This window comes from Paenibacillus darwinianus, assembly GCF_000598065.1.
Taxonomy (GTDB): Bacteria; Bacillota; Bacilli; order Paenibacillales; family Paenibacillaceae; genus Paenibacillus_I; species Paenibacillus_I darwinianus.
On record NZ_KK082115.1, the window covers coordinates 44774 to 102444 of the forward strand.

At 55.2% G+C, this 57671-nt stretch carries 52 protein-coding genes (1 of these 52 cut by a window edge); 49 read left to right on the forward strand and 3 right to left on the reverse strand.

The genetic code is table 11. The features are described from left to right. From BG52_RS00205 to BG52_RS00240, 8 genes are all read left to right on the forward strand, one after another. Positions 1-1057, forward strand: a 1057-nt coding sequence (locus BG52_RS00205; protein WP_144340686.1) for a substrate-binding domain-containing protein, incomplete at its 5' end; no start/stop codon positions are given. A gap of 134 nt (positions 1058-1191) precedes the next feature. Beyond that, positions 1192-2358 carry a levoglucosan dehydrogenase gene (locus BG52_RS00210; protein WP_036586033.1) on the forward strand — a complete coding sequence of 389 codons (1167 nt, stop codon included), beginning with the start codon at positions 1192-1194 and terminating at the stop codon, positions 2356-2358. Between the two features lie 70 nt (positions 2359-2428). Next, a complete protein-coding gene (locus BG52_RS00215; RefSeq protein WP_036586031.1) occupies positions 2429-3922 on the forward strand; it encodes a sugar ABC transporter ATP-binding protein in 1494 nt (497 codons plus the stop codon). Continuing rightward, positions 3903-4889 carry an ABC transporter permease gene (locus BG52_RS00220; RefSeq protein ID WP_051587593.1) on the forward strand — a complete coding sequence of 329 codons (987 nt, stop codon included), beginning with the start codon at positions 3903-3905 and terminating at the stop codon, positions 4887-4889. The genes BG52_RS00215 and BG52_RS00220 overlap by 20 nt, the downstream gene beginning before the upstream one ends. Positions 4890-4909: 20 nt before the next feature. Beyond that, the gene (locus BG52_RS00225) at positions 4910-6082 is read left to right on the forward strand and encodes a Gfo/Idh/MocA family protein (RefSeq protein ID WP_051602265.1); all 1173 of its coding nucleotides are present in this window, start codon (positions 4910-4912) and stop codon (positions 6080-6082) included. Positions 6083-6097: 15 nt separating this feature from the next. Then, entirely contained in the window at positions 6098-6403 is a 306-nt protein-coding gene (locus BG52_RS00230; protein ID WP_036586029.1) for a hypothetical protein, read from the forward strand. A 65-nt stretch (positions 6404-6468) separates the two neighbouring features. Next, positions 6469-7674 carry an ROK family transcriptional regulator gene (locus tag BG52_RS00235; protein ID WP_223298878.1) on the forward strand — a complete coding sequence of 402 codons (1206 nt, stop codon included), beginning with the start codon at positions 6469-6471 and terminating at the stop codon, positions 7672-7674. Positions 7675-7897: 223 nt separating this feature from the next. Next, the gene (locus BG52_RS00240; protein WP_036586027.1) at positions 7898-9238 is read left to right on the forward strand and encodes an MATE family efflux transporter; all 1341 of its coding nucleotides are present in this window, start codon (positions 7898-7900) and stop codon (positions 9236-9238) included. Between the two features lie 450 nt (positions 9239-9688). Here BG52_RS00240 and BG52_RS00245 read toward each other — a convergent pair whose 3' ends face one another. After that, positions 9689-11125, reverse strand: coding sequence for a SpoVR family protein (locus BG52_RS00245; RefSeq protein WP_036586099.1), 1437 nt, complete (start codon positions 11123-11125; stop codon positions 9689-9691). Positions 11126-11358: 233 nt separating this feature from the next. Here BG52_RS00245 and hflK point away from each other — a divergent pair, with 233 nt between their 5' ends. The 9 genes from hflK (at position 11359) to BG52_RS16665 (ending at position 19804) form a co-directional block, all read left to right on the forward strand. After that, positions 11359-12396, forward strand: a complete 1038-nt coding sequence (hflK, locus tag BG52_RS00250) for an FtsH protease activity modulator HflK (RefSeq protein WP_051587696.1) — start codon at positions 11359-11361, stop codon at positions 12394-12396. Further along, positions 12393-13262 (forward strand): protease modulator HflC, encoded by an 870-nt coding sequence (gene hflC / locus BG52_RS00255; RefSeq protein ID WP_036586025.1) that lies wholly within the window; start codon positions 12393-12395, stop codon positions 13260-13262. The genes hflK and hflC overlap by 4 nt, the downstream gene beginning before the upstream one ends. Positions 13263-13575: 313 nt before the next feature. Beyond that, complete coding sequence (locus BG52_RS00260) at positions 13576-14799, forward strand: MFS transporter (RefSeq protein ID WP_051587697.1); 1224 nt, start codon at positions 13576-13578, stop codon at positions 14797-14799. A 160-nt stretch (positions 14800-14959) separates the two neighbouring features. Beyond that, positions 14960-17947 (forward strand): formate dehydrogenase subunit alpha, encoded by a 2988-nt coding sequence (gene fdhF, locus BG52_RS00265; RefSeq protein WP_036666523.1) that lies wholly within the window; start codon positions 14960-14962, stop codon positions 17945-17947. Then, complete coding sequence (locus BG52_RS00270; protein WP_036666526.1) at positions 17922-18428, forward strand: helical membrane plugin domain-containing protein; 507 nt, start codon at positions 17922-17924, stop codon at positions 18426-18428. The genes fdhF and BG52_RS00270 overlap by 26 nt, the downstream gene beginning before the upstream one ends. Positions 18429-18442: 14 nt before the next feature. Continuing rightward, the gene (locus tag BG52_RS00275; RefSeq protein ID WP_036586019.1) at positions 18443-18703 is read left to right on the forward strand and encodes a heavy-metal-associated domain-containing protein; all 261 of its coding nucleotides are present in this window, start codon (positions 18443-18445) and stop codon (positions 18701-18703) included. A 16-nt stretch (positions 18704-18719) separates the two neighbouring features. Continuing rightward, positions 18720-18878: a hypothetical protein gene (locus tag BG52_RS15770; RefSeq protein ID WP_190287422.1), complete on the forward strand. Its 159-nt coding sequence runs from the start codon at positions 18720-18722 to the stop codon at positions 18876-18878. A gap of 564 nt (positions 18879-19442) precedes the next feature. Continuing rightward, positions 19443-19655 (forward strand): Sir2 family NAD-dependent protein deacetylase, encoded by a 213-nt coding sequence (locus tag BG52_RS16660; protein ID WP_051587699.1) that lies wholly within the window; start codon positions 19443-19445, stop codon positions 19653-19655. Beyond that, positions 19652-19804: a hypothetical protein gene (locus BG52_RS16665; RefSeq protein WP_317628068.1), complete on the forward strand. Its 153-nt coding sequence runs from the start codon at positions 19652-19654 to the stop codon at positions 19802-19804. Before BG52_RS16660 ends, BG52_RS16665 begins: the two co-directional genes overlap by 4 nt. A gap of 57 nt (positions 19805-19861) precedes the next feature. Here BG52_RS16665 and BG52_RS00290 read toward each other — a convergent pair whose 3' ends face one another. Further along, complete coding sequence (locus BG52_RS00290) at positions 19862-20743, reverse strand: DMT family transporter (RefSeq protein ID WP_036586015.1); 882 nt, start codon at positions 20741-20743, stop codon at positions 19862-19864. An 814-nt stretch (positions 20744-21557) separates the two neighbouring features. Between BG52_RS00290 and BG52_RS00295 the strand changes: the two genes are divergently transcribed. From BG52_RS00295 to BG52_RS00340, 10 genes are all read left to right on the forward strand, one after another. After that, positions 21558-22520: a 1-phosphofructokinase family hexose kinase gene (locus tag BG52_RS00295; protein WP_036586013.1), complete on the forward strand. Its 963-nt coding sequence runs from the start codon at positions 21558-21560 to the stop codon at positions 22518-22520. Between the two features lie 286 nt (positions 22521-22806). Beyond that, positions 22807-23763 carry a sugar kinase gene (locus BG52_RS00300; protein ID WP_036666533.1) on the forward strand — a complete coding sequence of 319 codons (957 nt, stop codon included), beginning with the start codon at positions 22807-22809 and terminating at the stop codon, positions 23761-23763. Between the two features lie 3 nt (positions 23764-23766). After that, positions 23767-24621 carry a class II fructose-bisphosphate aldolase gene (locus tag BG52_RS00305; protein WP_036585562.1) on the forward strand — a complete coding sequence of 285 codons (855 nt, stop codon included), beginning with the start codon at positions 23767-23769 and terminating at the stop codon, positions 24619-24621. A gap of 34 nt (positions 24622-24655) precedes the next feature. Continuing rightward, a complete protein-coding gene (gene xylB / locus BG52_RS00310) occupies positions 24656-26152 on the forward strand; it encodes a xylulokinase (RefSeq protein WP_036585565.1) in 1497 nt (498 codons plus the stop codon). A gap of 5 nt (positions 26153-26157) precedes the next feature. After that, the gene (locus BG52_RS00315; RefSeq protein WP_036585761.1) at positions 26158-27201 is read left to right on the forward strand and encodes a galactitol-1-phosphate 5-dehydrogenase; all 1044 of its coding nucleotides are present in this window, start codon (positions 26158-26160) and stop codon (positions 27199-27201) included. A 105-nt stretch (positions 27202-27306) separates the two neighbouring features. Beyond that, entirely contained in the window at positions 27307-28095 is a 789-nt protein-coding gene (locus BG52_RS00320; protein ID WP_190287423.1) for a DeoR/GlpR family DNA-binding transcription regulator, read from the forward strand. 267 nt (positions 28096-28362) lie between these two features. Continuing rightward, positions 28363-29799 carry an ABC transporter substrate-binding protein gene (locus BG52_RS00325; protein WP_223298879.1) on the forward strand — a complete coding sequence of 479 codons (1437 nt, stop codon included), beginning with the start codon at positions 28363-28365 and terminating at the stop codon, positions 29797-29799. A gap of 63 nt (positions 29800-29862) precedes the next feature. Further along, complete coding sequence (locus BG52_RS00330) at positions 29863-30798, forward strand: carbohydrate ABC transporter permease (protein WP_144340683.1); 936 nt, start codon at positions 29863-29865, stop codon at positions 30796-30798. Further along, on the forward strand, positions 30795-31610 hold the full coding sequence (locus BG52_RS00335) for a carbohydrate ABC transporter permease (RefSeq protein WP_036585569.1): 816 nt from the start codon (positions 30795-30797) through the stop codon (positions 31608-31610). The genes BG52_RS00330 and BG52_RS00335 overlap by 4 nt, the downstream gene beginning before the upstream one ends. A 30-nt stretch (positions 31611-31640) precedes the next feature. Next, positions 31641-32663, forward strand: a complete 1023-nt coding sequence (locus BG52_RS00340; protein ID WP_036585571.1) for a zinc-dependent alcohol dehydrogenase family protein — start codon at positions 31641-31643, stop codon at positions 32661-32663. Between the two features lie 116 nt (positions 32664-32779). Here the strand turns inward: BG52_RS00340 and BG52_RS00345 are convergent, their stop codons facing one another. Further along, a complete protein-coding gene (locus BG52_RS00345) occupies positions 32780-34015 on the reverse strand; it encodes an ABC transporter substrate-binding protein (protein ID WP_190287424.1) in 1236 nt (411 codons plus the stop codon). 254 nt (positions 34016-34269) lie between these two features. Between BG52_RS00345 and BG52_RS00350 the strand changes: the two genes are divergently transcribed. From BG52_RS00350 to BG52_RS00455, 22 genes are all read left to right on the forward strand, one after another. After that, on the forward strand, positions 34270-35811 hold the full coding sequence (locus tag BG52_RS00350) for a response regulator transcription factor (protein ID WP_036585573.1): 1542 nt from the start codon (positions 34270-34272) through the stop codon (positions 35809-35811). Between the two features lie 29 nt (positions 35812-35840). Beyond that, positions 35841-37583, forward strand: coding sequence for a sensor histidine kinase (locus BG52_RS14675; protein ID WP_051587701.1), 1743 nt, complete (start codon positions 35841-35843; stop codon positions 37581-37583). A gap of 144 nt (positions 37584-37727) precedes the next feature. Then, the gene (gene xylB, locus BG52_RS00360) at positions 37728-39227 is read left to right on the forward strand and encodes a xylulokinase (protein WP_036585576.1); all 1500 of its coding nucleotides are present in this window, start codon (positions 37728-37730) and stop codon (positions 39225-39227) included. A 62-nt stretch (positions 39228-39289) separates the two neighbouring features. After that, positions 39290-40360 (forward strand): NAD(P)-dependent alcohol dehydrogenase, encoded by a 1071-nt coding sequence (locus tag BG52_RS00365; protein ID WP_036585578.1) that lies wholly within the window; start codon positions 39290-39292, stop codon positions 40358-40360. A 247-nt stretch (positions 40361-40607) separates the two neighbouring features. Next, positions 40608-41645: a Leu/Phe/Val dehydrogenase gene (locus BG52_RS00370; RefSeq protein WP_036585581.1), complete on the forward strand. Its 1038-nt coding sequence runs from the start codon at positions 40608-40610 to the stop codon at positions 41643-41645. 165 nt (positions 41646-41810) lie between these two features. Beyond that, positions 41811-42629: a shikimate 5-dehydrogenase gene (locus BG52_RS00375; protein WP_036585583.1), complete on the forward strand. Its 819-nt coding sequence runs from the start codon at positions 41811-41813 to the stop codon at positions 42627-42629. Positions 42630-42656: 27 nt separating this feature from the next. After that, complete coding sequence (locus BG52_RS00380; protein WP_036585586.1) at positions 42657-42923, forward strand: hypothetical protein; 267 nt, start codon at positions 42657-42659, stop codon at positions 42921-42923. Between the two features lie 66 nt (positions 42924-42989). After that, on the forward strand, positions 42990-44462 hold the full coding sequence (locus tag BG52_RS00385) for a sensor histidine kinase (protein ID WP_036585589.1): 1473 nt from the start codon (positions 42990-42992) through the stop codon (positions 44460-44462). A 171-nt stretch (positions 44463-44633) separates the two neighbouring features. Next, complete coding sequence (locus tag BG52_RS00390) at positions 44634-45938, forward strand: ABC transporter substrate-binding protein (protein WP_036585591.1); 1305 nt, start codon at positions 44634-44636, stop codon at positions 45936-45938. 90 nt (positions 45939-46028) lie between these two features. After that, positions 46029-46955 carry a carbohydrate ABC transporter permease gene (locus BG52_RS00395; RefSeq protein ID WP_051587702.1) on the forward strand — a complete coding sequence of 309 codons (927 nt, stop codon included), beginning with the start codon at positions 46029-46031 and terminating at the stop codon, positions 46953-46955. A 17-nt stretch (positions 46956-46972) separates the two neighbouring features. After that, positions 46973-47803: a carbohydrate ABC transporter permease gene (locus tag BG52_RS00400; protein WP_036585593.1), complete on the forward strand. Its 831-nt coding sequence runs from the start codon at positions 46973-46975 to the stop codon at positions 47801-47803. Between the two features lie 30 nt (positions 47804-47833). Beyond that, positions 47834-49477, forward strand: a complete 1644-nt coding sequence (locus BG52_RS00405; RefSeq protein WP_144340684.1) for a response regulator transcription factor — start codon at positions 47834-47836, stop codon at positions 49475-49477. A gap of 115 nt (positions 49478-49592) precedes the next feature. After that, positions 49593-50366 (forward strand): Cof-type HAD-IIB family hydrolase, encoded by a 774-nt coding sequence (locus BG52_RS00410; protein ID WP_036585597.1) that lies wholly within the window; start codon positions 49593-49595, stop codon positions 50364-50366. A 146-nt stretch (positions 50367-50512) separates the two neighbouring features. Then, on the forward strand, positions 50513-50713 hold the full coding sequence (locus BG52_RS00415) for a hypothetical protein (RefSeq protein WP_036585600.1): 201 nt from the start codon (positions 50513-50515) through the stop codon (positions 50711-50713). A 20-nt stretch (positions 50714-50733) separates the two neighbouring features. Continuing rightward, a complete protein-coding gene (locus tag BG52_RS00420; RefSeq protein WP_036585773.1) occupies positions 50734-51282 on the forward strand; it encodes an ATPase in 549 nt (182 codons plus the stop codon). A gap of 151 nt (positions 51283-51433) precedes the next feature. Further along, the gene (locus BG52_RS00425) at positions 51434-52165 is read left to right on the forward strand and encodes a GntR family transcriptional regulator (protein ID WP_051587704.1); all 732 of its coding nucleotides are present in this window, start codon (positions 51434-51436) and stop codon (positions 52163-52165) included. 245 nt (positions 52166-52410) lie between these two features. Beyond that, positions 52411-53265, forward strand: a complete 855-nt coding sequence (locus BG52_RS00430) for a BtpA/SgcQ family protein (RefSeq protein WP_036585601.1) — start codon at positions 52411-52413, stop codon at positions 53263-53265. A 2-nt stretch (positions 53266-53267) separates the two neighbouring features. After that, positions 53268-54212, forward strand: a complete 945-nt coding sequence (rbsK, locus tag BG52_RS00435) for a ribokinase (RefSeq protein WP_036585604.1) — start codon at positions 53268-53270, stop codon at positions 54210-54212. Next, complete coding sequence (locus BG52_RS00440; protein WP_036585606.1) at positions 54209-55720, forward strand: sugar ABC transporter ATP-binding protein; 1512 nt, start codon at positions 54209-54211, stop codon at positions 55718-55720. Before rbsK ends, BG52_RS00440 begins: the two co-directional genes overlap by 4 nt. Beyond that, complete coding sequence (locus BG52_RS00445) at positions 55717-56679, forward strand: ABC transporter permease (RefSeq protein WP_036585607.1); 963 nt, start codon at positions 55717-55719, stop codon at positions 56677-56679. Before BG52_RS00440 ends, BG52_RS00445 begins: the two co-directional genes overlap by 4 nt. Next, positions 56676-57620 (forward strand): ABC transporter permease, encoded by a 945-nt coding sequence (locus tag BG52_RS00450; protein WP_036585609.1) that lies wholly within the window; start codon positions 56676-56678, stop codon positions 57618-57620. Before BG52_RS00445 ends, BG52_RS00450 begins: the two co-directional genes overlap by 4 nt. Positions 57621-57646: 26 nt before the next feature. Then, positions 57647-57671: the start of an autoinducer 2 ABC transporter substrate-binding protein gene (locus BG52_RS00455; RefSeq protein ID WP_036585612.1), read on the forward strand. The gene runs 1028 nt beyond the window's last position; only the first 25 of its 1053 coding nucleotides appear in the window; the start codon lies at positions 57647-57649; its stop codon lies beyond the right edge, outside the window.

Consider the following 57671-nt stretch of genomic DNA (forward strand, 5'->3'; position numbering starts at 1 on the left):
CGATGCCGGCGCTGCGGCGGACGGACCGATCACGATCAACCAGTCGCTGCCGGATAAAGAAATTCTGAGCAAAGGTCCGGACGGAGAAAGCGCCGTTTCCGCCAAAACGCTGAAGCTGACGCCAGAAGAGCTGGCCAAGATTAAGGAAGGCAACTACAAAGCCGCGATCTCCATGCACTACGCGGGCAATGACTGGTCAACCGCCCAGCTCAAAGGGCTGAAGGACACGTTTGCGAAAATGAACATCGAGGTCATCGCGACGACGGACGCGAACTTCAAATCCGAGACACAGGTATCCGACATCGAAACGATCCTGTCGCAGAAGCCGAATGTGATCGTCAGCATTCCGGTTGACCCGGTCTCGACTGCCGAGGCGTTCAGGAAAGCGGCTGCGCAAGGCGTGAAGCTGGTATTTATGGACAACAAGCCGAGCGGTCTTCAGGCAGGCCAGGATTATGTCAGCGTCGTATCCGCCGACAACTACGGCAACGGCGTGGAAGCGGCCAACATCATGGCGAAGGCGATCGGCGAAGAAGGCGAGATCGGGATGATTTTCCACGATGCGGATTTCTTCGTAACAAAGCAGCGCACGGATGCTTTTGAAAAGACGATCACGGAGAAGTATCCGAACATCAAGCTGGTGGAACGCGGCGGCATCACCGGCCCGAACGATGGCGAGAAGGTAGCTTCCGCGATGCTGACCAAAAATCCGAACCTGAAAGGCATCTTCGTCGTATGGGACGTTCCGGCGGAAGGCGCGCTGGCGGCAGCCCGCTCGGCCGGCCGCGACGACCTCGTCATCACGACGATCGACCTCGGCACCAACGTCGCGCTCGATATCGCATCCGGCGGCATGATCAAGGGCCTCGGCGCCCAGCTTCCTTACGACCAAGGGGTTGCCGAAGCGATTCTGGCGGGATACTCGCTGCTCGGCAAGGAAGCGCCTCCTTATGTAGCGGTTCCGGCTCTGGCGGTCACGAAGGACAATATTCTCGATGCATGGAAAACGGTGTACCAGGCCGATGCGCCGAAAACGATTCAAGACGCGGCGAAGTAATTTGACGCGCGGGGCGGCTTGCACAGGGCCCCTCGTCTAACAACCGAAGCTGCGGCCGGTGCTGAAGGTTCCGGCCGCAGCCCAAGGTTCAGGGCAGAAGAACTTCAACTCATATATAGAGGAGAGAAAATGGAATGCGTACATTAAAAGTGGCAATGATCGGCGGAGGGTTCATGGGGAAGGCTCACTCGCTTGCCTATGCGGGCATGCCGATGTTTTTCTGGCCGGCGCCGGCCATTCCGGTTCGTCAAACCGTGGTCGACATCAACGATGCGCTGGCCAAGGAAGCGGCGGACCGTTACGGCTTCGCCAACTACTCATCCGACTGGCGGCGGGTCATCGAGGATCCGGAAATCGACATCATCGATATCGTGACTCCGAACAACACGCACGCCGAAATCGCAATTGCCGCAGCGCAAGCGGGCAAGCATATCATCTCCGAGAAGCCGCTCGCGCGCACGACCGAGGAAGCAAAGCAGATGCTGGAGGCGGTCAACAAAGCGGGCGTCAAGCATATGGTCGCTTTTAACTACCGTCGGACGCCAGCCGTTACGCTGGCCAAGAAGTATATCGAAGAAGGCGCGATCGGCAACATTCTGAATTTCCGCGGCACCTATTTGCAGGATTGGTCGGCAGACCCGAATTCGCCGCTGTCGTGGCGTTTTCGCAAGGACATTGCGGGCTCGGGCACGCTCGGCGATATCGCGACGCATGTGATCGATTTTGCCCGCTATCTGGTCGGCGAGATTACCGAGGTTATGGGAACGTCGAACACCTGGATCAAAGAGCGTCCCGTGCAATCGGGCGGAGCCGACAAGCTTGGCGCCGTGAAGGCGGCCGGAGACGTGCAGAAGCAGACGGTTGACGTTGACGATGAAATCAGCACGCTGGTTCGTTTCGAGAACGGCGCGGTGGGCAGCATTGAAGCGACCCGCAACGCCTGGGGCCGAAACAACTTCCTGACGTTTGAAATACATGGCGACAAAGGCTCCTTATCCTTTAATTATGAGCGGCGCGATGAGCTGCAGGTCTGTTTCTCGAACGATCCGGACGACAGACGGGGCTTCCGCACGATCTATACCGGTCCCGCGCATCCAAACGGCGGCGCACTGTGGCCGATCCCGGCGCTTGGCATCGGCTACGGGGAGACGAAGATCATCGAAGCGCATGATTTCATCGCATCGATCGTGGACGACACGGAGGTGTCGCCGAACTTCTATGACGGTTACCGGATTTCTGTCATTTCCGACGCAATTCTGGAATCGGCCGCCAGCGGCAAATGGGTGAGAACCGGGGTGTAACCGGACGGAAATTAAAGCGGGGATCGGAGCGCCCGACGCTGCGATCCCATCTTGCAAAGGGGTACTTGCGATGGAAACGCCAATATTGGAAATGCGCGATATCTCCAAATCGTTCAACGGCATCAAGGTGCTCGACAACGTCGGCTTTGAGCTGCGGAAAGGAGAGGTGCACGCCTTGATGGGCGGCAACGGCGCAGGCAAATCGACCTTGATGAAAATTTTGACGGGCGTGTACAGCCTGGATTCCGGAAAGATTGTGATCGACGGCGCCGAAGCGCAGATCAGGGCGCCCAAGGACGCCGAAAAGCACGGCGTCTCGATGATTTTTCAGGAGTTCAGTCTCGTGCCCTCCTTGACCGTGGCGCAGAACATTTTTCTGGAAAGAGAACCGCGGACAAAGCTGGGCATGATCGACGACAAGGCATGCGTGCGCCGCACCCGGCAGCTGCTGGAGGAGCTGGACGTCGATATCAAGCCGGACGATCTGGTAGCGGATCTGGGCGTGGGCTACTGGCAAATGACCGAAATCGCCAAAGCGCTGTCGAAGGAAACGAAGCTGCTCATTATGGATGAACCTTCTTCATCGCTGACGAAAAGGGAGACCGAAATTTTATTCGATTTCATCGGCCGCCTGAAGCGGAAGGGGATTTCAATCATCTATATATCGCACCGGATGGAGGAAATTTTTCAGATTTGCGATCGGATCACGATTATGGGGGACGGCAAGCACATCGTCACCGCCGCTGTGAACGAGCTGGATATGGATAGCGTAATCCGGCATATCGCAGGCAAAAATCTGGACAAGTTCGAGTGGAAGGAACGGAACGGGATCGCCAAGGAGGACGTCATTCTTGAGGTCCGGGGACTCCAAACGAACAACCGGGTAAACGGCGTCGACTTCGAGCTGCACCAGGGCGAGATTCTCGGCATAGCGGGCTTGATGGGCAGCGGGCGGACCGAGACGATGCGGGCGCTGTTCGGCATCGATCCGATTATCGAAGGCGAGGTGCATATCAGGGGCCGGCAAGCGTCGATACGGTCGCCGCAGGACGCGATCGGTTATGGATTAGCGCTGGTGCCGGAGGACAGAAGGGTCCAGGGACTTGTGCTGGAGCATGAAGTGAGGGACAATATTCTGCTGCCTTCGATCTCCAAGGTGACGAGCGTGCTCGTCAACGATAAGAAAGGCGACCGGGTAGCCGAAGAATGGGTCGCGAAGCTGAACATCAAGACGGATTCGATCTATAAGGAATCCAGACTGCTGTCGGGCGGCAATCAGCAGAAAATCGTATTCGCCAAATGGCTGGCCAACAATCCGGACATCATCATGCTGGATGAGCCGACGATCGGAATCGATATTCGGGCGAAAACGGAAATCATCGAGATGGTCCGAAGCTTGGCCGACGAGGGTAAAAGCATCCTGCTCGTCTCCTCGGAGATGACCGAGCTTCTGGCAGTCAGCGACCGTATTCTCGTGTTTCACGACGGGAAAGCGGTTAAGCAATTCATGCGCAAGGACATTAGTTCGGAGGAGGAGCTGCAGCATGCTATCCAAGGCTTCTAGCGGAAACGGAGTGACCGGCGGAGCTTCCGCTGTCAGACCGTTTAATTGGAGACAATACATCGTTTACATCGCATTTGTCGGCGTGCTGATCTATTTCTCGGCCACGCTGAGCGACGACGGCTTTCTGTCGACAAACAATATGCTCAACATCATTCGCCAGACCGCCATCATTTCTATCATGGGCGTCGCGATGACCTTCGTCATCAGCGCCGCCGAAATCGATTTGTCGGTCGGCTCGATCGCGGCGCTGTCGTCGTTGACGTCCGCTATGGCGCTGGAGTCCGGCTTCGGCATTCTCGGGGCGATCGTGGCCGGCATCGGTACAGGGCTTATCATCGGCTTGATTAACGGACTGCTGGTAACCAAGGTGCTGATTCCGTCGTTTCTCGTTACTTTAGGCATGATGGGCATAGCGAAAGGGCTCGCCATGTGGATTACCGGCACCGCTCCCGTACCGATCATCGACAAAACCTATGTGTTTATATTCGGATCCGGCGAAATCGGCAGCATTCCGGTTATGTTTTTCTGGACGCTTACGGCTGCAGTGGTTGGCCACATCGTGTTGAAGAAGACCGCATTCGGCAGACGGACGCTTGCAACCGGAGGCAATCAAAGCGCGGCACGGTTCTCGGGCGTCAATGTGAGCAGGACGAAGCTCTATGTCATGCTGGGGTCGGGGATGATGGCCGGGCTCGCGGGCATGCTGTACGCCGGCCGGATGCATTCCGGACGCTACACCTTCGGCGAAGGAGACGAGCTGTCCGTCATTGCGGCGGTCATTCTGGGCGGTACGAGTCTGTTCGGCGGCGTCGGCACGGTCATCGGCACGGTCATCGGCGCGCTGATGATCGGCACGATCAATAACGGCCTGATCATTATGGGCCTTGATGTGAGCCAGCAAATGATCGTGAAAGGGCTGATCATTATACTGGCGGTCGCTTTCGGACGCAAAGCGATCAACAAGTAATCGGAAAGGACGGGACGTATATGCGGAAAATACGGGCAGCGATAATGGGGGCCGGCTTTATCGGCAAGGCGCATATCGAAGCCATCAGACGTCTCGGATTCGTAGACATCGTGGCCGTTGTGCAGCAGGGCCAGAGCAGGGCGGAGGAGCTCGCCGCCGAACTGCATATTCCGAAAGCGTACGGCAATTATCTGGATATGCTCCAGGATGAAGAGATCGACGTCGTCCACAACTGCACCCCCAACCATTTGCATTATGAAACGAACAAGCAGGTGCTGCTTCACGGCAAGCATCTGCTCTCTGAGAAGCCGCTGACGCTGACAAGCGAAGAGGCGAGAGAACTGTACCGGCTGGCAGAGCAGAAAGAACGGGTCACCGGCGTCCATTTCAATTACCGGCAGTTTCCGATGGTGCAGCATTTGCGGGGGATGGTCCTGGACGGCGAGCTGGGCGATATTCGGGTCGTCCGAGGTCACTATTTGCAGGATTGGCTGCTCTACGAGACGGATTATAATTGGCGGATCGAGCCCGAATATGGGGGAGCGGCCCGCGCGATCGGCGATATCGGCTCGCACCTGTACGACTTGGGCCAATATGTGTCGGGCCTGCGTGTTTCGGAGGTGTTGACTGACATGTCGACGGTGATTCCGACGCGCTACAAACCTCTTAAGGGGGCGTCAACCTTCGGCGGCGGCGAAGATCGCGGAGAGCCGGTGGCCATTCGCACGGAGGATTATTGCTCAATACTGGTCAAATTCGAGGGCGGGGCGCACGGTGTGTTTACGGTGTCCCAAGTATCGGCAGGCAACAAGAACGCGCTGGAGCTGACGCTGGACGGATCGTTCGCTTCCGGGAACTGGAAACAGGAGGAGCCGTTCCGGCTGCTTGTCGGCTACCGGGATAAACCTGGGCAGACGGTCAGACGGGATCCGAGCCAGCTCAAGAAGGAGGCGCTTCCTTATGTCCACTATCCGGGCGGGCATGAGGAAGGCTGGACCGACAGCCTGAAAAATATGATGCAGCAATTCTACGAAGCGGTGCGGGACGGTCGGAAGCCTGCGGATTCCGTCGCTTCGTTCAAGGATGGCTATGAGATCATGCTGATTATCGATGCGGTTCTGCAAAGCGCGCGTTCCGGAACCTGGGAGAAGGTAGAGCCTGCCGGGGCCGCCGACCGAAACGCCATTCTGTAGAGCGAGGGTGCCGATATGTCGGATAAGCGTCGTCCGTTCACCATCAAGCTTCATTGCGTGGACGCCGCTATGGAGGACGTGGCCGAACGACTTGAAAACAATTCGCTGCTTCTGCAGCGGTTGAAGCTCTCGCAATCGGCGCTCGGGGAATCAATCGGCCATGTGAGCGCGGTGTCGCCGGAGTCCTCGGCGGTTTCCGAGGAGGTCGCGTCGCAAAGCGCAGCACAACTGGCCGTCAGCAGTCATTTGGTGGAGCTGTCGGAGCGGCTGCGGCAGCTGTCCGATGAGCTTAATGCGTCGCTGTCCCGGTTTCATTACTAGCGTCCGGCGGCTTCCACGGGATTGTTGTCAGTAATCATGAAAGTGGTGAATGCAACGTGCTCTCCATGACCGCACACCTATTGCAGCTTATTCGCAGAGCAGACTGTCCGTTGTCCAAAACGGCGCTCGCCGACAAGTCGGGCCTGTCGTTGTCGGCGGTTTCCGATCATGTGGAGCGTCTCCTGACCGAAAAATTAATCAAGGTAGCGAACGTCGGCAAATCCAGCGGAGGGCGAAAGCCGCGGCTGTATACCTTGAACAGGCACGCCGGTAACGTCGTTGCGATCGAACTCGGCACGTCCAGCGTGCGGGTCGCCCTTTGCGATTTCGATTGCAGCATCATTTGCCATGACCGGGCGGCCGTCGATCTGGCGGAAGGCCCCGAGAATGTGTTGAAGCGGGTGCTCGCGCTGACCGGCAAGCTGATGAGCGGGCACGGCATCCGCAAGGAAACCGTCATGGGCATCGGCATCGGGATCCCGAGTCCGGTCGAGTTCATTTCCGGGCTTCCTGTTTCGCCGCCGATCATGCCCGGTTGGGACCGTTATCCGATCCGGGAGTTCTGGGCGAAGCATTTCAATTGTCCGTGTTACGTCGATAACGATGTGAATGTGATGGCGCTCGGAGAGCATGCCAAAGGACTAAGCTTTGAAGTGGATAATATGATCTATGTGAAAATCGGCACCGGCATCGGCGCCGGCGTCATTTGCGACGGAAGCCTGTATCGCGGGGCGAGCGGCAGCGCCGGGGACATCGGCCATTTCGATGTCGGCGCGGATGTGCTCTGCTGGTGCGGCAACACCGGCTGCCTTGAGGCGACGGCCGGAGGCAAGGCGATCGCGGGCAAGGCCAGGGAGCTCGCGGTCACGGGGCGGAGCCGGTTTCTGCAGACTGTGCTGCAGGAGAAAGGCGAGCTGAGCCTGAAGGATATTCGGGCGGGTATCGAGCAACTTGACCCCTTGTGCACGGAGCTCATCCGGGAGAGCGGCGAATGGGTCGGAAGGGTCATAGCGTCGCTCGTCAATTTCTCCAATCCGTCCCTGGTTGTAATCGGCGGGGGCGTGGCGGAATTCGGCGACGTTTTTCTCGCTTCCGTCCGGCAAGGCATTTACCGGCGCTCGCTGCCGCTGGCGACCCGCCATCTGCAAATCAACAAATCGATTCTGGGCAAAATGTCGGGCCTGATCGGCTGCGCCTTCATGACGGTCGACCAGCTCATTCTGGGCAGTACGGACAACAAGCCGGAGACGTTTTTGACTTCGAGTCGTTGAACTTCAATGGCACCCCGGGTTCTCTTTGAAAAGCGGAAGCGATTTCCGCTTTTTTCGGTGGGGCGAGCCTGACTTTGCACCCGTTAGATCACAAAAAAACCGCTTATTTCGTCGGCTGCCTGATCCCGAAGATTACGACAAGATAACGGCCTGTGCTCTTGACTTTATTTGTTGTCTCTCATAGAATGTAAGAGACTATATAGAGAGAAGAGGCTGTGCCACCGTGTTCAATAACTGGAAGACAATTATGCTGCTCGCCATCCCCTCTCTTGTTTCTTTCGCCACAATGACGGTCACCGGCACCATAAGCCTGATCATGGTCGGGGGACTCGGCATGACGATCATTGCGGTCGTCGGCGTCAGCAACATTATCATGTACAATGCGTTTGCGATTTTCTCCGGCATCGGCCATACGGTCAATTATCTGGTGGCCCAAAACTACGGCGCGGGCGACATGAAGAAGGGCATAGAACGGACGTATCTCGCTTTCTATCTCTGCTTGGTGTTCGCGGGCGTCACGGCCTCGGCAGGTTGGCTGTTTGCGACCGATATTTTGCGCTTGACCGGCGTATCCGCCGCAGGCGTCGAGGCGGGCGCCGGTTATTTGCAGCTTCGGTTTTATGCCATGTCGTTCGGGATCGTCTCTTTCGCGTTTCACGGGTTTCTGCGCGGGATCGGGGCTACGCGGATGTCGATGTACATCTCGCTCATCGGCAGCGGCACCATGATTTTTCTGACGTATGCGCTTACGTTCGGCAAGCTGGGGTTCCCTGAGCTCGGCTTGTTCGGGGCAGGCTTGGCCGTTTTGGCAGGAGAGGCTCTGCAGGTGCTCGTGTGCGTGTTCGTTTTTTATTTTATGTTGAATCGGCAGTTCGAGACCCGTCGTCCCGTCCCTTTGAACGGTTCGGAGCTGAAGCTGCTCGCCAAGGAAAGCGGCAAGCTGGGCGTGCAGGAGTTTTCGCTCAGCCTGTCGATGTATATCTTCACGGTGTTCGTGGCGAGCCTCGGCGATGAAGCGCTGGCGGCGAATGAGGTGGCGCTGAATGTCATGTCGTTCGGCTTTATGCCGGCTTTCGCTTTCGGGGCGACAGCGACGATCCTGGTCGGCCAATACATCGGCTCGGGCAATCCATATGCGGGCCGGCGCGCAGGCACCGATACCGCGATCCTCGGAACGATTTTTCTGATTCTGCTCGGCACCGTCGAGCTGTTCTTCGCGGAGCCGATCGCGCGCCTGTACGCGCCTCATGATCCGGCGGTGTACGAGACGGCCGCCTACCTGATCCAGGTTTCGGCTTATCTGCAAATTTTCGACGGGCTGCTCAATTTCTATGCCGGCGGCCTGCGGGGAATCGGCGACACGACTTTCCTGCTGAGAGTGTCGTTCGCCGTCAGTTGGGGGCTGTTCGTGCCGCTGGCCTACTTATTTATCTATGTGCTGGATATGGGGAGCCTCGGCGCCTGGTTGTCCTTGTATTCGTTCCTCACGGTGTTCGGGCTTGCGGTTATGGTGAGGTTCTACCGGACGGATTGGATGGCGGTGCGCGCGAAAGAGGCGCATTGATCGGTGCGGAAGATCGACCGAGTGCGGTGAATCTTGTTCTGCTGTTCGGTTTTTTGGGCAAGACTTTGATGTATATTATCTTCCGGAACCGTTAGCTCCAATTAAAGTTAAGAAAGAAAACGATAAATACATGTACTATAGACTGGACGGGTTCGGGGAAGTAGGCAATTGGTTTGAGTTTGGGATACCTGAGGTCCAGCAGGTATAGATTATCCGAACCGTTAGGCAACCCAACGAAAGTGAAAAAATAACTGCCGAAGCGATTCGCTTCGGCGGTTGTGTTGACCGGATATGCCGGCATTCGGCGCGGCGACCTGTGTCCGCTAAATATGCAGCTGCTCCTCGTCGGCCCTGCGTTCTCTTTCGAAGCTCATCCGCCTGACCGCCTTCCTGCTTTTCAATACCTGCAACGAATGAGGGCGAAACACAGGCGGCCGATGGCGGCCGGGCTCAGATGAATTTGCGGCTGATTTTCTTGCCATCGCAGCTGAATACGATCGGTTTATCCTCGACCACCGTCTGCAGGTGGACGTTCTTGCCCCATAGCCGGACGACGTAGGGCATCGTCCGCTCCACGTATTTCAGGTCGAGCTCGACTCCCTCGTAGCGATGGGTAAGGTACAACTCGCCGGTCCGGTTGTGATCGCCGTCGGTCACTTCGATGCAAGGGAAGCCGCCGTTCACGCGCGATACGACCAGCTGATCGCGGATGCTTTCCCAGGCCTTGTCGGTAATTTTCCACTCCGGCCCTTTTTTCTCGAACACGTACAGATCCAGGTCGCCAACGAGCCTCTTCGTGAGATAATTGCGCAGGAACGAGATGTCGGAGTCGAACTCGCGAACCTCGAATATTTTCTCCCGGCCTTTGCCCGGCTCGCGCCCGAACCGCCGGCGTTCCTCCTCGGTCGGCTCATCCCAGCGCTTCTCGATGTCCTCGAAAATTTTCAGCCCCAAATAATACGGATTCAGGCTGTGGCGTGACGGCTGCACGACGGCGGAATTGAGCTTGGCGAATTCGATCGTTTCCTCGCTCGTCAAATCCAGCTCGCGGATGATGCGCTGATGCCAGTACGAAGCCCAGCCCTCGTTCATGATTTTCGTCTCGATCTGCGGCCAGAAGTACAGCATTTCATCTCGTAGCATGGACATGATGTCGCGCTGCCAGTCCTGAAGCGCGGTCGAATATTCCTCGATGAACCAGACGACATCCTTCTCCGGCTGCGGCGGAAAATGCTTTCCCTGCTCGCCTTCCCTTTTCCCGCCGGCGGCAGCCGGATTCGTATCCGGGTCCAGCTCCCACAGGTCGGCGTAAGGCGCGCGCGGTTCCGGCGCTTCGGCGCGTTCCTTGTCCTGCTTGCGCAGCAGGTCGATATAACGGCTTTTGTCGAGCTGATACGGCTTCACGATCGTCTGATCGACATGCTCCTGGATGGCGAGCACCGCGTCGATGAACGATTCCACCGCATCCGCTCCGTGCTTGATCTCGTAGCCGGCGACCCGTTCCGCCGTGGCGGACATGCTCTCCACCATGTTGCGGTTGGAGGCGCGGAAGCGGGCGTTGTTTTTGAAAAAATCGCAATGGGCGAGGACATGCGCCACAATGAGCTTGTTCTGGATCAGCGAGTTGCCGTCCAGCAGAAAAGCGTAGCATGGATTCGAGTTGATGACGAGCTCGTAAATTTTGCTGAGCCCGAAATCGTACTGCATCTTCATGCGATGGAATGTTTTGCCGAAGCTCCAGTGGCTGAACCGGGTCGGCATGCCGTAGGCGCCGAAGGTGTAAATGATGTCCGCCGGGCAAACCTCGTAGCGCATCGGGTAGAAATCGAGCCCAAACCCCTTGGCGATCTCGGTGACATCGTCGATCGACCGTTCCAATTGCTTCATCTCGTCTGCATTCACGCGCGTTTCCTCCTTCTATACCTACATCCCTGTGTCCCAACTCTCGGCCTCGCAGCCGAAAAAACCGTTTCATACTCATCGTATGATCGCGGGGCAAGCGGTATGACGGCACGCTTTTTCGAAACGCTTCTCCGCCGTTCATCGTATGAAGGAGAGCAACCGAAAGTATAAATAGAACGATGCTGGAGACAAATGCCAGGAGAGGGGCCAGGACGCATATGGATGTCTATCAAGGCGGTAAAACGGGCAACACGCACAGGGTGCCCCAGCTGCCGAAAAATTTGTGGCGGAACGCGGTAATCGGTGCCGCGGTATTGATCGCAGTGTGGATCGGCTCGACCGTGTTCTATACGGTACAGGAGCAGGAACAGGCTGCGATTCTTACATTTGGCAAATATACGGCGACGCAGGAAAGCTCCGGCCTGCATTTCAAGCTGCCGTATCCGGTGCAGCGGGTCGTGAAGGTGCCGGCCAACCTGACGCAAAAAATCCAGATCGGATACCGGGAGGACGATCGCGGACAGGTGACGCCGGTGGAGGAAGAGGCGCTTATGATTACCGGCGATGAGAATATCGTTTCCGCCGATGCGGTCGTCGAGTGGAAAATATCGAACGTGCGCGATTATTTGTACAATATCGAGGATCCCGAGCTGTTTATGCGCAACTCGGCCAGCGCAGCGATCCGCTCGGTTATGGGCTCGACGAAGCTCGATTTTGCGATTACCGAAGGGAAAACGGTCATCCAGACCGAGGTGAAGACGAAGCTCGAGGAGATCCAGACGCGTTACCAGACAGGCATCCAAATCATCGACCTGAAATTCCAGGACATCGAGCCGCCGGAGGGCCAGGTTCAGCAAGCGTTCAAGGAAGTGACGAATGCGCGCGAGGAGAAAAATACGAAGATCAATCAGGCGCAGAAATATGTCAACGACCGGCTGCCGAAGGCGCGCGGCGAAGCGCAGGCGCTGATCGAGAATGCGGAGGCCGAGAAAAAATCGCGTATTCTGAATGCCGAAGGCGATGTGGCCAAATTTAATGCGGTTTACAACGAATACGTGAAAAATCCGGCGGTCACCGCTGACCGGCTCATTCTGGAAACGCTCGAGCGGGTGCTGCCGAACGCCAAGCTGATCGTGACCGACGGCAGCGGAGATACGGTCAATTATTTGCCGCTGGACAGTTTTCTCAGAAACCCGGCCGGCGCTAAAGCGGGCGCTTCCGGACAGCCGGGCGCAGAGGGGGGCGCGACGCGATGACGAGAAATAAATGGATCGCAGCGGCGGCAGGCATGCTGCTCTTGATCACTGTGCTGACCGGCTCGATATTTATCGTGAACGAGGGCGAGTATAAGATTGTGCTGCAGTTCGGCGAAGCGACACGTATTCACGAGGAACCGGGCATCCGCTTCAAGATCCCGTTCATCGAGTCGGTGCAGTCCCTGCCGAAATACCAGAAGGTATACGACAGCCAGCCGACGACGATTCTGACGAAAGACAAGAAGCCGATCATCGTCGACAATTACTCCGTGTGGCGCATCAGCGATCCGCAGCGTTTTCTCCGTTCGCTGCAAACCGTCTCAACGGCGGAAGGGCGGATCGGGGATGCGATCTACAACGCGGTGCGCCGCAAGCTTTCCGAGACGGACTACGGAAGCATCATCAGCGAAAATACGGCGCGCGGGGATATTAACGTCGAAATTACGAGCATTGTCGCCGAAGTGGCGGAGCGGCAAAATTACGGTATCGAGATCATTGACGTGCGGATCAAGAAAACCGATCTGCCAGAGGAGAACAAGCAAAGCGTCTATAACCGGATGATCTCCGACCGCCAGTCGATCGCCGCCGGCTATCTTTCCGAAGGAGACGAGCAGTCGCGCAAGGTTACCTCCAATGCGGACCGGCAGGCGCAGGAGCTGATCGCCCAGGCCGAGGCCGATTCGAAAAAGATTATCGCCGAAGGCGAGCAGGAGGCCGCGCGCATCTATAATGAAGCGTACGGCAAGGATCCGGAATTCTATAAACTGTACCGGACACTGGACAGCTATGTGACGACGTTCCGCGGCGAGCCTGTCATCATGCTGCCGATCGACTCCGAGTATACGCGCATACTGTTAGGCAAGTGATAAGATAGCTGCAGCAAGCTGCAAAAAGGGGCCTTCGCGAAGCGGACCGATCCGCTTCGCGGGGGTTCCTTTTTATCTGTTATTTTACCATAAAATATAGTAAAATTATAGAAAAAGGGATTAACCGCACCGTCGGGGAAGGGGCTGCAATAGAACGAATGCGCATCGAGTGGTCCTCCGGCTGGAGGGCTCACTTTTTGTGCGTATTGGTAAAATTTTCTCTTGCGCTGGCGGGGCAACCGTGGGATTCTACAACTAGAGCTTGCCGCCGGGCGAACGTCAACGGCTGCCAATCGGAGGACTAGAGACATTCATGATAAATCCGCGATCGTTTATTCAGCAGCTTAAAGTGCAGATGGGTCCGCAGGCGTGGCATAATTTCCGCTTCGACGCCTGGGCGGCGATGACGTTCAGCGTGTTCAACGTTGTGTTTAACCAATTTTACATTCCGATGGCGCTGCGGGCCGGAGCGACGAATTTGCAGGTCGGCCTGCTGGCTGCTGCCCCGGCGATCGGCCTGCTGTTCTCGCCCGTGTGGGCGTCGTGGATCGAGCGGACAAGTCCCAAGCCGTTCGTCATCATCCCGAATCTGATCGGCCGGATACTGATCATTCTCCCCGCCTTCTTCGGGGCGCCGATCGTGTTCGTTGCCGTGGCGCTGCTGTTCCATTTGCTGATGGGCATTCAGGCACCGGCGTATCCGGCCTTGATCACCCGCATTTATCCGCCGCATCTGCGCGGCAGGCTGATGGGCAATGTGCGCGTCGCCATGGGCGCGCTCATGATCCCGCTCGCTTATCTGATCGGCCGCTGGATGGACTACTCGGGAGCGGCCGGCCCGCTGCTGGCCGCCTCGGCGACCGGTGTTCTGTCTATACTGTTTCTGATGGGCGTGCGGGAATCGGGGGTCGGACCGGCGCGTCCGGTCGCCGTTAAGCGGGCGTCGCTCAAGGATCAGTTCGGGCTGGTCAGGCAAAACCGCGAGCTGGCTTTTTTTCTGGTAGCGACCACCTTGTCAGGCTTCGCTAACCTATTCTCGCAACCGCTTTATAATATGATTCAGGTCGAATATTTGTCGCTGAGCAATGCGCAGCTCGGCTATGCGCGCGCAACTTACTTCGGCTGCCTGCTACTCGCCTATCTGACGGTCGGCTGGGTGATCGACCGGATTTCCGCGAAGAAAAGCATCGTCTACGGCCTGCTCGCGTATTCGCTTGTGCCGCTGCTGTACGGGCTGTTCGGAAATTACGCCTCCGTGCTGGCCGGCAGCGGCATTCAGGGCATCGGGGATGCGATCTGGGATATCGGCATCATGGCGTACCTGTTCCGGCTGGCGCCGGGCCGCGAGGCCGTCGTGTTCGGCCTGCATATGATGCTGTTCGGCGTCCGCGGTACGATCGGCCCGCTGCTGAGCACTTCGCTGCTGGCGCAGGACATCCCGATGACCGGACTGCTCATCGGCGCATCGCTGTTTTCGTGGGCGGGCGTCGCCGTGTTTCTGCTGCTGGCCGCGAGGGAACGGGCTGCGGCGGCGTGAGGCGCAGGCCGGCGCTGTTGGCGCGGAAGAGATAAGCCTTGAAGCGCGCTCTGGGATGGTCGTATGGATTTGCCTCAGTTGGTAACACTATTGCCTGAATGTCAAGCTATGCTATACGATCCAGATTCCGAACCAGAGACGACAAGGTGGTGGTGCCAGCATGAACCAGCAAACGGAGCAAGCGTTCACGTTCCGCATCGACGATGGGGAATATACGGCGACGCCGGGACAAAGCATTTTGCAGGCGGCCCAAACGCATCAACATTACCTGCCTTACGTCTGCTATCATCCGAATCTCGGCGCCATTCAATCGTGCGATACATGCATGGTCGAGGTGGACGGCGAGCTGAAAAGGGCGTGCGCGACCGAGGCCCGGCCCGGGATGGCCGTCAACAGCGTGTCGGCGAGAGCCAAGGAAGCGCAGATGGAAGCGATGCAGCGGTTGCTGGAAAATCATGAGCTGTACTGCACCGTTTGCGACAACAACAACGGCAACTGCACGCTCCATAATACTGCCGAGCATCTGCAGGTGCAGCATCAGAAATACGCGTTCAAGCCGAAGCCTTACCCTCCGGACAATACGAATCCGTTCTACCGCTACGAGCCGGATCAATGCATCCTGTGCGGGCGCTGCGTGGAGGCTTGCCAGGATGTACAGGTCAATGAAACGCTGACGATCGACTGGAGCCTGGACCGCCCGCGGGTGCTGTGGGATAACGGCAAGCCGATCGACGAATCGTCGTGCGTCTCGTGCGGCCACTGCGTCAATGTGTGCCCGTGCAACGCGCTGATGGAGAAGTCGATGCTTGGCGAAGCGGGCTTCCTGACCGGCATTCCGAACGATCTCCTGCTGCCGATGATCAACCTGACCAAGGAGGTCGAGCCGGGTTATCAGGAAATTTTTGCGATTTCCGAGGTCGAGGCGGCGATGCGGCAGGCGCGGATTGAGCGGACCAAAACGGTATGTACATACTGCGGTGTAGGATGCAGCTTCGAGGTATGGACCAAAGACCGCCAGATTCTTCGCATCCAGCCGACCTCGCAGGCTCCAGTGAACGGCATCTCGACCTGCATTAAAGGAAAATTCGGCTGGGACTTTGTCAACAGCGAGGAGCGGCTGACGAAGCCGCTGATCCGCCAGGGCGACCGGTTCGTGGAAGCGACGTGGGAAGAGGCGCTGACGCTGATCGCGAGCCGGCTGAAGGAGATCAAGGATATGCACGGGCCGAATTCGATCGGCTACATCTCGTCGTCGAAGTGCAGCAACGAGGAAAATTATGTTTTCCAGAAGTTTGCGCGTGCCGTGATGGGCAGCAACAACGTGGACAACTGCTCGCGTTACTGCCAATCGCCGGCGACGGCCGGGCTGATGCGGACGGTCGGCATCGGCGGCGATTCGGGCACGATACGCGATATTGCGGCCGCCGAGCTGGTCATGGTTGTGGGCGCGAACCCGGCGGAATCCCACCCCGTGCTGGCAACGCGTGTCAAGCGCGCGCACAAGCTTCACGGCCAGAAGCTGATCGTCGTCGACCTGCGCAAGCATGAGCTCGGCCGGCGGGCGGATGTGTTTCTGCGGCCGAAGCCGGGCACGGATCTGATCTGGGTCTCCGCCGTGACGAAGTACATTCTTGACCAGGGCTGGGAGGACCGGGAGTTCCTGAACGGCCGGGTCAACGGCGTGCGCGAGTATGAAGCGTCGCTGGATAAATATACGCTGGCATACGCCGAGGAAAAAACGGGGCTGTCGCAGAACGAACTGATTCGCATCGCGACGATGATTCACGAGGCCCAAAGCGTGTGCATCCTGTGGGCGATGGGCGTGACCCAGCATATGGGGGCGACGGATACGAGTACGGCGATCTCCAACCTGCTGCTGATGACCGGCAACTACGGGCGGCCCGGTACCGGCGCCTATCCGCTGCGCGGGCACAACAACGTGCAGGGCGCGTGCGATTTCGGCACGATGCCGGCCTGGTTCCCGGGCTACGAGGCGGTGCAGGACGAGAAGATTCGCGCCAAATATGAGAAGGCGTGGGGAGTCAGCCTGCCGCCCGATCCCGGGTACAACAACCATCAGATGATCGAAGGCATTCATAAGGGCGAGCTGAAGGCGATGTACCTGTTCGGAGAAGAAATGGCCTTGGTCGATTCCAACGCGAACCATGTGCACGAGGCGTTCAACAAGCTCGATTTCTTCGTCGTGCAGGATATTTTCTTTACGAAAACCGCCCAGTTCGCCGACGTCGTTCTGCCGGCGGCGCCAAGTCTGGAGAAGGACGGCACGTTCGTCAATACGGAGCGGCGCATCCAGCGGTTCTATAAAGTATTCGAGCCGCTCGGCGATTCCAGGCCGGACTGGATGATCATTCAGGACGTTGCGAACCGGCTGGGCGCCGGGTGGAACTATACGCATCCGAGCGAGATTATGGCGGAAGCGGCCAGTCTTGCCGTCGTGTTTGCGGGCGTGAGCTACGAGCGGTTGGATAACTGGAACAGCTTGGTCTGGCCGGTGCTGGAGAACGGGCAGGATACGCCGCTGCTGTTCACCGAGAAGTTCGGCTTCCCGGACGGGAAGGCCAAGCTGATTCCGGTGGACTGGACGCCGCCGTTCGAGCCGGGTCCCGAATACGACCTGCATCTGAACAACGGGCGGCTGCTGGAGCATTTTCACGAGGGCAATATGACTTACCGCTCGAAGGGGATCACGAAAAAAGTTCCGAGCGAGTGGCTGGAGGTATCGCCGGAGCTGGCACGGGAGCGGGGGATCAGCAGCGGCGCGCGGGTCCGGCTGATGTCCCCGTACGGACAAGTGGAGGTTCGCGTCGAGGTGACGGATCGGGTGTGGGGCAACGAGCTGTATCTGACGATGAACTCTCCCGATGTCGATTCAGCCGTGAACATGCTGACGAGCAGCTACCATGACCGGATTACCCATACGCCGGCGTACAAGGAAATGAACGTGAAGATGGAGGTGCTGGAGCCGAAGGGAGACAGCCCGCTGCCGCGGGAAAATCATCGCTTCGGCAACCCGGTGCCGCAAATCGGCGTGAGGGTCGAGGACAAGTGGAAGCGGCCGGATTATATTCCGATCCCGGATATCGTGACAGGAGGCGAGGCCGTTGGCCGAAGCGATCACCCGCATTGACAGACAGACGCAGAATGCGGCGGAGGAACAGGTCCAGGCGATGGACCGGCTGCTCCAGGCGACCGCCGGCGGGAGCGAGCCTTTGCTGAAAGGGCTCGATATCCTGAATGAGCTCGACCGGCTGGGCGTGCTGGATGCGATGCGCGCGATGCTGAAACAGAGCGGCCAGATTACGGCGATCGGGCTGGAGCAGATGAACAAGCCGGGCGCGCACCGCATCATCAAGAACGCGATGGGCGCGCTCCAGTTTCTCAGCAGCCTGGACCCGGCGAAGCTGGCGGTGCTGATGAACGGCCTGACCGCCGGCATCGACAGCGCGACAGCGGCCGGGACGGTTGGGGAAGCCGGAAGGCAGGAGCGCGGGGGCGGCGGATTGTGGAGCATCGTGAAAAGCATGCGGGGGCCGGACGTGATGGCCTCTCTGTCCCTGATGGTCCGGTTCCTGCAGGGCATGGGCCGGAGTCTCAACAAATCCCGCTAATGAGGTGTTTTTGCATGGCTAACGGAACCATCATCATTCCCGGCATGGGCGACCAGACCGACGCCGACAAAATCAGCCGGGCGCTCCACGACACGTGGGGCATCCGCTCGGCGGAGGTGGCACTGGACCGGAAGGAAGCGGTTGTGGCGTACGACGAGCTGGCGGCGTCGATGCGCGATTTTCAGCAGGCGGTGCTCGATTTGGGGTTTGAAATCAAGACCGGGGACGGCGAGTCGATCGAGAGCTTTCATGACTGGCACCTGGAAGACAAGTGAGGAGGAGCGATCAGCAATGGCCAGCATTTGCGAAGTATGCGGCGCCGTCGACGCCCCCGCGGAGGACGCGGCGGCTGTCGGCGGGCATAACGGCGTCGACCGTCTGCATGTTTGCCCTGAATGCGTGAAAGAGCGGCAGGGGATGGAAGCGGTCGAAGCGGAGGAACTGTCCTGATGAGGGCAGTTTTTTTGTGCAAAAAAATCTATGCGTAGGAATACCATGAAATTCGTACAGACCAGTAGAATCGCCGCGTACAAAGAAAAAAGCTAAGTGTCACCACCTCGCTCTTTCCAAATAAAATTGTTAAGCAGCAGAAAAATAAGCTTATGCAAGACACTAATCCCGCGCGGGCTTGGCGAAACAGGTAATTGGTATTATTATGGTATAAAAAGGACTGGTGCATGATGCGGTCGAAAAGGAGAATTTAATGCCTTGATATCATTTCTGATTTTGATTCCCGCGGCACTGCTTGTGAGCATGATCGTTTGCTGGATCCTTTTTAAGCGTTTTAAACAAAGCCAAGGACTGCTTTTTGTGCTCTTGGGGATACAATTTACAATCCTCGGCCTTTCTGTGCTCGTGCTGTGGAAGCTGACGGCGCAAGATTCTGTATGGCTTATGAATTTCGCCATCTTTTTAAGTGTTTTAGGAACCGTCTTATCTATTGCAGCAGCTTTCAAACAAAATTAGTTCCGAATCATTTAAATACAATGACCGTATAAGAGGAGACTATAGCCGATGGATTTCGGAGCCTTGCGAAAAATCGTCGGAGAGGTGCTGCAGTTTGCGGATATAGGCGGAGGCGTGCCGAAATGCGGCAAATGCGGCGGTATCGTGAAGCCGGATGTCGTGCTGTATGAAGAGGCGCTTGACGGGAACACGCTGGAGGCGGCGGTCGCCTATATCGGCGAGGCGGATGTGCTCATTGTCGGCGGAACGTCGCTGACGTGAACCCTGCGGCGGGGCTCGTCAGGCTCTACAATGGAAACAAGCTGATTCTGATTAACCGGACGCCGACTCCTTATGACGGACGGGCCGACTATTTGATTCAGGACAGCATCGGGAAGGTGCTGCAGGCTTTTGCTGCGGAGGCGGATTGAAGAAAAGCTGTCTGTTCTGCTCCCCAACCGGGGGAAGGAACGACAGCTTTTTGCCTATCATTCCTCCAGCGGCGCTTTTACACCGGTGCGGACCGGCAGGTTCAGAAGCAGAATGCCTGCGAGAAAAACCGCTGTTCCCACCATAATATAGAGGGTGACCGGGTCATTGAAAAATAGCCGTCCCCAGAGGATCATGAACAGCGGAGCGGCGTTGCCGACCAGGACGGCGACCAGAAACGACACTTTCGCCAGCGCGATGGAAAAAAAGTAAAAGCTGACGCCCGTAATGAAGCCGAGGACGACGAGCGCAAGCAGGGCGTCGGCTTCGACGGTGCCGGACCATTCGAACGTCCACGGCAGCGGCATCAGCGTGATGAGCGAGGCCCAGAAAAACACCGAGAAGTTCATATTGCCGGCGTCCATCGAACGGAGCAGCACCTTCTGGCTCAGGAAGTGGAATCCCGCCCCGATCCCGGCCCCGGCAAACAGCAAAGTCGTGAACCCGCTGTTCTCGAACATGAGCTGCAAAGGTAGGCCGTTCCAGCTTACGATCAGGACGCCGCCGATGCAGAGCGCCGCCGCGACCCAGTTGGCCGGGGTCACTTTTTCCTTGAAGTAGAACACCGTCATGAACAGCAGAAACACGGTCTGAATCGGGGTGACCAGCATATTGCCGTACGAGTAGCCGTAGTGCAGCCCGATATTCTCGAAAATGTAATTCGCGGTTTTTCCCGCCGCTCCGAACCAAATCCACGTCAGGTTTCCCCTCAATTGAATTTTGCGGTCTTTAATCAGCAGCAGGAGAGCTATAAATACGACGCCGAAAAAGAAGCGGAAAAACGTGACGGTCGTCGCATCGACCATCGTCAGCGAGATTTTAACGAAGGTGCCTACCAGGCTCCACATCAGCATCGATAATACCAGCAGCAATACGCCCAAGCGAACACAACCCGTCTATGGATGATAGATAGATTCGATGATACAGGAAAAAGCTTCCTCTGGCTACGGAGAACGGTGAGGCTGTTGTTGAATTTTGAACGCGGTGAGGCGCTGCATGAGGGTATTCCGACCGCGGATTCCCTAAAAACGGCCCAGCGGCGTGCTGGCCGTTTCCTGAGATTTTCAATCCAAGCTAGGTACGAGGCGTTTTGCGTGTTATGGCGGCGAAAGAGGGTTGGCGAGAGGCAATAAGCAGCGTTTTGCGTGTTATGGCGGCGAAAGAGGGTTGGTGAGAGGCAATAAGCAGCGTTTTGCGTGTTATGGCGGCGAAAGGGGGTTGGTGAGAGGCAATAAGCAGCGTTTTGCGTGTTATGGCGACGAAAGGGGGTTGGTGAGAGGCAATAAGCAGCGTTTTCTAACTTTGACGGTCAGGTTGCGGCTATCATACCGTGCAAGGTGCAAAGCATGTACTTGAAATGGGGTGGAGGGAGCCATTTCAGCCATTTGTGTTATTCGAGGTGCATGTTTTGCTCTTCAGGCTGCCGAATGCATGCGAAACTCGGAAATAAGGTGTATGTTCTGCACTTCGCAGGCCGATCGGAGAACAGTCCGCTGAGTCGCCATTCGTTCATTAAACGAAATTAATCAAAATTATTTAAAGTTAAACGAAACTATTGACAGTCGATTTAAGCTGCCATATGATAATAACGAAATAAAACGTAACTTACGGAACGGAAAACAGCATTCTTAGAGTTTCAACAACCATCAATCTGTAAAATCGAAATCCATCCAACCACAGTGCGGAGGGAGAGCTTTGATCACAACCTTCACGTTAAATGCCGCAATTGACAAGGTCCATTATATCGATGATTTTCGGGTAGATAAGGTGAACCGGGTGAGCGGAATCGCGGCCGAGCCCGGAGGCAAAGGCAATAATGTCGCCAAGGTCGCCCGTTTGCTGGGCTCCGACGTGACGGCGTCGGGTTTTCTCGGCGGTGACAGCGGGCGCTTCGTGCATCAGCAATTGACCGTCAAGGGAGTGGGGAGCAAGCCGGTATGGGTGGCCGGCCAAACGCGGGAAGCGCTGAACATCATCGACCGGGTCGGGGGCACGCAAACCGAGATTCTGGAGCCGGGACCTGAGATCGAAGCAGTTGAATGGGATGGGATGAAAGCGTTAACGCAAACGCTGGCTGCAATGAGCAGGATCGTTTGCTTTTCCGGCAGCCTGCCGCGAGGGGTACCCATTCAAGCCTATGCCGACCTGATTCGAATCGCCAAGACGGCGGGTGCGCTGACCATCCTGGATTCCAGCGGGGAAAGCTTGGCCCAAGGGCTCGAAAGCGGTCCCTTTATATGCAAGCCGAACCGGGAGGAGCTTGCGCAGTTGACGGGAGGGGGAGTGGATACGCCGGCCGGCGCCATCGGAGCGGCGCGACAGATCATCGCCGATAAGGGCGTGTCCATGATAGTCGTCTCGCTGGACAAGGACGGATCGGTCGTCGTCACGGCCGATTCGGCCTGGGCGGTCCGCCCGCCGAAGATTGCCGCGGTGAACACGGTCGGCTGCGGCGACGCCTTGGTGGCGGGCATTGCCTGTTATCTGGACGAGCTCGGCCGGCAGCCGGATGCAGCGGAGCTGCTTCGGTCCGTCGTGCTGGGAACCGCGGCCGCCGCCTCGAATGCGATGTATCCGATCGCCGGGCATGTCAATCCCGCCGACGTGCATGAATGGGCCAGGGAAGTGACGGTTACCCCTTTGGCAAGAAGCAAATAACCAAATAACACAAATAACCAAGTAATCTAAACAGGGGGCAAAAAAAGTGAGCAAAGACAAATCCGTTTCCCTCATCCTCCGCAACCCGGGGGTATCGACATTCTGCCGGCTCGTTCACTTATCCGGATACGCAGGTCCGGGCGATTCGGCTGATCGAATCGGGAGCGTTCGAGCTCGATTCGATGATCCAGGAGATGACTTTGCAAGAGGTAGAGGCTTTGCTGGAAGGAAAACGCGACGATGACGTCATTAAGGGCGTCGTCAGGCTGCCTTGAGGGGTGATCGGATGCATCGGGTATTCACGATCGGTGAGCTGCTGGTCGAAATCATGCGGACGGACAAAAACAGCCCGCTGTCGGAGCCGGCCTTGTTTGCCGGTCCTTATCCGAGCGGGGCGCCGGCGATTTTCATCGACGCGGCGGCGCGGTGGGGGTTGAAGGCCGGCATCGTCGGCGCCGTAGGGCAGGATGCTTTCGGCCGCTGTCTCATCGATAGGCTCGAGAAGGACGGGGTGGATTGCGCGCACGTGCATCGCAGCGGCTCGAGAACGACCGGCATGGCGTTCGTCACTTATTACGATGACGGCTCGCGCGAGTTTCTTTTTCATATGAAGGATTCCGCCGCCGTCGATATTCCGCGCCCCGCCGGTGCCGGCTATCTGGCCGGCACGAACGTGCTGCATATCAGCGGCACCAGCCTGACGATCAACGACGCGATTCGCGAGATTTGCTACGAAGCGGTCCGCTATGTGAAAAGCCGCGGCGGCATCGTCACGTTCGATCCGAATTTGCGGCCCGAGCTTGCGGAAGACCGGACCTGGATGGCGTGGTATAAGCCCGTGCTGGAGCAGACGGACATTCTGCTGCCGAGCGGGGAAGAACTGGCATGGCTGACCGGCTGTACGAGCGCCGATGAAGCGGCGGCTGAACTGTATAAGAGCGGAATCGGCACAGTCGTCAGGAAGATGGGCGAACAGGGATGCATGGTGTATCTCGACGGCGCGTCATCCGCCGCCGCTCCCGGCTACACGGTCGACTGCGTCGATCCGACGGGGGCGGGAGATTGCTTCTGCGCCGGTGTCGTATACGGTTATTTGCAGGGCTGGTCATGGGAGGAGACGCTGCGCTTCGCCAATGCGGCAGCCGCGCTATCGACCACAAAGCAGGGCCCGATGGAGGGCATTCGCGATTTGCCGGCGATCCTGGCTTTCATGGATCAATCAAATTTGGAAAGGCAGGCATAGACCATGTCATTGGTATCATCCACTCCTTTATTGGTAGAAGCGCGGAAGCAGGGTTACGGGATCGTTGCTTTCAACGTGCATACGCTCGAAATGCTGCAGGCAGTCGTCGATGCGGCGGCGGAGAGCCGTTCCCCGCTTATTTTGCAGACGACGGTCGGAACCGTCAAGCACCTGGGAATCGACTATATCGTCGGCGCGGCGCAGGCGGCGGCCAAGCAGGCCAGTGTGCCGATCGCACTGCATCTCGATCATTGCCAGGATTTCGATCTGATTTTACAATGTATGCGTGCAGGCTACACATCGGTTATGATCGACCAGTCGATGCATCCGTTCGAGCGCAATGTGGAGATGACCCGCAAGGTCGTCGAGGTCGCACGGGCGCTGAACGTCAACGTGGAGGCGGAGCTCGGCAAGGTCGGCGGCGTGGAAGACGACATCCGCGTGGAAGACGGAATGGAGACGCTGGCCGATCCGGAGGAATGCCGCCGCTTCGTCGAATTGACCGGCGTTCCGACGCTGGCCCCGGCGATCGGCACCGCGCACGGCATTTATAAAGGGGAGCCGAACATTGATTTCGCGCGAATCGAGGAGATTGCGGGCAAAGTCGCCGTGCCGCTCGTGCTGCACGGCGGCTCGGGCATTCCGGAGGGGCAGGTCAGGCGGTGCGTGTCGCTCGGCATGGCCAAGATGAATGTCGCGACGGAGCTGAAGAACGCCTTCTCACTGTCCTTGCAGGAGTCGTTCACGGCAAACCCGGCCGAGCTGGACCCGCGGTCGTACATGGCGGCGGCGAAGAAAGTGGTCAAACGGATGGCACTCGAAAAAATGCAGTTGTGCGGCTGTACGGGCAAAGCTTAAGCGGTCCGGTACAGGGGAGAGGTGGCGCTGTGTCATGACGAATCAATATTTGGCCGGAATCGATATCGGAACGTCCGGCTGCAAGGTCGCGTTGTTCACGCCTGACGGCGAAATCCTGTTCCAGGGTACGACCCCATACCAAACGCACTATCCTCAGCCTGGCTACGCCGAACAGAATCCGGAGGATTGGTGGCGGGCCGTATGTAACGGGCTGCGGCATATGCTGCACCGCACCGGCGTCGACCCTAAGCAAATCAAGGGAGTCGGCGTCGACGGGATGAGCGGGGCAGCCGTGCCGATGGACGGACAAGGCAGGGCGCTGCGCAATGCGATGATTTGGCTCGATCGGCGGACGGTGAGGCAATGCGAATCGATTACCGAGCGGATCGGCGCGGAGCAGCTGTTTGCCGTGTCGGGAAACCCGATGTCTCCCTCCTACGTGACGGGGAAAATGCTGTGGATCAAGGAAAATGAGCCTGACCTGTATACCCGTACGGCAAAAGTGCTGCAATGCAACAGCTACATCGTCTATCGATTAACCGGCGAATATTCGCAGGACGTCTCGCAGGGAAACGGTTTTCATGCGTTTGACATCGAAACTGCCGCATGGGATGAGGCGCTGTCCGAGCGGATCGGCGTCGCCCCAGAGTTGCTTCCGCCCGTCTATCGGTGCAGCGATATCGTCGGCGGGATCACGATGGCGGTTGCGACGGAGACCGGACTGACAGCCGGAACGACGGTCGTTGCGGGCGGACTCGACGCCGCGTGCGCCACGCTCGGCGCGGGGGCGATCCATGTCGGCGAGGTGCAGGAGCAGGGCGGTCAGGCCGGGGGCATGAGCATCGTGATGGACCGTCCGGTCAAAAATGAGAAGCTCATTTTGAGCTGCCATGTCGTGCCGGACAGATGGATTCTGCAGGGCGGCACAGTCGGCGGCGGGAGCCTGAATTGGCTGAAAAGAGAGTTCGCGGGAGAAGCGGGGGACGACTTCTTCGCATTGGCCAACGAGGCGGCCTCCCGGGTCAAGCCGGGCAGCGAGGGGTTGCTTTTTCTGCCGTACATGGCAGGCGAGCGCTCGCCGATCTGGGACCCGAATGCCAAGGGCGTGTTCCTCGGCTTAAGCTTTGAAAAGACGAAGGGGCACATGATCCGCGCGATCATGGAAGGCTGCGCGATGGCGCTGCGGCACAATCTGGCGACCGCCGAGGACAGCGGGGTTCCCGTACACACGCTGCACAGCGTCGGCGGGGCCGCCAATAGCGCGCTCTGGACGCAGATCAAAGCCGATGTGACCGGAAAAGCGTTCAAAATCCCTTCCTCCGATTCCGCTGCGGCGCTCGGGGCGGCCATTCTGGCCGGTATCGGCACCGGCATTTACCGGGACGCCGAAGACGCGGTTGCTAGAACGGTCCGCATCCAGCGCGAGCAGGCGCCGCTTCCCGGTCACACACGGATTTACAATCAGGCCTTTGACATTTATCTGGAAGCCTACAATCGGCTGAAGGATCTATTTCCCAGGATGGGGTGGTGAGCGGCATGAAAGCGGCCGTATTGTACGCACGGAACGATATCCGGGTTGAAGAGAAGGCGGTTCCGGCCTTGGAGCCGCATGAAATACTGGTCAAGGTCAAGGCGACGGGTATTTGCGGCTCCGACCTTCCCAGGGTGCTTGGGGACGCCGCCCATCACTACCCGATCGTATTGGGGCATGAGTTTGCGGGGGTGGTGGAGCGGATCGGCTTCGGCGTTTCCAAGGTGAAGGTGGGCGACCGCGTGGCGGGAGTGCCGCTCAAGCCTTGCTTTAAATGCCAGGACTGCCTGAGCGGAAATTACGCGCAGTGCAAGTACTACTCGTTCATCGGCTCCCGGGTAGACGGCAGCTGGGCGGAATATGTGGCGATTCCCGAAATCAACGCGATCCGCTTCGACGATTCGATTCGCTTTGAAGAAGCCGCGTTCGTCGAGCCGTCAGCCGTGGCGCTCCATGCGCTGCAGCACATTCGGTTTGAAGGCGGAGAGAATGTGGCAGTGCTCGGCGGCGGCAACATCGGACTGCTGGCCCTGCAATGGGCCAAACTATTGGGAGCCCGCGAGGTGACCGTGTTCGATATCGACGACGATCGGCTGGCATCCGCGAGCAGGCTGGGCGCCGACCATACGATCAACGCGAAGCATCCGGATGTAGAGGAGCAGGTGAAACGCATGACGGACGGCAAAGGGTTTCCGGTCGTGCTGGAAACCGCCGGCTCGGATGTCACAATGCGTCAAAGCTTCGAGCTGGCCGCGAGCAAGGCGAAGATATGCTTCATCGGAACGCCGGCCGGAGACATCACCTTCTCGCATAAACAATTCGAGCTGATGAACCGCAAGGAGTTCACCTTAACCGGCTCGTGGATGTCCTACAGCGCACCTTTTCCCGGCCGTGAGTGGGAATTGACGCTGCATTTTCTGAAGCAGGGGAAATTAAATTTCAAAGAGCTGATTTTCCGGACGTTCCCGCTGGACGAGATTAACGAGGCATTTGATTTATACCGCACGCCAGGCGCCGTCAAAGGCAAGCTCATGCTGCTTCCCGGCTGATTGCTTCCCGATGTCAAATTCCCTATACTGGGAACATCCAAATGAAACGAAACGATTCGGAGCCGAGCGCAACGTCAGCCCGGATCGTCGAAAGGAATGCCCCGAATGAATGAGCAGCAGAATCAGCGGAAAATGCGCAGCCTGGAGAGGCATCAATATATTATCGACTATCTCAAAACCCATAAAAGCGTCGACGTCTCGTTCCTCAGCACCGAACTGTCGGTTTCGGAAGTGACGGTAAGGAAGGATCTGGAGAAGCTCGAGCGGGACAAATGGCTTGTCAGAAGCCACGGCGGGGCGGTGCTGAACGAGAATCTGTTCGTCGAGCCTTCTTTTATTGAGAAAGAGGACCGGCTGACCAGAGAGAAGTCGGCGATTGCCGCCGAAGCGGCAAAGCTCGTTCGTGACGGGATGGTTGTGGCGCTGTCCACGGGCACGACGGTCAGCCGATTAGCCGCCCTGCTCAAGGACCGAAGCTCGCTCACGGCCGTAACGAACGCCCTCAACGTCGCAACGGAACTGATGGGCTATGGCGGAATCGAGCTATTCCTGACAGGCGGGCAGATACGTCCCAATACGTTCGCGTTGATCGGCGAGACCGCCGAGAAATCGCTGGACGGGGTGTATACGGAATACGTCTTTTTCGGCGCGAACGGCTTCAGTGCGGACGAAGGCTTGACCACGCCCAGCATGGAGGAAGCGAGGGTGGTTCGCCGGCTGATCGACAACGCCAAGCATGTCGTCGCACTGGTCGACCACAGCAAATTCGGCAAGGCCGCCTTCTATCGGATCGTGTCTACCGAGCGGATCCAGACGCTCATTACGGACGGCAAGGCGCCGCAGGATGAGGTGGACAAGCTTCGTGAGCGCGGCATACAGGTGATAGTAGCTTGATTGCCAAGCCGCAATACCCCTTGATGGGCATCGGGCGACAAAGGCTGCCGGATGACATCAAGGGGTGTTTACTTTAGTTGGTAAAATATTTTTGGGTGCGCAAGTCCGCTTGCAGGCATGCACCGAAGGGGAAAATATATATAAAACGCTTACATTATATAAAAAAATCGTGTATCAAAGTCAAACACCGTTCATTTAAAGCGATTTCATCTTGTTTTATCATTCTAGGTGAGGGTAACGCCTTAAAAACTTGATGGGGGAATTGATATGGTCAAAAGATTCAAAGTTTTAAGCGCAGTACTGCTGATTATGGCTTTGGTCATTGCAGGCTGCGGTTCTTCAGGCAACAAAGATGCGGGCAACACTCAGCAATCGAGCAATGGGGGAAGCGGCGCTGCGGCAAATGAAAGCGCCAACAGTGGCGGCGACAAGAAGATGGAAGGCGTCTCGCTGACCGTTGCAACCGTCAACAATCCGGATATGAAGATCATGCAAAAGCTGACTCCGGAATTCGAGAAAGAAACGGGCATCCGCATCAATTACGTGGTACTTCCGGAGAACGATCTCCGAAAGCAAGTGACGATGGACGTCTCCTCCGGAGCCGGCAAATTCGACATCGTAACGATCGGAACGTACGACACGCCGATCTGGGCGAAAAACGGCTGGATCGAAAATCTCGACCAATTTTTGGGCAACATGACGGACGAGGAAAAGCAAGCCTATGATCTGGAAGATATTTTCCCGGTTATCCGCGACGCTCTGTCCTACGAGAATAAACTGTACGCCATTCCGTTCAACGCGGAGAGCAGTCTGTTGTTCTACAACAAGGAGAAGCTGGCGAAGGCCGGCGTTGAGATGCCGAAAAACCCGACTTGGGATCAGGTAGCGGAAGCAGCGAAAAAAGCGAAGGCCGCTAACAACGAGCCTGGCATCATCATTCGCGGACTTCCCGGCTGGGGCGAGATGCTGGCACCGCTCAACACGATCGTCAACGCGTTTGGCGGCCGCTGGTATGACGAGAACTGGAACGCGCAGCTGGATAGTCCGGAGACGGTTTCCGCGATCAAGTTCTACGTGGATCTGCTGGCAGCGGCAGGCCAACCGGGAGCGACGACGACAGGCTTTACCGAGGCGTTGACCCTGATGCAACAAGGCAAAGCGGCTATGTGGTACGATGCGACGACGGCGGCCGGTTTCCTTGAAGATCCGAACAGCTCCACCATTTCCGGCAAAGTCGGCTATGCGCTGGCGCCGAGCCAAGCGAAGGACAAAAACGGTTGGCTGTGGTCGTGGGCGCTGGGAATCGAAGCGGCGAGCAAGAACAAGGAAGCCGCGTTCAAATTCGTTACTTGGGCGACGAGCAAGGAGTACATCAAGCTGGTGGGCGAGTCTGAAGGATGGGTAGTGGCGCCTGCAGGCACCCGCAAATCGACTTACGAGAACGAGAACTACAAGAAAGCCGCTCCGTTCGCGGACATTACTTTGGAAGCGATGAGCAACGCGGATTTCAAGAAGCCAACTCTTAAGCCGGTACCGTATGTCGGCATCCAGTATGTTGCCATTCCGGAGTTCCAGCAATTGGGAACTGAAGTCAGCCAGGATATAGCCGCTGCGATCGCGGGCAACAAAACCGTAGAGCAAGCGATGAAGGACGCACAGGCGAAAGCCGAGCGAGTGGCTGTAGAGGGCGGTTATAAAAAATAAGGCATAGCGGGAGGGGAAGGGGGACTTCCCCTCCCGCACTACAAAACAAAAGTAGGGTTGATCATGATGCAAGAATTAACCGAAATCCAGAAGGTGAATATGGAGCCTGGCGTGATGGTGAACAAGTCGTTCGCGCCGCCGGTCAGACGGCTGCTGTGGCCAAGTATCATTTTTGTAGCTTTGATCACGCAAATTCCGTTCCTGATCACGATTTATTACAGCTTCCAAGACTGGAATCTGATGAGACCCGATAAGGGAATCACTTTTGCGGGAATCCGCAATTATTCGAAGATTTTGCTCGATGCGGCGTTTTACGAGGTTTTGTGGAACACGTTTGTATTGACGGGCGGGACGCTTGTCATCTGTCTGGTTATGGGACTTTTCTTTTCCTTTCTGATGAACCGGGATTTTTTCGGCAAGGGCATCGTCAGGACGATGCTGGTTTCCCCATTCTTTATTATGCCTGCCGTTGCCGGTATCGTGTGGAAAACAATGCTTCTAAATCCGAGCTTCGGATTTACGGCTTATTTTGCTTCCGTATTTCGATTTCCGCTGATCGATTGGTTGGCGAGTTATCCGCTGACGACCATCATGTTTATGATCGCCTGGCAGTGGATTCCGTTCTTCATGCTGATTTTGCTTGCGGGGCTGCAATCCGTACCGGACGACGTTATGGAAGCCGCTCATCTGGACGGGGCAAACGCCCTGCAGCGGTTTTACAACGTCATTTTCCCGCATCTTCTGAAATATGTTGAAGTTGCGGTTTTGCTGGGCCTGATCTTCATTATGCAGACCTTCGGCGAGATTTACGTGACGACAGCCGGAGGACCGGGCTTTGCATCCACCAACCTACCCTACTTCGTTTATCGGGTCGGTTTCCAGGGCTGGGATGTCGGCGGCGCGTCCGCTGTCGGTGTCATCATTGTCATCATCACCATTGCGTTAATGACAGTGCTGTTCAAATTTTTGCGGAAAACGTTTCAAGGAGAACTGTCATGAAAAAATTATCAGCTGTCTTGGTGACCTTGTTTACTTATGTGGTGGCCGTCCTTTATTTCTATCCCGTGTTCTGGATGCTGATCACCGGCTTCAAAAAAGAGGGCGATGCGGTGCAAATGCCGCCTTCCCTGTTCTTCAACCCGACGAAAGAGAACTATCAGCTCATTTGGGACAGCGGCGTCGTCTCGTTTTTCAGCAATTCCGCAGTCGTGACGCTGACCTCCACCCTGTTCGCCCTGCTGCTGGGGGTACCGGCCGCTTATGTTCTGGCGATGTTCAAGCTGAAAAAAGCGGAGGACATTCTGTTCTGGTTCATTTCTACCAAATTTCTGCCGGCGGCAGGCATTATTATCCCGATCTACATGCTGTTCAAAGAGCTGCAGCTGCTGGATAGCCTTTGGGCCCTGATCCTGCTCTACACAGCGATGAATGTGCCCCTTGTAGTATGGATGATGCGCTCTTTCTTCAAAGAAGTGCCGCACGAGCTGTTGGAAGCGTCAAGGGTGGACGGCGCATCCGATATCCGGACCTTTTTTCAAATTACGCTGCCGCTCGTCAGACCCGGCCTCATTTCCACCGCATTGCTGTCGCTCATCTTTGCCTGGAACGAATTTTTCCTGGCCGTGAGCTTGACCGCCACCAGCGCGGCGACGATGCCTGTCCATATGGCGTCCTTCATGACGCAGCAGGGGCTTTTCTGGGCTAAAATGTCTTCGGTCGCTTCGATTGCGGTCGTACCGGCTTTGCTCCTGGGATGGTTTACGCAAAAGCAGCTGGTGCGCGGAATGACGATGGGCGCTGTAAAAGGTTGATTTTATATTAAAAATAGGGAGGAATATGAAATGACGGACAGAACCATGAAAGCGCTCGTGATTGAGGAGCCGCGTAAAGCGGTCGTGAAACAGATGCCTTACCCGAAGCCAGGACCGAATGAAGTGACCATCAAGGTGAACAGCGTCGGCATTTGCGGCACGGATGTTCATATTTTTGAAGGCGACTTTATTTCCGAGTATCCGATCATTCCGGGACATGAGTTTTCCGGCACAATTGCGGAGCTTGGCGAAGGCGTTACAGGCTGGCGGATCGGGGATCCGGTCAGCGCGGATCCGTCCTTATTCTGCGGCTCTTGCCAATTCTGTCTGACGAACCGCGGCAATCAATGCGAGAATTGGGGAGCGCTCGGCAATACGACCTCCGGCACGATGGCCGAGTATGTCGCTGTTCCGGTCAAAAATGTGGTCAAAATGCCTGAAGGAATGTCCTTCTCGCAGGCCGCGTTCATTGAGCCGCTCGCTTGCGTCGTGCATGGCATGAACCGGCTGCAGGTGAAGGCGGGGGACCGGGTTATATTGTTCGGGGCGGGCGCCATGGGGCAGCAGCTCGTGCAGGCAATCGCCAGATCGGGCGCCTCGGAGCTGGTCGTTGTCGACGTATCGCAGCAGAAGCTGGACATAGCTTGCAAGTATGGCGCGACGAAAGGGGTTCTGAGCCGGGATCTGGGCGAGGAGCTGTCCAAGGAGAAATACCCGTACGGCTTCGACATCGTGGTCGATGTCACAGGCATTCCGGCCGTCATCGAGCAGGCGTTCGACTACATGGGACCGACGGCGAAGTTTCTGCAGTTCGGTGTGACGTCGGAGAACGCCAAGGTGCAATTGAGTCCTTTCAAGCTGTATAACAAGGACTGGACGATCATCGGCTCCATGGCCATCAACAATACGTTTATTCCGGCTTACCATTGGCTGAAGGACGGCAGAATCGAAGTCAATCACCTCGTTTCGAAGCAGATTACGCTCGAGGAAACGATCGACTTCTTCAATTCTCCCCGGGATCCGAATCACCTGAAAATACAAATCAAAATCTGACCGGACTTTCTCGGGCAGGACGAAAACATGCAGAACGGTCAGTTTAGGCAGGCAGCCTGACTGACCGTTCTGGCATTTGACGGCCGTACCCCGAGGCGGTGCGCCGGCTGCCCCGTTTATCCCGATTGGTCCAGCATGGTATCGATTTTCGGTTTTAATTCATCCAAGCCCTCCCGGGCGCTCGAATACTCTCCGTTGACGATTTTTCTTAACGTTCTGGCCCATTCGTTCGCCGTATCGAAAAAGGCAGGCTGAGGGGTGAACAAGACTGCGGCGTTCTTCAAATGCGAATCCAGCGTTTGCGCAAAACCGTCCGCCCGGCCGATCAGCTTCAGATAGTCCTTGTCCTGCAATACCGATTTGCGCGCCGGATGAACGACGTTGGCATTCATCGCGGCCCATTGAATAAATGGTTTCGAGCTGAAGTATTGCATGAACAGCCAGGAGGCCTTCTTGTTGTTGGACGCATTGTTCATGCCGAGCCCCCAGGCCCAAAGATTCGATGTGACCGGTTGGTTCAGATCGGACAGCGGAGCCGGGGTCCAGGCGATATTCCCCGCTTCCTTGGAGTAGCCTTCGACATTCTGGATATACGAGTTAATGTCCGCATCGAAAAGCATGGCGACTTTGCCGGAGCCCAGGGCGGCGCCCGCCTCGTTCCATGGATTCTGCTGCCAGGAGCTTGCGGAGGTGCATTTGTGGACGAGGTCTACCCATAGCTCGGTGGCCCGGACAGCCTCGTCCGAGTTGACGGCTGAGCGCAGCTTGCCGTTCTCCGACACTAGGTCTTTGGCGCCGAAGTTTATATAAGTCGTAATGAAAGAAGTCGATAGGCTCGTCCATTTATCGGAGATCCGCAGCGACAGCCCGTCGATGCCGCTGCCGCTGAGCGCTTCGCACCCGTTCATCAGCTCGGACAGCGTTGAAGGCGGCTTTAGCGCATACTGCTCGAAAATCCGTTTGTTGTAGGCGAGGGAGTTAAGCTCGAAGCCGATCGGGACTGCCCATTGATAGCCGGTTCCGACCGGATCGCCGGGCGTCAGATTCCATTTCATCGAATCGAAGACCTTCGGCTGGAAATCCCGGAAGTCATAACCGGGTATGAGCAGGGCGGGATCGGCCAGCATCTCGTCCAGACTCTGCATCAGCCGCTTCGAGGCATGCTCCCAAATATAATACGTTCCGGTCATAAACACATCCGGAGTGCCCCGGCGATCGTTGAGCGCCAGATCCAATTTGTCGATATAATAGTCTTCCGGCGTTATGATATAATTTACTTGGATACCGGTCAAACTCTCGAAATCCCGAAGTTTCTGCACGATTGCCGCCGAATACGGGTGCTGATTGAGCATGACGTTGATCCGTTGGCCTTCGAAGGCTCGCCAATTGTATTCAGGCTCCGGCTGCGGCCGCGGCTGGCATCCCGCAATAAAAACGAGTAAACATAAACTGGCGAAAACCGAGAATCTGAGGAAACCTGAGCCGAGCACCAAACACAAACCTCCCAAAAAAGAGAAATCGCTTCCACGAATCATTTCATTATAACGCACTAGGTTTATTATATATAATATTTCATTTCTCGGCACCATTGGAGGTAACTTTAACGATGAAAGTGTTAATCGTCGACGATGAATTTCTCGTTCGAATGGGGCTGAAATCGATTATCCCCTGGGAAGAAAAAGGGTTCACCTTGCTGGGCGACGCCAAAAACGGCGCCGAAGCGATTGACATGTTTAACGAGACGCAGCCTGATATTCTGTTGACCGACATCTCGATGCCGTTCATGGACGGGCTGGAGCTGATCCGTATTCTAAAAGGGAAGAGCCCATCGTTAAAAGTCATCATTCTATCCAACTACGACGATTTCAAATATGCGCAAAAGGGCATTCAGCTAGGGGTCAATGAATACATCCTGAAGCATGAAATTTCGCCGGAAAAGATTTTGGCGGCGCTTGAAAGTGTTACCGGGCCTGCCGGCGGCAGTGAATTCCCGGCCGCCGCGGCCGGCAGGAAAGACTATAGCACGCAGCTGTATCACCTGATGGTTAAGGATAATCTTTCCGAACAGGAAAAGGAAGACGTTCTTAATACCTTGAAAAAAGATTTACAAGGCAGCTATTTTACGGTGATCTCCATGCTTCTGCAATTCAGCGGAACGGAAGCGGATTCACGTGATCTGACGAGAGAAGAAACCATTGAGAAGTTGGCGCTGGAAACGCTGAAGGGCAAGGATTTCCAGGTTTTTTCCCTCCTGCGAAAAAATGAAGTCCTATTTATTGTGAACACCTCCGAAGCCGGCGGGATAAACGAAAGAATCAAAAAGATGATGCACACCGTCAAAAATAATACGAAGCAGTTTCTGAACCGGAACCTGTTTATCGGAATCAGCTCAGCCGGCGGCGGTCTCGAGGAGCTGCGCATGCTGTATGAGCAGTCCAAAACGGCACGGGAACAGAGCTTTTTCTCCAATGATATCATGGTCTGCTCCGAGGAACGGGTCATGGAGCAGGACAACGGCGCGCTCCCGCGCCTCGACATGGAGCAGCTGAATAAATTGGTCAAATTGAAGGACACCGGCCGTGTCGAGAAGTTTCTGCTGGATGTGTTCGACATCCTCTACAACCTGCAGAGTGTAGCCGCCGTGCAGAACATATTCCAACGTTTGATCAAGGATAATGCGGAGCTGTTCGCCGCGAACAACCTTATTCTGAACCAGCAATCTTTCGGCGATTTTTCTGGCTTTGAGGATGTCCGGCAATATGTCATCGACGTATACAAAAAAAATTGCCTGCATAACGAGCGCAACATTCATTCCGTCCATATTACGAAGAGCATTCATTACCTGAAAAAAAACTATAGCGACAATATATCGCTGTCTCAGCTGGCCGATTATCTGCAAATTAACAAAAGCTATTTGAGCCTGCTGTTCAAGCAGGAAATCGGCGTGAATTTCACCAATTACCTGAACAACATCCGCATCGAGAAAGCGAAGGAGCTGCTGCTCCATTCCAATTACAAGGCCTATGAGATCGCCAAGCAGATCGGCTTCGACAATCCGTATTATTTCAGCAAGGTGTTCAAGGAAACGACGGGCATGAACTGTCAGGAGTTCAAAAGGACATCCGCATCGCTCGGCCATGACAGATAAGCGATCAACCTACAAAAGCAGGTGTTAGCTTGATACAGAAACGAATCTTTCTCTTTATCTCTTCCCTGGTTGTGCTCCTGCTGATTTCGATCAGCATCATTGTTTATGTTTATTTTTTTCAAACGATGAGAGAGAAGGAGATCGACAGCGCGGTCCGTTATTCCAACGGCACGAAGCAAAGCGTTGAGCTCATACTCAGCTTTATGAATAACACGGTCAATTCCATAAGCAAAAACAGCACCGTGATCAAAGAACTGAGCGGCGAGTTTTACAGCAGCGAGGAGGAGGCGCAGAACTCGCGGACGATTGTACATTCGCTCCTGAGCAATCTCGTTTCGATCCACGAATATATCCGCAAAATCGAAATCATCGGTAACCGAGCGGAGGGCAAATATTACAGCACGATCACCGGAGAGGTCGAGGGGCGCATTGCGGAGCGCAATGCGGAGATCGACGAGAAGCTGAAGGGCTGCTATAAGGATGCAGGGGACACCTATTATTTTTTGTGCGTGAGCGGCAACGTTATCTCGTTCGTCGTCCCCATTTTTCAGCCGCAATCGGGCTATCGGATCGGATTTCTGGTGATCGATATCAACCGGTCGTATCTGGAGGAGATCGTCGCGACGACGACGGGCGGCGCCGATGAGAAGGTGCTGATCGTCACGGCGCAGGACGAGACCATCCTCAGCTACCCGTACACCGCCAATTTAAGCGGCATCACCGAGCAGTATCCGCAGCTGTTGAACCTGGAGCAGACGCAGATCAACGGGAAGATTTTCGGCAAGGAAAGCATTATCGTCTCCGATTCCATCAGCTACAGTAATTGGAGAATCGTGCGCATGATCGATACGGCCAAAATCAACGAGTCGATGAACCAGTTGGGACAAATCGGGCTGCTCGCGCTGCTGCTCTCTCTGATCATCTCGTCCGTGGCATCCTACCGCCTGTCGATCTACTTTACCAAACCGATTATCGAGCTGAACAGAAAGATTAAGCAATTCGAGAAGGGCAACATGGAAACCAGAATCGATATTATCCGCAGCGATGAATTGGGCCAATTAAGCAACTCCTTCAACAAAATGGTCGTCAAGCTGGATACGTTGCTGAAAAGAACGATCGAGGAGGAGCAAAAGAAAAGCGAGATGGAGTTCGAGCTGCTGCAATCGCAGATCAATCCCCACTTTCTGTACAATACGCTGGATTCGATCAGATGGCTTGCGGTCATTCAAAACGTTGAAAATATCGGCCATATGACGACATCGCTGATCCAGCTGCTGAAATACAGCATTTCGCACAAGGGCCGCATGGTGACCCTGTCGGAAGAAATCAGCATGATCAAAAATTATATAACGATCCAGAAATACCGGTACGGCGATATTTTTGAGGTGGAGTTCGACATCGAGGATGAGGCCAGGGACTGCCGTGCCTTGAATCTGATCCTGCAGCCGCTGGTGGAGAATGCGATCTATCACGGGATGGAGTCCAGGGAAGAAGGCGGCGTCATCCGAATAGAGGCGTATATCCGCGACGGCGAGCATCTGGAGATCAGCGTCGTCGACAACGGTTTGGGAATGGACGAGAATGAATGGCGGAGCGGAGCGGGCGTTACGAAAAAAATGCATACCGGAATCGGCCTTAAAAACGTCGAGGAACGGATCAAGCTGTATTTTGGCGAGCAATACGGCTTAACCATCAGCAGCAGCATCGGTGAAGGCACCAAAATGACGATTGTGCTCCCCAGGCTTTACGAGGACAGCGCTGCCGCCAACTGAACCGCCGCCGCGAGCCTGTTAAAAGAGTGTAAAAAGAAAGCTTAAAAAACTTAAAGATAATGCATTTCTATTGCGCAAATCTCTCGATACAATTGAGGAAGAACAGTAATGTAAGCGGTTAAATGGGCAGGGGGAGCATCCGAGTTGAGCTTATTGATGGGGATTGACCTGGGGACCTCAAGCGTAAAAGCGCTGCTGATGGATGTGCACGGCAAGACGTACGGCATCGCGCAGCAGCATTATGATATCGACGTTCCCCGTAAGGATTGGGCGGAACAGTCGCCAGAAAGGTGGTGGACCGCCACTGCCGATACGATCCGCAAGCTGTTCGCCGAAACGGGCGCCAATCCGAATCGTGTAACCGGTTTAGGCTTGTCCGGCCAAATGCACGGACTTGTGACGCTGGATGCGCAAGGAACGCCGGTCAGGCCCGCTATCATCTGGTCGGATCAAAGATCCAAAAAGCAGGTTGCCCGCATCAACGATATGCTGGAGCGGATGAACCTGACCGGGGAAACGATGAACAAGGCGTCGACGGGTTTTGCGCTTTCGTCCCTGCTGTGGATCAAAGAGAATGAACCGGAGCATTACGCGGCGATTCGCAGCATCGTTCTGCCGAAGGATTACATCCGCTACAAACTGACAGGACGCATCGCTTGCGAGGCTACGGACGCTTCAAGCTCGCTTGCTTTCAACACACGCGGCAGGCAATGGTTGTATCCGCTGATCGAAGCGCTGGGCATCGCGGCCGCTTTGTTCCCCGAATGCCGGGAGCCGTTCGAGATCGCGGGCGAAATAACGGCGGATGCGGCATGGGAAACCGGGCTGCGCACCGGGACATCCGTCGTTTACGGCGGCGCCGACCAATGCATGCAGGCGGTCGGCAACGGGGTCGTTGAACCCGGCCGGATCATTTCGAATATCGGTACAGGGGGCCAGGTCGCCGCAATGGTGGCCGATCCGGTTTACGATCCGCAGTGGAGGATGAATTCGTTCTGCCATATTCACCCGGGCTCATGGGCGATTCAGGGCTCCAACCTCAACAGCGGCCTTGCGTTGAAATGGCTGAAGGATAATGTGCTGCAGGCGGCGGATTTTAACGGCTTAATGGAGATGTGCGCCCAGGTGGAGGCGGGAAGCGAGGGCGTGCTTTTTCTGCCGTATTTGATCGGCGAACGGACGCCTCATATGGATGCCGATGCCAGAGCCGGCTTCCTCGGCATGACCTTGAGACACCGGACGGAGCATTTGGTGAAAGCGGTTCTGGAGGGCGTCGTCTACGCCCTTCGGGACTCGCTGGAACTGATGGAGGAGCAGGGTATCCGGGCAGGGCAAGTGATCGCCTCGGGCGGCGGCGCAAAGCACCGCTTATGGCTGCAATGCCAGGCGGATATTTTCGGCAAGCCGGTTTATACGACCAAGGTGCAGGAGGAAGCATGCGTCGGCGCGGCCATCGTGGCAGGAACCGGAGTCGGCGAATATCGGTCCGTACGCGAAGGATGCGGGCAGGTTGTTGCGCTCGACGAACGGTATTACGAGCCTGATCCGCGCAATCAAGAGCTGTACGACCATTACCACGGACTGTTCAAACAGATTTATTTGAGAAACAGGGAGCTTTTTAAAAACTGGACAGTGAATGCTTAGGCCGTTTCCATGATAGACAAGATCGATCGCCAATCTCATAAAAAGAAGGGAATTGAAAAACTATGTCTACGAACCAGCCGACTCAAACGATGAAAGCCGCCATCATGCACAGCACCCGTGAAATTCGGATCGAGGAGCTGCCTGTTCCGCAAATCGGCCCCGACGAGGTATTGATTAAGGTCATAGCGGTCGGGATTTGCGGCTCCGATCTGCATTATTATTCGCATGGCAGAATCGGCAAATATGTGGTCGACAAGCCATTCATTCTCGGGCACGAGTGCGCGGGAGACGTTGCGGCGGTCGGCGCCGATGTCAGGCGTTTCGCTGTTGGCGACCGGGTGGCGGTGGAGCCCGGCGTTACCTGCGGGCGCTGCGCCGCATGCAAGGAAGGCCGGTACAATCTTTGTCCGGACGTCGAATTTCTCGCCACCCCGCCGTTTGACGGCGCGTTCGTGCAATATATCAAAATCCGCGAGGATTTCGTGTTTCCGATTCCGGACAGCCTGTCCTACGAGGAGGCTGCGCTTGTTGAGCCGTTCTCGGTCGGCATCCATGCCGCGGTGCGGACGAAGCTGCAACCCGGCTCGACGGTAGCGATCATGGGGATGGGGCCTGTCGGCTTGATGGCCGTCGCCGCCGCCAAAGCGTACGGCGCCTCCACCATTATCGCAACCGATCTCGAACCGCTGCGGCTCGAGGCGGCCAGGCAGATGGGCGCCACCCACATCATTAACGTGCGCGAACAGGACCCGAACGAGGCAATCAGGACATTCACGAACGGTCGCGGAGTCGACGCCGCCTGGGAAACGGCGGGCAGCCCGAAGGCGCTGCAGTCCGCGCTCGGCTCGCTGCGGCGGGGCGGAAAGCTCGCCGTCGTCGGGCTGCCGGCGCAGGATGAAACCCCGCTGAACGTGCCGCTAATCGCCGATAACGAAGTCGATATATACGGTATTTTCCGGTATGCCAATACGTATCCGAAGGGTATCGAGTTCCTGGCCTCCGGCATCGTCGATGCCAGCCGGCTCGTGACCGACAAGTTTGCGCTCGAACAGACCCAGGAAGCGATGGAGCGGGCGCTTAACCAGAAGAGCGAGTGTCTGAAAATCGTCGTCTATCCCAATGGTTTGATCTGAAACGAAACGCCGGGCCCGCCAGTGGGCTGTTCCATAAGAGCACAATTGAAGTCAAATGATAAAACCTCCAAAACCACGCTGGAAAGCGGTTTCGGAGGTTTTTCTTTTTGGGGAAGCGAGACTGCCGTTCTGTCGTGAATCGGCCGCTTATTCCGGTCATCTTTGGCCAGTGCCGCCGAATAAGATAAATGAACCCGATTTCCGCCGGTCTCATGGGATTGCCGGAACATCCAGAGGAGGGCTAGGCATGGATTTGTGGAAATCGATCGTGACGGATGGATTCGAACAGCTGCTGTTCATTCAAGACCGTCCCAGCGGATTAAAGGCGGTCATCGCGATCCACGATACGACGTTGGGACCCGCCATGGGTGGCTGCCGGTTTTGGCATTACGGTTCGGAAGAAGAGGCCGTGTCCGACGCGTTGCGGTTGGCCAAGGGAATGACCTATAAATGCGCCATCTCCGGACTTCCATATGGGGGCGGGAAGGCAGTTGTCATCAGACAGCCCGGCCAGAGCGGGAATGAAGCGGCCTTTCGCGCCCTTGGCCGAATCATAAATCGGCTCGGCGGCCTTTATATTACCGGCATGGATCTGGGGACGACCGTCAGGGAAATGGACTGGATCAAAGCGGAAACCGATTATGTGACGGATACCGCGGGCTCGCTGGGGGCGGCCGGGGATTTCACGGCAAGGATGACCGCTTACGGCGTTTGTCTCGGTATACAGGCCTCGCTTGAAGAGGCGTTCGGATCGGATGAGCTGCGGGGCCGGACGATTGCCGTACAAGGATTGGGGAAGGTCGGTTATTTCGTATGCCGTTATTTGCATCGGAAGGGAGCGTGCCTGCTCGTCACCGATCTTCATACCGGCCTTGTTGAAAAGGCCGTCAAGCAGTTTAACGCGATCGCCGTCGAGACGGACGACATCTACCGGCAGGATTGCGATGCATTCTGTCCCTGCGCGTTGGGCGGCATTATCAACGAGCGCACCATTCCGCAGCTGAGATGTCGGATTGTGGCCGGCGCTGCCAATAACCAGCTGGCGGAGCAGCATCACGGCGACATGCTGCACCGGAACGGGATTTTGTACGCTCCCGATTATGTGATCAATGCGGGCGGCATTATCGTCACGGCCGCAGAAATCGCCCACCGAAGCGGCGAATATGCGCGAAGGCGGGTAATGAACATCCGGAATACGTTGAACAGCATCTACCGCTGCGCCGACTCGCTTGGCATATCTTCCTCCGAAGCCGCAAACCGATTGACGCGGCAGCGGCTCGGATAGGAGCCCCCGTTCTTATCACGCTCGCAGTTGGTGCAAGCCTCCCGCAATAGCGAACAGGAAAAACTCCTGCTATTTTTGCCCGGATGCCACTGCCGGTCAGCGATAGGCTTTTATTCCAGCGCGTGCTAGAATGATGGGGATAATCAAATCACGCGGGGTGGATGTATGCCGAGAGAAATCAATAAAGATACGCTGCTGTGCATGTCATTGGCGGGAAGACCGGGCAATTTCGGAACCCGTTTTCACAATTATTTATACAATGAGCTGAATCTCAATATTGTCTACAAAGCGTTTACCACGAACGATTTGCAGGCCGCAATCGGCGGGGTGCGCGCGCTCGGGATTCGCGGCTGTGCCGTGTCGATGCCCTTCAAGGAGGCTTGCATTCCATTCATGGATGAAATGGACGAATCGGCGTCTGTCATTCAATCCGTCAATACGATCGTCAATACCGACGGACGGCTTCGTGCATACAACACCGATTACATCGCGATCGCTCAGCTGCTCGACACGTATCAGGTATCGCGCGACTCCGTATTCGCCTTGCGCGGCAGCGGGGGCATGGCCAAGGCCGTCGCAAGCGCAGTGCGAGATGCCGGGTTCCGCACCGGGTACATCATCGCCCGTAACGAGACGGCGGGACGCGAGCTGGCGCAAGCCTGCGACTACGAGTGGAAAAGCGAGGTAAGCGGCATCGAGCCGGAGCTGATCATCAATGTGACGCCGATCGGCATGGCGGGAGGCCCCGAATCCGAGGAACTCGCATTCGCACCCGAGGTGATCGACAAGGTGGAGACCGTATTCGACGTGGGGGCGATTCCCTCGGAAACGCCTCTGATCCGTTATGCCAGGACGAAAGAAAAAAAGGTGATCACCGGGGCGGAAGTCATCGCGCTTCAGGCATTGGAGCAATTCGTGCTCTATACCGGCGTGCGCCCCGAAGACGAGCTGGTCCAAAGGGCTGCAGAGCACGCTCGTTCCTGATCGATGAAACGGCGGTTTCTGACCTCATTGTCAGCCGTCAGTCTAAGAACGCGGCTGACGTTGTCGTTTATCGCGCTGATCATCCTTTCGATTACCGTCATGGGCATCGGCTACATCAGGAAAAGCTCCGAGGTGATTTTGTCGAACGCCAGCCAAACCTCATTGGGTCTGGTGAAGATGAGCAACCAGTCTCTCGAAGCGAAATTGGCGCGGGTTGAGCAAAGCGCCATCAACATGCATTTGGATGAGGAGCTGTTTCAGTTTGTCAACGCAACCGATCTGAAAGACAAATAATTAAGCAACGAGAATGACCGCAAAATTACGCGAATTCTGCAAAAATATTTTCCCGCGTCGGAGGATATGTTCTCGGTCAATTTGGTTACAAAGGACTTTACGTTCGGTCAAAATCCAAACTTCTGGATTCCGAAAACGGATTATGCCATGTCGAATATTTATAAGACCGGTCAACAATCGGTTGAGAATACGTCATGGATTCCCACCTATGATTTGCTGGAGCAGTTTTTTTCCGCCGCTCCCTTGTCGCCGGACAAATATCAATATGTATTTACCGCTACCCGACTGATCAATGTTTCAACGATCCGGAATAATTTACTTCGGCAGATGGATAAGAACATCGAACGCCCGATTCTGATCGTTAATTTTCAAGAATCGATGATCAAACAGGCTTTCAAGGAAAGCCTGTCGGTTCAAGGTTCTTATTACCAGGTATTTACAGAAGACGGTGCGGTGGTCTCAAGCTCCGCTGCGGCGGACGACTCGCCTGCTGCAAGCCTGGACTGGATCCGTTACGCGATGTCCAAGGGAAGCGGCACCGAATATATCAACATCAACGGTCAAAAAATGGTCGTAAACTTCGATCGGATGGATGTAACAGGATGGCTATCGGCTGTTTACATCCCATACGACAATCTGCTGAAGACCGTCCCGAACATGTTTGCTTATACGATGTATTCCATGGTCATCATCATCGTCTTGTCGATCGTGCTCGCTTCTTTTATTTCGGGAAGAATTACTTGGCCGTTAAAAAAGCTTTTGCGCGGAATCAACCGGATCGGGGAAGGGAACTTCAACACCAGAATCGAATCGTCCGGCATGCCGGAAGTCAACGTCATCATTCATAAATTCAATCAGATGAACGATAAAATTCAAACCTTGATCGAAGAGAACTATGAGACCCATCTGAAAGAAATGGAAGCGGAGCTGAAGGCGCTAAATTTTCAATTCAATCCCCACTTTCTGTATAACACGCTGAACATTATTAATTATTTGGCGATCGAGAACAAACAAGCCTTGATCAGCAATATGCTCGTGGAGTTATCCGAGATGCTGGAATATACGGCGCAGGACCCTGGTCTGGTCCATTTCGGCGAGGACGTAAACTACTTGAAAAATTACGTGTTCATCATGAACCACCGGTTCGAGGGGAAATTCACGGTTACCTATGACATCGACCCTGACCTGTACCAATATACCGTACCGAAGTTTTTTCTGCAGCCTTTTATAGAGAATGCTTTGATTCACGGACTTGAGGAAATGGAGACGGGCGGAGAAATCAACGTTGCCGGACGGATGGAGAACGGGCTAAGAATTTTTTTCATTACGGATAACGGGAAAGGCATGCCGGAGGAAACGATCCGGCGCGTGCTTGAAACGGGCGACGATCACGGCGGGTTCGGGAAATCGATCGGAATTACAAACGTGAACCAGCGGATTAAAATGCAATACGGCCGTCAGTACGGTGTGCAAATCGCATCGCAGAGAAATAAGGGAACCGCCGTTACTATCGTGCTGCCGCTCATCCGACCCGAATAGGCAAGAGGGTTGCCCAACCCTTCTTGCCTATCGTTTTGTCATACAAGCTCCCCTTGAAATTGTTTTCAGTGTAAAAGTCCACTTATTTACGATTTTTAGAGTAGGATGGCGCGTGCGGTTTCTTTTATGATGAAAGCGTAAACAAAATCATTGAAAGCGAGGAACCGTTTTATGAAAAAGGGGATCATCGCCGCTTTATTGGCCGTATCGCTGCTGGCCGGATGCGGCACGGGAGGACAAACGAATAATGACGGGCCGGAAGGGAACGGCGCCGCCGAAACAGGCAGCGAGCTGGTGGAGCTTGCCTACTGGCGGCCGCAAGCGGGCGAGGAAGAGGACAATGCCTATGTACAACGGGTGGAGGCATTCAACAAAGCTTATGAGGGTAAAATCAAGCTGAATATGGAGGTTATTACGAGGGGCAATTCCTTCGCCTATGAGGATAAAATTAACGCGGCCGTCGCTTCCAACACGCTGCCCGACGTGGTTGCGCTTGACGGGCCGAACGTGGCCAACTATGCCGCATCAGAAATCATCATCCCGTTGGATGAGTATTTCACGGAAGAGGATATGAACGACTTTGTGCCGTCGATCGTCCAACAGGGCAGCTACCAGGGCAAGTTTTATGCACCGGGGCTGATCGAGTCGTCGGTGGTGCTGTTCTACAACAAAAAAATCATGGATAAATACGGGATTACGCCTCCCGACAAAATTGAGAATGCCTGGACCTGGGATCAGTGGTACGACGTCATGAAGCAGACGGCAAAAGACGGCGTTTTCGGAACGAACATGATTAACGATAAAGGCGAGTGGATGACCTATGCGTTCGAGCAGTTCTGGATTTCGAACGGCACGGATATCGTCAATCCGGAGGGGACCGAAGCCGAGGGCTGGGTCAACAGCGGGCAAGGCATCGAGGCGGCGTCTTTCCTGCAGAAGCTGGCTAACGAGAAGCTGTTCAATATCGACCCGAAGCCGACGGAATTTGAGGAAGGTAAAGCGGCGACCAAGCTTGGCGGTCCGTGGAACATTCCGGGGTTTAAAAATTATCCGGACCTTGAATGGGGCATCACTTACTTCCCGAAGAAAGCGGGCGGCACGCAAACCGCGCCTTCGGGCAGCTGGGCGGTAGGGGTCTCGGCGAACAGCAAGCATCCGAAGGAAGCGGCGGAGGCCGTGAAATGGCTGACCAACAAAGACAGCTCCGTTGTGCTGGCGAAGTCGATCAGCATGCCTGCTAACCGCAAATCGGCTTATGAAAGCTTGCCGGAATACGATGAATTGCCGCTTCGCGTCATTAAGGAGCAAGTAACGACCGTTTCCCGCGCAAGACCGGTAACCCCGGCTTATCCGGTACTGACGCAAAAGTTTGCCGAGGCATTGACGGACATCATGATGGGAGCCGAAGTGAAAAAATCGCTTGATAGCGTCGCAGCCACCTATGATGACGAATATAAACGAAACTTCGCCGAATAGGTGACCGTACCGGGTGAATGGCGGCGGCGAAGGCATAACCTTTATGCTTTTCGCCGCACCGTTCATTCCGTTCGGGGAAAGGGAGAAGAGATGCAAACCGCAGCTTCAACGAAGGCGCTTAATCAAAAAAGTGAATCGGCCTCCTTGGGACGGCAGAAGCGAAGAGAAACCGTTGCAGGCTATGCTTTCATTACACCGGCCGTCATTTTACTCATTGTTTTTCTGGTACTGCCTTTTCTGTTCGCGATCCTGTTCGGCTTCACCAAGTTCAACCTGCTGCGGCCCGATAAAATCCAGTTCATCGGTTTTGAAAATTACAAGATTCTGTTCCAAGACAGCCTTTTTTATAAATCGCTGTTCAACACGCTGTATTTTACCGCCATCGTCGTTCCCGTCCAATGCGCGGTTGCGCTAATGCTGGCGCTGTTGGTCAATCATCGGCTAAAGCTGCGGAACGCGTATCGGATCGCTTATTTCAGCCCGGTCGTCACGTCGATGACCGTTATCGCTATCCTGTGGATTTATCTCTACAATCCGAACGAAGGATTAATCAATTCGGCGCTCAACTTTTTCGGCATTCCGAACCAGCCTTTTCTGAGAAGCGCAAACCAGGCGATGCATTCGATTATTTTCATGTCCGTCTGGCAGGCGGCGGGTTATCAGATGATGATATTTCTCGCCGGACTTCAGGGAATACCCGGTGACTTAAATGAAGCATCGTCGATCGACGGGGCGAACAAATTCCAGCAGCTGCGGTTCATTACGCTCCCCAGCTTATATAACGTAACGGTATTCGTCCTGACGATTACGACGATTCAGGCGGTAAAGCTGTTCGTGCAGCCGTACATTATGACGAACGGCGGTCCGGAGAATTCGACAAGGACGCTTGCCCTGCTCATCTACCAGCAAGGCTTCCAGTTCAGGAACGCGGGCTACGCCTCGGCCGTGTCCGTCATTTTTTTCCTCATCGTCGTGTTCATCTCATTCTCCATGAAAAAATTTCTGAGAGATAAATAGCGGGAGGACCGATACTCATGACAGACCGCACCGTAAAGCTGCTGCTAAATCTGACGAATATCGTCATGTCGATTTTGTTCATTACCCCCTTGCTGTGGATGGTCGTTTCGTCGTTTAAACCGGAAACCCGGATTTTTGCGGATCTGAGCTCGATAAAAGCGTTGCTTCCGCTGAACTTTACATTGGATAATTACAAAGCGGCGTTCGACCGGATTCCGATGATGAAATATTTGAATAACAGCATTTTTTACGTGTCGGTCATCGCGATCAGCGGGTTGGCGGTCAATTCGATCTGCGGCTATGCGCTCGCCAAGCTGCATTTCAAGGGCAGGGAATTTATTTTGTCGGCGGTCATTGCGCTTATGATCGTTCCGTTCGAGAGCATCCTGATGCCGCTGTATTTCATTGTCAACAACCTGCAGTGGGTCGACACATGGCCGGCGCTGATCGTGCCTTTCGTAGCCAACAGCTTCAGTATTTTCATGTTCCGGCAATTTTTTATGGACATTCCGAACGAAATACTGGAGTCGGCTTCAATCGACGGCTCGTCGCCGATGAAGACATTCGTTTCGATTGTCGTCCCTTTGTCCGGACCCGTTTTTGCAACGGTGTTCATTCTTGATTTCATCAGCCATTGGGGCGACTTCATGTGGCCGATCCTGGTCACGACGGGCGAATCGCTGCGAAATGTCCAATTGGGCATACAGACCTTTTTTACACTGCCGCCGGTATTCTACGGGCAGATCATGGCGACGCTGACGTTCACTACGGTGCCGATCATCCTGCTTTTCCTGCTGCTGCAAAAGTATTATGTGCAAGGGATTACAAGCTCGGGCATCAAAGGCTAAGCGGTTTCACCATTACGATTGATATGGCAGGTGAGTCCTATCCTGAACAAAATAATGGTCGTCGATGATGAGGCTATCCAGCGAAGGGTGCTCGGCAAGATGATTCGCGAGGTGCTGCCCGAATGCGAGGTCGTTGAGGCGAGCAACGGCAAAGCTGCCCTGGAGCTGGTGAAGACCGATTCGATTGAAGTCGTTATTACGGATATCAAGATGCCGATCATGGATGGCTTCGGATTTATCGAGCGCATGAATAAAACCGCGGCCGGAACGAAAATCATCATTTTGAGCGGCTTCCGCTATTTTGAATACGCCCAGAGAGCCGTACGGCTCGGCGCTTTTGACTATTTGCTGAAGCCGGTGAAGGAAGAAAGCATTCGCCGTTTGCTGCAGGAGGTCGCGGAAAGCATCCGTACAGAAAAAATGCAGGCCATGGAGCACGAAACGATCAGGAAGAAGCTGCACAGCAGCCAATCCGTTTATTATCAGCACATGCTGCAGGAATGGACAAGCAACGGCCTCTCTGGGGCCAGGCTGCAGGAGCTGCAGGGCAAATTTTCGTTCGGCGGCGCCGGAGCGGTCATTGTGACGAAAATCGGCGGCGCCGGAACCGGGGATCTATCGGCGGCCAGGATGCAAGACATGAGGAACAGCATGCTAGCCGGCCTGGAGCGGCAGATGGGTTCGGGCGGAAGGGCCGTATCTTTTTTTCCCGCGGAAAACAAGCGGACAATGGTAACCGTGTTGACGGCGGAGCTGCCTTCCGAAGTGTCGGCGGGAATTCGGACGGATGGCCTGGATGCGTACAGCCGGGCGTTGTCCGGGCAGTATGACGTTCCCGTTACGGTAGGGGTGGGCGGGATACACGGCGATTTTCTGAGCAACGCGAAGATTTCCTGTAAAGAGGCTTTGGAGGCGGCCGGGTTTCGTTATTTTCTGAAGGACGAGAACGTGATTTTCCACACCGGCGTTTCCGGCAGGATCAAGCCGCTGCGGTGTGATTTTCTGAAAGATGAAGAACTGATAAAAGAGCATATCCGGACAATGAAACGGGAAGCTCTCTCTAAATATACGGAGGAACTGTTCGAACGCATTGTGGAGACCGGTCTGCCCCACCCCGACCAGTGGGCGAAGGCGATTGTCCATATGGCCTATCATATAGCGCCGGTTATCAAGGATTTCGTCGGCGATGAGGATTATGAGCGGGGGCTGGAAGATATTGAGAGAAGGCTTACGGCCTGTCACGACTACGCCGATTGCCGAAAACAATTTCTGGAGATTTTAGAACAGTTCATGTATGTCATCGACAGCAGCCGTACCAGGAAGCATGAAATGATCATTGAGAAATGCATCGCCTATATCGACGCTTATTACGCGGAGGATTTGTCGCTGGACGAAGCGGCGCGCCAGCTTTATTTCAGTCCGAACTATTTAAGCATGCTGTTTAAAAACCGTCTGGGTCTAACGTTTACGAAATATTTATCCGAGGTACGGCTTAAAAAGGCGGTCGAAATGCTCGAGAACCGCGATATGAAGGTGTACGAGATCGCCGCCGAGATCGGGTATAAGGACGAGAAATATTTTTACCGTGTGTTCAAAACTAAATTCGGCGTCACGCCGGATGAATATCGCAAGCAAAACAAGTCTATCGAAGCTCCTTTTGCGGGAGAGCGATAGGCTTTTTTGTATGCAAGTGTTAGAATGGTGGGAACGGGATGAGCTGCCGCGATGCCGAAGCTGCGGGCGCCCGGTCTTTTGTGTTCCGCATAGATAGAGGGAGTGGTGAAAGGGTATGGCGCGCAAAATGATTTTTTTTGACATCGACGGCACGCTTCTCGACCATGACAAGAGATTGCCGGCATCGACGAAAGAAGCAATCGGACAATTGAAGCGGCTGGGACATGAGGTGGCGATCGCGACGGGCCGCGGGCCGTTTATGTTCAAGGACATTCGGGACGAGCTGGAGATCGATTCTTTCGTCAGCTACAACGGTCAATATGTGGAATGGAAAGGCAAGCCGCTTTTTGTCAACCCGATACAGACCGGGCTGCTGCAGCAGCTGACGGAATACGCGGATGAGAAGGGACACCCGCTTGTTTATATGGACATTAAGACGATGAGAAGCAGCAGGGAGTACCATGTCCATATCGAGGAGAGCATCTCCACCCTGAAGGTGCCCCATCCTGCGTACGATCCGGAGTACTTTCGGGACAGAAGCATTTTTCAAACCCTGGTTTTTTGCACGATCGGGGAGGAGTCGAAGTATCGCGAGCGGTTTCCGGACCTGGATTTCATTCGGTGGCATCAATTCTCTATGGATGTGCTGCCTCTTGGAGGCTCGAAGGCGAAAGGCATCGAGGAAATGATCGGCGCGCTCGGCATCGACAGATCGGACGTTTATGCATTCGGCGACTACCTCAACGACATTGAGATGCTCCAATTCGCGGGGACAAGCGTTGCGATGGGAAATGCCCCGGATGTTGTGAAAAAAGCGGCCGACCACGTTACGAGAGACGTCGGCGACGACGGCATTTGGTACGGCTTGCGCATGGTCGGGCTGCTGTAAACAGTTCTGTTTCCAGTGAAAATAAATCCCGCCTGATGCGCATTATTGTGCAATAAAGGGAGCAGCATCACTGCAAATGTCTGCAACTCTGTATTGAATTATGCTGTATAATAAGAAAATAACAGCTTTGAAACTTAGGGGTGAAGATGGTGGCCTTAAAAACCGGTATCGAGCTTGAGGAAATTTTCGATAAAGCCCATCAAACTGTAAAGAAAAAAGCTAAGGATGCGGGCGCTCCCCTATATTATATGCACACTGGCAAACGGATCAGAGAAGATGCGAATGGACAAAAATTTGTTATTGTTTTAGATGCGGATGGTAACGTAATTGAGTATAAACTGAATTAGAGGTGTCGAGGGTGCCGGAAATGTATGTTTTTGCCGGTTGCAACGGTGCGGGAAAATCCACCCTGATCGAGCACTTCGGCGGTGATTATGAATTTATAATTAATCCCGACCAGATAGCCAAACAAATCAATCCTATTGATCCACGCAGTGTTGACCTTTCCGCGGGTAAAGAGGCGGTAAAATTGATTCGAAACTGTTTAGAGAAAGAGAAGACATTTGCGATGGAGACCACGCTTTCCGGTCAATATGTGATCCGCCAAATGAACGCGGCAAAGAAGGCCGGTTACAAGGTGTTTCTTTATTATATCGGGCTGCAGGATGTTCAGATGCATGTGGATCGCATACGTACACGGGTAAGAGAAGGCGGACATTTTATCGCAACAGAGGACATTATTCGTCGCTATGATCATTCTTTGGCAAATTTGCAGGGTGCAATAAAAGTAGCTGATGTAGCCATTGTTATTGATAATTCGGGCGAAAAATATGAGTTGTTGCTTGAGATTCACAATGGTGAAATCAAAAAACAGTCGAAGATACTGCCGACATGGTTAAAAGTACTGGAAATATGAGCGACGTAACGCTGTTAAACCAAAAACCCTTGAAACGGCCTGGACGGCAGCTTCAAGGGTTGCTTCTGCGCACTTGACGAACGCTTTCATTCCGTCTATAATTTGTCATAACAACATAACAAATTAGCTCTCGTTAGGAGGAGGTGAAACGATGCCGCTGCTAAACCGTTCCAACCGGATACCGCTGTACATTCAATTAAAAGAAGAGATTATTGAGAAAATTGAAGAGGGCAAATGGAAACCCGGCGATGCGATTCCGACGGAATCCGAACTCCAAAAACTTTACAAAATCAGCAGAATCACGGTTCGGCAAGCATTAGGGGAATTGGTCTCCAGCGGTACCTTGTCGCGAATCCAAGGCAAAGGCACGTTCGTTGCGGATCCGAAACTGGAACCCATCCGGCCGGCTTTGACAAGCTTTACCAAAGACATGGCCGAGCAAGGGAATCGGACGAGTTCCCGCGTATTGAATTTTGACGAAGTAAAGGCGACCGACAGGCTGAAACGGATTTTCAAAAATCCGAATCTCGATATGCTTCAGGTGTTGGAGCGGGTGCGATTGGTTGACGGAGTGCCGGTAGGCATTCACAAAAGTTACCTGAATCTTGGCGTTCTTCCCGGCATTAACTTGGAAAAGTACGATTTGGTTCAAGGATCTTTGTATGAAGCGCTTCGTTCAGAGGGAGCGGTGATGGGGCCTGCGGAAGAGACAATCGAAGCCGGCCAGGCAAATGCCGTTGAGGCCGATCTGCTGGATATCCCGGCAGGGTCACCCGTATTGCTGATCAACCGGACGACTTATCTGAAGAGCGGGGATGTCTTCGAGCACGTTAAAATGGTGTACCGGGGCGATAAGTACAAATACTCCGTCAAATTGAGTTAGTCAAGTCCTTCAGGTTCACGAGACGGTCGTTCAGCCACCAGCGATCCGGATGTTCGTATTCAAGAAACAATACATGTAAGATTAAGTGCGCCATCCACCGCCACCTACCTGATTTATGTTAGTTAACTTTACACGAATATCACAAAATGCATTGACTTGTTGGACACTCTGCTTTATGATTTGTTATAACGACATAACGTTATAATGATATAAACTTATTAATTCAGCCATCTTAGGAGGATATCATGTCCGGAAAAATATTCCCTGCCAAAGCCAATGCCGTCACCCAAATTTTCAAAACAGACAAAGCCGTGATCGGCATGATCCATCTCAAACCCTTGCCGGGCGCTCCACGGTTTACGGGCGGCAACCTGGACGCCGCATTCGACTTCGCGATGAACGATGTCCGGGCTTACGAGGAAGGCGGCATCGACGGTTTGATCATCGAGAACGCCTGGGACATCCCGTTTCCGAAACCCGATGAAGTCGGCTTGGAGACGGTTGCGGCTCTGACGGCTTTGACGCTGAGAATCAAGCAGGAAACGGATCTGCCGATCGGAATCAATTGTCTTGCCAACGCTGTCATTCCGTCACTTGCCGTGGCGAAAGCCGCCGATGTGCCGTTCGTGCGCGTCAATCAATGGGTTAATGCTTATGTTGCCAATGAAGGCTTTATCGAGGGAATCTCGGCCAGAGCCATGCGGTACCGTGCCAGCATCAAGGGCGACGACATCAAAATTTTTGCCGATGTACACGTGAAGCATGGAAGCCATGCGATCGTGGCGGACCGCAGCTTGGCGGAACAGACGAGGGACAACATTTTCTTTGATGCCGACGTGCTGATCGCCACGGGCAACCGTACGGGTGACGAGACGCCGACGGCGGAGGTGGAGGGCATTAAGAACCACACGGACCTGCCGGTTATCGTAGGCAGCGGAATGTCGAAAGACAACGTGCGGAAAATCCTGTCCCTGTGCAACGGCTGCATCGTCGGGAGTTCGCTGAAATACGACGGGGAATGGTGGAATCAAGTGGACCCGGCCCGCGTCAAAGCACTCATGGAGGTCGTTGTCGCTCTCCGCGAGGAAGAAGGTCGATAATCTTGGTCGAAGAAGTGGACATCATCGTTTATGGTAGCCTGAATATGGATTTCGTGGCTTACGTAAGGCACCTGCCGCGCGCGGGTGAGACCATTGCCGCTTCTTCGTTCGCGATGGTACCGGGCGGCAAAGCCGCCAATCAAGCGGTCGCTGCATCCCGGCTGGGATCGGCGGTGGCGATGGTGGGCAGGGTCGGCGAAGACGAGCTTGGCGACAAGATGCGCATTCACTTGGAGTCGGACGGGGTCGATTGCCGGTTTCTGCGTCGGACGCCAGGCGTGGAGACCGGCGTGGCCAGCATTGCTGTCGATCCTGACGGACAGAACACGATCATTACGTTTCTTGGGGCGAATGCCTGCGTATCCGCGTTGGACATAGACGCTACGCTGCCATTGCTTCGTCGGGCCCGTTACGTGATGCTTCAAATGGAAATGGATCCAGATGCAGGCGAGCATATTATCCGGCTTGCGAAGAAATCCGGAGCGTCCATCGTACTGAATCTGGCTCCTGTCTTACCCATCAGAGAAGATCTCTATTCGCTTGTCGATCTCTTGATCGTGAACGAAACGGAGGCCTCCCAACTGACGGACGTATCGGTCACTTCACCCGAGACGGCATTGCGAGCGGCCTCGAAGCTTCGGGATAAAGGCGTCAAGAATGTCGTGGTCACCTTGGGCAGAGAGGGCGCGGTTCTACAAGCCGATGGCGCCAGTGAAGGCACTCACTATACGCCGCCGCTTGTCCAAGCAGTGGACGCTACGGCGGCGGGCGATTGTTTCGTAGCCGCAGCCACGCATTTCTGGAACGATACCGGAGACTTGCAAGCATCCGTACGCCGGGCAGTGGATGTGGCGGCGCTCTCCGTGACCAGGAAAGGAGCGCAGCCTTCGCTCCCGACGCTGGAGGAATTCCTGCAGTTTATGCAAGGAAAGGAGAGGCGACCATGAGCCAGCCGATTCTGACGATGCGCGGCATTTCCAAACGTTTTCCCGGTGTGAAGGCGCTGGAAGAGGTCGACTTCGAACTGTACCCGGGAGAGGTCCACGCTTTGATGGGGGAGAACGGGGCCGGCAAATCCACGCTGATGAAAATATTGTCCGGCGTGTATGCGCCCACGGAAGGAACCATCCGTCTGAAGGGCCGGGACGTCGTCTTCCATAATCCGATGAATGCCCAGCGCCAAGGGGTTTCTATTATCCACCAGGAATTCAACCTCTTCCCTAATTTGTCCGCGGCCGAGAACATTTACATCGACCGGCCGGACATCACCGGACGGTTCGGCTTCATCAAGTGGCCAAAACTCGTGCGGGAAGCACAGGCGCTAATCGACTCCATCGGCGGCGGCATCGACGTCCGCAGAGAAGTACAGCATCTCGGTGTTCACAGCCAGCAGGTCGTGGAAATCGCCAAAGCCTTGTCGTTCCGGGCCGACGTGCTGATTATGGACGAGCCTTCCGCGACGCTGCCCGAGAACGAAGTGCAGAACATGTTCGAGGTCGTGAGGCGGCTGCGCCACCAAGGCGTCGCCATCGTCTACGTCTCGCACCGGATGAAAGAGATTTTCGAAATCGCGGATAAAGTGACGGTTCTGCGGGATGGGAAAAAAATCGACACTCGGCCCATCGGTGAAGTGACGGAGCAGAAGCTCATCCGGATGATGGTCGGCAAGGAAGTCGGAAATTTGTACCCGGTTCGAATTACCGAGGGCCAGCCCCAGCAGGTTCTTCAGGTGGATGAAATGTCGCTGGACGCCTCCCATAAAGTTTCCTTTGAATTACATAAGGGAGAAATCCTCGGCCTCTTCGGTCTCGTGGGTTCGGGTACGCATACGGTGGCGGAACGGCTGTTCGGACTGCGCAAAGGCACCGGCGACGTGTACATCCTCGGTAAGAAGGTCCGCATCGGCAGCCCTTTGGAGGCCATATCGCACAAGGTGGCATATGTGCCGCCGGACCGGCACCGGCAGGGCTTGATCAAGCCGATGACGATCTGTCAGAATTTGTCGCTGAATCTCCTTAAAGACTATACGAAAGGCATGCTGCTGGACCGCAAGAGGGTGAAGCAGGTCAGCGAGACGTATATGCAGAAACTGCGAGTGAAAGCGCCGAACGACCAACATATCGTCGACTTTTTGAGCGGGGGAAACCAGCAGAAGGTTGTTCTCGGCAAATGGCTGGCCACGGAACCCAACATCTTGATTCTGGAGGAACCGACCCGGGGCGTGGATGTAGGAGCGAAGGCGGAAATCTACCAGATCATTCACCAGCTGGCGGAGGGCGGATTGAGCATTCTGCTCATCTCCTCGGAAATGCCGGAAGTGATCGGGATGAGCGACCGGATCCTCGTTATGCACAAGGGCGAGTTCGTGCATGAGTTCCGCCGCGGCGAAGTGGACCAAGAGCAGTTGCTGAAACGGGCGTCCAACCCGCGGCTCCATGAGGAGGCGGTTCCATGAGGAGGGCGCTGGAAATTCGGGAAGCTCCCATAGTCGTATTCACGTTCATGGTCGGCATTTTCTTCTCTTTGATGTCTTCCAGCTTTTATCAAATGGATAATGTGGAATTGATTTTGTCCCAGATCACCACAAACGGCATCGTCGCGATCGGCATGACGATGGTCATTCTGCTCGGCGGGATCGACCTGTCGGTCGGTTCGGTGCTCGCGCTGGTCGCAACTTCGGTCGGATTGTTCATCAGCCAAGGTTTGCTCCCCTGGCAAGCGGCGCTGCTCGGAATCGGAATCGGTGTGCTATGCGGAATATTCAACGGCTATTTCATCGCCGTGATGAACATTCCCGACATTATAGTGACGCTTGCGACCATGTTTATTTTTCGGGGATTGGCGGTTGGCATCAGCGGCGGCACCTGGATGACGAACTTTCCCGCAGCGTTTCAATTCTTCGGTCAGGGAACCGTGCTCGGCATCTCGTTTCCTCTGCTGATGGTCATTTTTTTTGCGGTCTTATTCGCCTTGGCTCTCAGATACACTCCGTTCGGAAGAAGGGTTTACGCGATCGGGGGCAACAAGTCCGCAGCCAAGCTGGCAGGGATGAGCATCGCCAAAACCAAATTCATGGTCTACGTGTACAGCGGCATTCTCGCCTCGGTCTCCGCCATTATCTTCGCTTCGAAGGTGGGGAGCGTTCAGGCCTCAACGGCCGGCAACAACCTGTCCTTCGAGGTCATGGCGGCCGTGCTGATCGGCGGCGGCAGCATATTCGGCGGCGTCGGGACCATCGTAGGTACGATGTTCGGCGTACTGCTGATGGGCATGATCAAGAACGGCCTTGTCATCGCGAAAATATCTCCGTTCTGGGTGGATGCAACCATCGGCTTTCTGATTATCTTGGCGATCGTCATTAATACCTTACAGCGGATTAGGCAAAGCAAGAAAAGGGAGGGAGATCTTGTATGAGCACGAGTCTGCTGTTCAGGGCGATACAGCCTTTTCGGGTGAACAAGATGCTGACGCTGCTGTTGTTGTTCGCCGCCATGCTCGTTTTTTTCAGCACCCGGTCACCTTATTTTCTGACCTTTAATAACTTCATGAACGTGCTGAATCAAATGGTGGAAGTCGGCCTTATCGCCATTCCGATGACACTCGTCATCATATCCGGAGCGATGGATTTGTCCGTTGGCGCGATCCTGGGTCTCTCAGCGGTTTCTCTTGGCCTGGCCTACGAGAGTGGCATGAACATTTGGCTCAGCGTCATCGTCGCGTTGCTCGTAGGGTCGCTGTGCGGATCGGTTAACGGATATCTCATCGCCCGGCACCGGATGCAGGCGATCATCGTCACCATCGGCATGCTGGTCATGCTTCGCGGCATGATCTATGTGCTGAATGAGGGCAGGCCGATCAGCGGATATCCCGAACCGTTCTATTTTCTCGGCCAACATGCTATCGCGGGCATACCTGTTAACGCTATTTTCCTGATTGTCATGTTTCTGATTGCGACCTTCGCGATGAGACGAACCCGATTCGGCACTTACGTGTACGGCCTCGGCAACAATGAAGAGGCGGTTCGCTACTCTGGCGTTCCGGTCGTCCGTATCCGATTCACTTTATTCGTGCTCAGCGGGTTGTTTTCGGCTATGGCCGGCGTGTTCCTCGTTTCCCGCTTGGCAAGCGCAGAAGCGACTTCCGGTACGAACATAGAGCTTGACGTGATCACCGCAACCTTAATCGGGGGTACGCACATTTTCGGGGGAAGGGGGAGTTTGACCGGCACCTTTATGGGCCTGCTGATCATCGTGTTTCTGCGAAACGGCTTGAATCTCATGGGTGTATCCGTTCTCTACCAATCGGTAATACTCGGCATTCTGATCTTGATCGCGGTCGGCAAGCAGAAGGTATAACGACTACTACTTGGAGGTTAGTGCAAATGAAAAAGATCGGTTCCACTCTGG

Coding starts and splice junctions, on each gene's coding strand:
- BG52_RS00210 (WP_036586033.1), top strand. CDS start 1,192: ATGCGTACATTAAAAGTGGCAATGATCGGCGGAGGGTTCATGGGGAAG.
- BG52_RS00215 (WP_036586031.1), top strand. CDS start 2,429: ATGGAAACGCCAATATTGGAAATGCGCGATATCTCCAAATCGTTCAAC.
- BG52_RS00220 (WP_051587593.1), top strand. CDS start 3,903: ATGCTATCCAAGGCTTCTAGCGGAAACGGAGTGACCGGCGGAGCTTCC.
- BG52_RS00225 (WP_051602265.1), top strand. CDS start 4,910: ATGCGGAAAATACGGGCAGCGATAATGGGGGCCGGCTTTATCGGCAAG.
- BG52_RS00230 (WP_036586029.1), top strand. CDS start 6,098: ATGTCGGATAAGCGTCGTCCGTTCACCATCAAGCTTCATTGCGTGGAC.
- BG52_RS00235 (WP_223298878.1), top strand. CDS start 6,469: ATGACCGCACACCTATTGCAGCTTATTCGCAGAGCAGACTGTCCGTTG.
- BG52_RS00245 (WP_036586099.1), bottom strand. CDS start 11,125: ATGAAGCAATTGGAACGGTCGATCGACGATGTCACCGAGATCGCCAAG.
- hflK (WP_051587696.1), top strand. CDS start 11,359: ATGGATGTCTATCAAGGCGGTAAAACGGGCAACACGCACAGGGTGCCC.
- hflC (WP_036586025.1), top strand. CDS start 12,393: ATGACGAGAAATAAATGGATCGCAGCGGCGGCAGGCATGCTGCTCTTG.
- BG52_RS00260 (WP_051587697.1), top strand. CDS start 13,576: ATGATAAATCCGCGATCGTTTATTCAGCAGCTTAAAGTGCAGATGGGT.
- fdhF (WP_036666523.1), top strand. CDS start 14,960: ATGAACCAGCAAACGGAGCAAGCGTTCACGTTCCGCATCGACGATGGG.
- BG52_RS00275 (WP_036586019.1), top strand. CDS start 18,443: ATGGCTAACGGAACCATCATCATTCCCGGCATGGGCGACCAGACCGAC.
- BG52_RS15770 (WP_190287422.1), top strand. CDS start 18,720: ATGGCCAGCATTTGCGAAGTATGCGGCGCCGTCGACGCCCCCGCGGAG.
- BG52_RS16660 (WP_051587699.1), top strand. CDS start 19,443: ATGGATTTCGGAGCCTTGCGAAAAATCGTCGGAGAGGTGCTGCAGTTT.
- BG52_RS00300 (WP_036666533.1), top strand. CDS start 22,807: ATGCATCGGGTATTCACGATCGGTGAGCTGCTGGTCGAAATCATGCGG.
- BG52_RS00305 (WP_036585562.1), top strand. CDS start 23,767: ATGTCATTGGTATCATCCACTCCTTTATTGGTAGAAGCGCGGAAGCAG.
- xylB (WP_036585565.1), top strand. CDS start 24,656: ATGACGAATCAATATTTGGCCGGAATCGATATCGGAACGTCCGGCTGC.
- BG52_RS00315 (WP_036585761.1), top strand. CDS start 26,158: ATGAAAGCGGCCGTATTGTACGCACGGAACGATATCCGGGTTGAAGAG.
- BG52_RS00320 (WP_190287423.1), top strand. CDS start 27,307: ATGAATGAGCAGCAGAATCAGCGGAAAATGCGCAGCCTGGAGAGGCAT.
- BG52_RS00325 (WP_223298879.1), top strand. CDS start 28,363: ATGGTCAAAAGATTCAAAGTTTTAAGCGCAGTACTGCTGATTATGGCT.
- BG52_RS00330 (WP_144340683.1), top strand. CDS start 29,863: ATGATGCAAGAATTAACCGAAATCCAGAAGGTGAATATGGAGCCTGGC.
- BG52_RS00335 (WP_036585569.1), top strand. CDS start 30,795: ATGAAAAAATTATCAGCTGTCTTGGTGACCTTGTTTACTTATGTGGTG.
- BG52_RS00340 (WP_036585571.1), top strand. CDS start 31,641: ATGACGGACAGAACCATGAAAGCGCTCGTGATTGAGGAGCCGCGTAAA.
- BG52_RS00345 (WP_190287424.1), bottom strand. CDS start 34,015: ATGCTCAATCAGCACCCGTATTCGGCGGCAATCGTGCAGAAACTTCGG.
- BG52_RS00350 (WP_036585573.1), top strand. CDS start 34,270: ATGAAAGTGTTAATCGTCGACGATGAATTTCTCGTTCGAATGGGGCTG.
- BG52_RS00365 (WP_036585578.1), top strand. CDS start 39,290: ATGTCTACGAACCAGCCGACTCAAACGATGAAAGCCGCCATCATGCAC.
- BG52_RS00370 (WP_036585581.1), top strand. CDS start 40,608: ATGGATTTGTGGAAATCGATCGTGACGGATGGATTCGAACAGCTGCTG.
- BG52_RS00375 (WP_036585583.1), top strand. CDS start 41,811: ATGCCGAGAGAAATCAATAAAGATACGCTGCTGTGCATGTCATTGGCG.
- BG52_RS00385 (WP_036585589.1), top strand. CDS start 42,990: ATGTTCTCGGTCAATTTGGTTACAAAGGACTTTACGTTCGGTCAAAAT.
- BG52_RS00390 (WP_036585591.1), top strand. CDS start 44,634: ATGAAAAAGGGGATCATCGCCGCTTTATTGGCCGTATCGCTGCTGGCC.
- BG52_RS00395 (WP_051587702.1), top strand. CDS start 46,029: ATGCAAACCGCAGCTTCAACGAAGGCGCTTAATCAAAAAAGTGAATCG.
- BG52_RS00400 (WP_036585593.1), top strand. CDS start 46,973: ATGACAGACCGCACCGTAAAGCTGCTGCTAAATCTGACGAATATCGTC.
- BG52_RS00410 (WP_036585597.1), top strand. CDS start 49,593: ATGGCGCGCAAAATGATTTTTTTTGACATCGACGGCACGCTTCTCGAC.
- BG52_RS00415 (WP_036585600.1), top strand. CDS start 50,513: ATGGTGGCCTTAAAAACCGGTATCGAGCTTGAGGAAATTTTCGATAAA.
- BG52_RS00420 (WP_036585773.1), top strand. CDS start 50,734: ATGTATGTTTTTGCCGGTTGCAACGGTGCGGGAAAATCCACCCTGATC.
- BG52_RS00425 (WP_051587704.1), top strand. CDS start 51,434: ATGCCGCTGCTAAACCGTTCCAACCGGATACCGCTGTACATTCAATTA.
- BG52_RS00430 (WP_036585601.1), top strand. CDS start 52,411: ATGTCCGGAAAAATATTCCCTGCCAAAGCCAATGCCGTCACCCAAATT.
- BG52_RS00440 (WP_036585606.1), top strand. CDS start 54,209: ATGAGCCAGCCGATTCTGACGATGCGCGGCATTTCCAAACGTTTTCCC.
- BG52_RS00445 (WP_036585607.1), top strand. CDS start 55,717: ATGAGGAGGGCGCTGGAAATTCGGGAAGCTCCCATAGTCGTATTCACG.
- BG52_RS00450 (WP_036585609.1), top strand. CDS start 56,676: ATGAGCACGAGTCTGCTGTTCAGGGCGATACAGCCTTTTCGGGTGAAC.